The organism is Neobacillus sp. S1115, from assembly GCF_055385565.1.
This window is the reverse complement of the sequence record NZ_AP038275.1, coordinates 5,715,360-5,773,030: the sequence shown is the minus strand read 5'-3', so window position 1 is coordinate 5,773,030 and position 57,671 is coordinate 5,715,360. Positions and strand designations below refer to the sequence as shown.

Sequence of the window (57,671 nt, the reverse complement as noted above, 5' to 3'; positions counted from 1 at the left end):
TGCACGTCTGGGGGCTGCGATGAAACAGGCCAGCTGCCACCCACTATGGCGGAAGTATTGGCCCGGGCGGGAATCACCATGTCTTTCTATGCCCATTATAAATTCGTTCTGAATCTCCTCACCGTGCTGATTTTTACGGCGCTGGCCATTTTCATTTTTATAAAAAGAAAGAACACGTTAATGGGGATGTATACTTCCTTGCTGCTCCTGTATTTGGGAACGAGCTTTACGGTCGGAACCCTTCCGCAAAGCAGTCACCTTTGGGAATTGCCGGTGAAGCTTCACCAGCTCATTGCCTGGATTCTGTTTATCCCGTTTTTCTACCTGTTTCCGAACGGCAAGCATACCCCAAAATGGACCAGATATTTATCGGTTTTGTGGATTATAACAGAAATTCCTTACGCCCTCTTTCCTGATTCCATTTTGAGCAGCGACACTTGGCCGGAACCCTTGAGCGGCATCTATTTCTTTGGTTTCCTGTTCAGCTGTATTTTTGCACAAATTTTTCGCTATAAAAAGGCAGTTTCGGCGATGGAGCGGCTGCAGATCAAGTGGTTTATCCTCGGTTTGATCCTGTTCGTCGCAAGCATTTTTATTTCCGGCCTGACCGGATTTTTGCCAGAGGGAACCAATCCTCTTTTTAAAAGCCTATTCTTCTTTATGACGGTGGTTCTCCAAACATTGGCGCTCTGCTTGATTCCACTGTCCATAGCCTATGCGATTTTGAAATACCGCTTGTGGCAGATTGATTTGATTTTGAGCAGGACCTTGACCTATGTCAGCCTGACAGTCATCGTGGTCAGTTTTCATGTCCTTTTTGTCAGCGGGCTGGGCGCTTTGGTCCTCGACCCCAACAATCTCATGATTTCCTTGGTTTCAACCGGCATTATTGCGGTCATGTTCCAGCCGCTTACGGCCTATCTGCAGCGGATTGTGAACCGGCTTATTTATGGAGACAGGGATGAACCGCTGAAAATTCTGGCTCGGCTTGCCGACCAACTCGAAGGAACTTTGCCGATTCAAAGCGTCCTGCCGACAATTTTGGAAACGACGATGAATGCGTTGAAGCTCCCCTATATCGAAATTTTTTTAAAAAATGGCCTGTCGCATCATTTAGGCACTGCCGCTGTCAGCGATTCTGCCCGTTTTCCGTTAATGCATCAGGGGGAAGAGATAGGAGTATTAAAGGTGGGCTATCCGACGGCTAATGAAAATTTTTCAAAAAGAGATCTTAGGGTCCTGGGCCATTTGGCGAAGCAGATTGGGATTGCCGCCCATTCTGTTTTAATCAATACAGAATTGCAAAAATCCCGAGAGAAATTGGTGCTGACGAGGGAAGAGGAGCGCAGACGGCTGCGTAGAGATTTGCATGATGGGGTGGGGCCGAGTCTGGCCGCTCAAACCATCAAGGTGGGGGTAGCAAAGCAATTGCTGTATGACAATCCGAAAGCGGCGGAAGAAATCCTGGCCTCTCTGGAGGATGACCTTGGAAAAACTTTAACCGACATCCGGCATATCATCTATAATTTGCGACCGCCCAGTCTGGATGATTTAGGTTTATTGGGGGCTGTGAAAGAATTTGCTGCACAAATAAAACGTCCTTACACGAATGGCCGGCCATTTGAGGTTGAGATTCAAACGAACCGTTCCGTTCTTACCTTATCGGCGGCAATCGAGGTGGCCGCCTATCGAATCATCCAGGAAGCGGTGACCAATGTGATCCGGCACTCAAAAGCAACACTTTGTAAAATTGTGTTTCAGCTGGATGAAAAGGGACTCTCCATATCGATTATCGATAATGGAGTGGGAATCGTTCGTGATTCCAAAAAAGGGGTGGGCCTGTCCTCCATGAAAGAGAGAGCAAGCGAGGTCGGAGGGTCCTGCCGCATTCAATCAATCGATAATGAAGGTACTAGAATAGAAGTTTATTTTCCGATGATGGAGGATAGTTATGGAGACAATTAAGGTGTTAATCGTAGATGATCATTCCCTGTTTCGCGATGGATTGAGAGCCATGATCCAGGCGAGTCAGGATATTGTATTAATAGGAGAGGCGGATTCGGGAGAAGAGGCGATTAAGAAGGCGATCGAGCTTCAGCCGGATGTCATTTTGATGGATATCCAAATGCCGGGCATCAATGGGATTGAAGCCACTAGGCAAATCGTGAAAATGAGCCCGCATATCGCCATTTTGGTCGTGACGATGCTTGAGGATGACTCTTCCGTATTTGCCGCCATGCGGGCGGGGGCCAAGGGGTATATTTTAAAAGGGGCGAAGCACACCGATTTGCTGCGGGCCATTAAAGTCGTGACAGACGGGGAAGCGATTTTCAGCCCAGGAATCGCGGTCAAACTGGTGGAGTTTTTCAATCAAATGCAGCCAATTGTTCCCGTTCAAGTTTTTCCGGAATTAAGTGATCGTGAAAGAGAGGTCTTGCAGTTGATTTCCCATGGGCTAAAAAATTCTGACATCGCCGAACGGTTATTTCTAAGCCCTAAAACCGTCCGAAACCACGTCAGCAACATCCTCAGCAAACTCCAAGTAGTGGACCGGACCGAAGCCGCAATCCGAGCAAAACAGGCAGGGCTTTGACAGGGGGGAGTCATGGATGACATTTCGCCAGGACCGTGTTCGAAATGTCTAATAAAGTCTTTAATCCGCCTTCTTAGGAAAAGTTATACAGCAGTCATGGATGGTGCTCGTACCTCAAACTTGTTTGTAAAGTAAAAGGACTGTTGTACCGCTGGCGAAAGCCAGATGAATCGTCCCCTTGGTTTTTCCCATGTCTTTTACAATTTTTACAATCCCAAAAGTATTTGTATCCTACAAACTCCTAATACTACCTCCATAAGGAGGCAGTATATGAACTTCGATTATTTTATTATCGCAATGATTTGGATTGTTTCTATTATCACTTTGCTTATAGTCGTGCCGAGGCCAAGAATTCGGGAGTATATGGCGGTTTTTTTCTTTTTTCAGTCATTAACTTGGATTTTTGGCATTGTCCTTACAGCCTTTGGCTCCTTATCAACGGAAGTTCGCCTATTTGAAAAGGCAACCAAAATTAGTTTTACCTCGGAGTTTATGTTCTATCCGACCATGGCCGTTGTCTTTCATCGCTGGTATCCCGACCAGGGCGGGAAACTAAGAGTAATTCTCCACTACGTTCTTTTCACCGGGGGCATTATTTTATATATGTATTTACTAGCGACGTTTACTAGAATTATGAGAGTCGATGCCCAGCAACTAATTAGATTCTTTTTTAATTTTGTATTTGAATTTTGGGTCTGCAGAAAATATATCGTCTGGCTTATGGGAACCACAAAGCTACAGGCTTATCATGGAGTGGGAGGATCGGAAGAATGGAAGTGACATTCCTCTATGCAATCTGGTCCATCACCATCTTCTCATTGGTTTTAATCCCTAGAAAACGTTTAAATGAAGCAAGTGTCATTTTTGTTTATCAGCAGTTAATAACTTGGTCTTTAGGCCTTATCGTGGCAGAGTTAAATTGGATCGAATACCCCGTTCGGGAGTTCGCTTCGGTTAACAGAACGAGCTTCACCTTTGAGTTTTGGGTATATCCTGTCATTACTGTTTTTTATGTCTTGCATTATCCGGTCCATAAAAGTATTTGGAAACGTATATTTTACACATCTATTATCACAACTGTCTTAATCATTTCAGAAGTCTTTTTTGAAAAATTCACAGACCTTATTAAATACATCCATTGGGAATGGTACGTTTCTTGGATTTCAGTCTACGCCACCCTATACGCAGCTCAACGTTTCCATCGGTGGTTTTTTAAATTTGGGTGAGGCATGGGGACGGTTCTCATGCCTCACTTTTCCCCAGCTTTAGTTGGAGAAGAGGAACGATTTTTTCAAAAAAAGGGTTTCGCCGTAATAAACCAGGCTCACCCCATTTTTTCTGTCTTAAAATAGTTGCCTGATCATGTCCTCCAGCTGTTGATAGGTATTTACTTCGTATTCGGGCTGGATATGAGGATGGGACTTTGCCCGGTTTTTTGTATTCACCCAAATCGCATTCCATTCGGCTTGCACTGCACCTGCGATATCATTCGCAAATGAGTCGCCAATCATATATGAATGAGTGCTGCCAGTTTTGGTTTTGGCATTAACATAATCGAAATATTCCTTGTCCGGCTTAGCAAAACCAATCTCACTTGAAATAAAGATATGTTCAGACGGGATCCAGTTCCCTATATCCAAGGCGTTGATTTTTGAACGCTGATGGGCTGACGGACCATTTGTCGTAATATACAGGGGAATGTTTTTCTTATATAAATACTGCAGAATCCTTTTCATTTCTGGAATAAGAGAAATCTTATATTGGTGTTCTTTATACACCTTTTGAAATTCATCAGCCTCATCATCCGAAATTTTCCTGCCCAAATCATGAAAAGCATGTACCATTCTATATCGATGCATTTGTTCTAAGGTCATTTCCCCCGACTCTGTTTGGGCAAAGACTCTATCACTATACTCTCTACTATTCGTAAATAAATCTACTATTGAAATATTATTAACACCAGGAAAAACACGATCAAACGCCACCTGAAAGGGCTCCAACTGGTCATATAAGGTATCATCCAAATCAAAAAAAACAGCCTTCATTCCTGACACTCCATAAAATTTATTATCTAATTTTTATTATACATAAAAAGCATGTGGGACCCGCTTTATTTGTCTCTTATTTAGGGCGTGTTCGACCGTCTTTTGAAAAGTTATCGTTATACCAACTTAAAGAAATATCCGTTACTAATATAAAGAGTGAATAATAGGGAGGTCCTAAGGATGAAATTAAACGAATTGTTTAACTCGTTGCCAAGTGATATTAAAAATAAAATAAAGGAAAAAGTTCCAGCTAAACAAATAGCAGCTGATAAAAATACTAGTTTCCTTCAGTCAAGGTTCCCCGTGATCTTAGTGTTAGATTCTTCAGGATCAATGTCTGGCGGCCGAATTGATGAAATCAATGCTGGACTTCAGTATCTTAAAGCAGGATTACAAGCATATAGGAACGGCCAAAGTTTGGTCAGCGAATTTATACAAGAACCAGCGATGCCACTAAGTAAACTTGACCTTGCCGTCATACAGTTTTCCACTGATGCAAAGGTGATCCAGCCGTTTTCTAAAATTGACACGTTTTATCCTCCTGTGTTAAAAGCAGAAGGCTCCACCTCCATGGGAAAGGCCATACTAGAAGCTATTAAAGTAACGGAAAAACAGAAGAAGTTATACCAATCGCTAGAAGTTCAGTATTATCGTCCATGGATATTCCTTGTAACCGATGGAGCGCCTACTGATATGAAAGAAGGGGACTTCCTATGGGAGAACGTTGCGAAAACAATTCAGAACGGTGAGGATAACAAAGACTTCTTGTTCTTTTCCGTTGGAGTAGGCCAGGCAAATTTCCAATTTTTAAAAAGCATTTCACCGCATAATCGTCCTCCATTAAAAATAAAAGAAGGTGCAACTGATGGCATGTTTTCATGGCTGATGAGTAGTTTTGAAAAAGTTACCTCAACGCAGCCAAATACTGCGGTTCAATTAGATGATCCAACAGGGCCTAGTGGCTGGGCGACTATTATAACGTGAGGCATATGACGGTTCTCATGCCTCATTATCTTTGTCCTCTTTCATTTATGCAGAAAATGATATCTTGTGCTTCATTTTAGAATTTTTAAATGAAAAGGTTTTAAATCCAAGTAACCACAAGGCTTTCTTTTAAATTAATATTCCCGAGAATTCCAAACCACCGTTTATAAATATACAAAATATCGAGTGAATTTGTGGGAATATACTATCGATTGACAGATTTCGACAAAAACCGGCACCTATCATTTGTTATATTAGTATTAGGAAAAATATCCTATTCTATTACAATCCTGTTAATTAGTGATAGGGCAAATTCTTTTATTTAAGAACATTAATTTCAGATTAAAAAAACAAACTTTTAAAAAATAGGAGCGTAAAGGGAGGAATATTTGATGAGTGATCCATTTATTAGACCACCAGTTAGACCATTACCAGTAATTCTGCTATTAGACACAAGCGGGTCAATGTATGGAGAAAAGATTGATTCTTTAAACCTGGCTGTAAAGAAAATGATTGAAAGCTTCGGAAAAGAGGATTCGACTATTTCAGAAATTTATACAGCTATAATTACATTCGGTGGCCGGGTAAATTTACATACAGAAATAACGCCATCCCGATTAATTAAATTCGACAATTTACAAGCGAACGGAATGACTCCATTAGGTGGAGCGTTAAAACTATGTGAGGAACTGATAAATGATAAAGAGCGGTGGCCGAAAAAAAGCTTCCGCCCTACTGTTGTTTTGGTATCCGACGGTGAGCCAAACGATGATTATAAGGAAATTTTGACGAAGTTTGTGACAGAGGGCCGGACTGCCCAATGTGACCGTTGGGCGTTGGCTATCGGCAACGATGCTGACTATTCTGTTTTAGAGAAGTTTCTTACAGGTCAAGAAAAGCGGGTAATGGAAGCTTCAGATGCAGCTGGAATTGCCAAATTCTTTGCTACTTTAACCAATACAACAAAGATGCGTTCCACACAAAAGGATCCAAATAAAATTCCCGTACCAATCCTAAATGATATTTTGCCATCGGGTAATGGCGGTAACAATAACTCCGGTAACGATCCATCTCCGAGTCCATATTTTTAAAAGGAACCTATACCTATGAATAAAATTGATTACGCATTCGGGTCTGTAAAAGGACCGGGACACATTGCTAAAAATCTGCCAAATCAAGATGCAGTCCGTTTTCAGCCCCTATCATTCGGCTATGTATTTGTAGTAGCGGATGGCATGGGCTCTAAAAAGTATTCAAACATTGGTTCAAAGGCGGCAACAAAGGCAGTGGTTGAGGCAGTGAAGGATTGGTATCAAAAAGATCATGCTCCTATACACCATCTCGTGAGACTCGTTCATGTCTTATGGGGATTGCATATTGAGCCATATGATAGCAATGATTGTGCAACAACATGTTTATTCGGTGTATACCTTCATAATGGTACCTTAATTTTAGCTCAAATTGGTGATGGGGTTATCATGCTCCATCATCAAAATGAGCTTCATGTTTTGAAGGAAAAGGAAGATGAATATTTTAACGAAACAACGCCTTTACACCATGCACAGACATTAAATGATTGGACCATTAAACAATTTGAAGTTGGACAGGATGACTTTGTGCTGTTCTTAGGAACTGATGGTGTCGCTGAGGATATCATTGAGGATCGCAGGGCTGATTATATGCAGTATTTATTAGGGGAAATCTCGCATTATCGTATGCAAAAACGCCGAAATCAGTGTATTAAGAAGAAGCTCAAAACATGGGCGAATCAAAATAATACGGATGATAAAACCCTTATTATTTTTAGTAGAAAGGTGATAGAAGAAGATGCCAACAGCAGAGTCAACAATACCGGCGTATTTAATTGATGAAGAAAATCATAAGCATTACATTACGAAAGAGCTTGGGAAAGGTGCGCAAGGTGCCGTATATCAAACACAAGATGAAAATGTGGTGATAAAGGTCGTTATGACCGACGATGATCAGTTAGTCACTGATCCGAAAAGCTACGATGAGTATAAAGCGAAAATCGATGATATTCGGATTTTGCCAATTCCTAAGGGTGTCAATATTGCCAAGCCCGAATTGATGCTGAAAAGGCCTTATCACGGCTACGTCATGCGATTATTAAATAATATGGATCCAATCAGCGAACTGTTATTGCGGCCCTCCGTAGAAAATCCCCGCCAGCACTACTTAGAGACGGGAAGCTTGCGTAGACGACTTCAAATATTGACAAAGCTTGCTCGTATGTTCACACATTTACAATCATTACCGATTGTGTACGGCGATATTTCCGAAAATAATATTTTTATTTCGAAAGATCCAAAAGAGACAGAGGTTTGGTTCATTGACTCAGACAATATGCGCTACATGATGAATTTTGACAGCATTATTTCCACAACGGGCTATGGGGCGCCTGAGGTGATCAAGGGGATAGGCTGCAATACGACGTATAGTGATGTTTACTCATTTGCCATCTTAGCGTTTAAAATGCTGGCATTTGCTGATCCATTTAAGGGCGCCCGATTCGAAGCTGATGAGTCTGACGATTCAGATGATGATTGGGAAGATGATTGGAGCAGTGAAGGCCCAGATACAACAGACCCTTATGAACTAGCAGAGCGTGGAGAGTTGCCGTGGATTGAAGACAGGTTTGATGATAGCAATCGTTCCCAATATGGATTTAATCGAAATCATGTATTGACGCAAAGAATGTTTGATTTATTCCAGCAGACATTTGGTTTAGAAGGCCGTCAATATCCGGCTTCACGCCCAACCATGGAGGAATGGTATGAATGTTTCCAGCAAGCAAGTGAAGCCACCGTTATCTGCCATGGGTGTTTCCATACCTATTATTTTATTGAAAAAGTTTGCCCTCATTGTCAAACTGCGAGGCCTAAACATCTTGAGGCAAGTATTTATAATTGGTTTCACCTTGAAAAAATGTTTGAAGACGATGAATCCATTACAGAAAAATTTGATGTTCAAAATTCCGAACAGCACCCTTTATTTTTCAAAAGGGACTCCTTCAAAATATTTGATTACGTGCAGGGCAAACATTATTTAACGAACCGTCATACAGAGGCAGCATTTTTTACACAAGAGATCGAGAATACAGTCGAATTGGATTTAGGAAACACAACCTATATAAAAAATTTATCAAAAAAACCAATCATCGTTACGGTTAATGGTCAAAATAAGCAGCTTGATTATCTCCAAGGTGTTGAAGTGTCACGCATTATGGATGTCATTATTACAGTGCCTCTAACACAATTTAAAACCCGCTACATTAAATTTGAACTGAGGGATTAGATGAAAATTTCAGATATTCGACATGCCAGCCAATCCTTTATTTTAGAAGTAACGTCTAATACAAAAATGCCATTTGTGAAAGGGACCCCTATTCGTCTTTTTCAAGAAAATCATTCCATCTTCGCTGCTTCCTATAGGGACGACAAGATTTATCGTATTGAAGGCTTATCCCCGAAATATGAAGAACAGTTAAAGCAAGTTGTTGGGCGTAATTTGCCGCATCTTGCTGAGTTTTTAAGCTCGAATGGCCAGGATATTTATCATATCGAAATTAAGATGTTTGCCCAGAGTCAGCAATTTAATATTCAATTTGGCGTGAAGGACCAATTTGTTGAACAGATTAAGCGGAAATTAAAACTGAAAGACCTGCAAAAGCCTGAGTTAGACTTAGCTAGGATGTTCATTATCCAAGCGGGTTTACAGCAACATGCCGTTATCGGTTTTCACACTTATGTTGATAAAACGGATTTATTTAATCATTTTATACTAGTGGGGAAAACAGGCTATTTACTAGTCAAACGACATGTAGATGAGGAGGGCCATGTCTCATTTTTTGCAGACAAAATTGTAGATAGAATAAAAAATGATTATAAATTTGTTCTGTTACGCGGGGAACTGGCCTTTAAGAATGAAACGAATCTGGAAAAGGCACGTCTTGAAACGTTAGCGGTAATGAGCCAGCTGGGTGATTCCGTTGAAGCGTATATGAATATTTGGAAGAAATATGGTGAAATTGAAGAGCAGAATACGATGCTGCATGTCCAGGATGTTGGCTTTGTTCAGTATATGAATTGGGATCCGGTCGGAAATGGTATCGTTCGATTTGATATAAGTGACATTAGTAAATTACACAAGCTGGCAAATAATTTGGACGATAAGGATAAAGAGCTGACCTTTACGGATATAAGTCCGTCGGAACTGTTTTTGCAGGGGTTTACAATAGAAAAATATAATGGTTTCAGAAAAGGTGCATCCTTTTTAAAAAATTATGCCATTCATGGGACCATTGATGCTAAGTCTGGCCGTATTTTTGCACGGACTAACTATAATACCGAAAATTTAACGCAATCGGGCTACATTTTTTTATCTGTCTCAGGTCATGCGTCAAATTTTAATCGACGTAACCGTGCAAGAGAAGACATTATCCAAGCTAGATCTGGTATGCCGCATTTAGCTTCCCTGCTGGAAGGAAAATCAGTTTCAAAGCCTAATCGATCATACATTGAACCAATCTCAGAAAAAACGGCGGAAAAGGTATTTAAAAAGAATCCCCCGACACCTAAACAAAAAGAAGCTATTGAACTGGCCTTAAATACACCAGATATTGCATTAATTCAAGGCCCGCCGGGAACAGGGAAAACGACTGTCATTTTAGGCGTGCTCGAAAGAATAAACGAAATCTCTGATTCATCTGATCACATGTTTGCTAAGAACCTGGTAACAGCCTTCCAGCATGATGCTGTTCAAAACGTAGTGGACCGGTTAGAAATTTTAGGGTTACCTAGTATTAAATACGGTAAAAAAAGTAGTGGTGATGAGGACGATAATCGCTTAATTGAATACGTGGTCGACAGCTGGATTGGCGATAAATTGTATAAACTCTTTGAAAAATACCCTCATTATACGCAAAATAAATATATTAAAAAATTTGATCAATTGCATAAAAGTTATTTGCTGTCTGCTAATACGAAGGAAAATACCATCCGTTTATTAAAGGAAATCATTGATCTGCTTGAAATGAAGCTGCCAATTGATTTATTGCAGGAATTACAACAAATTGTCCGGAAGTTAGAGATGACAAGCAGACGTCACAAAAATTCCGAGGAAGAATATTTAATTCGAAAAATTTATAGTATACCAACGCACCCTGTTTCATACGAAGACAACGGTGCTCAGATTTTGCGTGAAGTATTATTCCGGTTAAAACGAAAATATGCGGACGCTTTTGCAAATGAAATACGTGTTATTGAAAAGTTCCAGCATCAGGACAAAACCGAGTCTGCCTATGAAGCGTTAAAAACGGCTAGAAAGTCTCTCCTTGTTGCTTTACTGCCGAGGGAGGAAATTTTCTATACACCAAAGCAAAATGAAGAAATTTTAGAGCTTTTCGCCCGCATCTCTGATTTTCTAAATGATGAATTGTTAAAAACACAGTCGGGGGAAGATTTGGTTCTAATTGACTATATTCAACAATTTGAACATAATCCCTTTGCGATTCGCAATGCCATTAGTAACTACATTTCCGTAATAGGAGCAACCAACCAGCAGTCTGTCGGGGATGCCATTAAGAATGAAAAAGTTCGTCAGGGAATCATTCCTGAAGAAGAAAAAAGAAAAACAGACGTTTATTACGATAATGTGTTAATCGATGAAGCAGCACGGAGTAATCCGCTTGATTTATTTATTCCGATGGCACGCGCAAAGGACAGAATTATTCTTGTTGGAGACCATCGTCAGCTTCCGCATATTGTCGACGAAGGAATTGTGCGCAGTATTGAAAAAAATGTCGGTGCAAACAAATCGGTTTCAGAAACAATCCAAGAAAATATTCAACAAAGTATGTTTGAATATCTCTTTAAAAAATTAAAAGAGCTTGAAAAGGCTGATGGCATCAAGCGCACGATTACCCTTGATAAGCAATATCGAACCCATCCGGTACTTGGTGACTTTGTGAGTAAAAGCTTTTATGAAAAAGATCCTCATAAGATTCATATTGAGAGCGGTCTGCCAGCTGAGCACTTTGCACATAAACTTGCAGGGCTAGAAAATAAAGCGGCTGTGTGGATGGATATTCCATATTCAGAAGGACCAGAATTTTCGGCGAGAAGCAAAAGCAGACCAATAGAAGCAGAGCGCATTGTTGCCCATTTAAAGCAAATGATCACTAGTGAACAGGCCAGGGGGCTAAACTTTGGGATAATCACCTTCTACGCGGATCAAGTAGAAGCTATCTATGCAGAACTTGTCAAACAAGGCATGGCTGTAAAAGAAGACGGTAAATATAGAATTTTGAAGGAATATGCCGAGGAAGATGTAAAGGGCCGGAAAATAGAGAAACTTCGAATCGGCACTGTAGACGCTTTCCAAGGGATGGAATTTGATTTCGTTTATTTATCAATTGTTCGAAGTAATACTTTAAGTGATGAAACGGAAGAAGACCTTCGGAAGAAGTATGGCTTTTTAATGGTAGAAAATCGGCTTTGTGTAAGTATGAGCCGGCAAAAGAAGATGCTTATTGTAGCGGGAGATAAGGCAATGCTTGAAACGCCGAATGCCCCGAATGCTGTGGGAGCGCTTGTTAACTATTACCAGCTATGTCAGGAGAATGTGCAATATGGAAAAGTTATTTAACGATAAGACACCCGTTGTACATCAAGGGCCTTCGATTCGAGATGATCAATTAGCCATTAATAAACGAAAGTGGATTCTTTTGCCGACCATTGCCTATAAAATTCTGGTGCCGCTAGAGAAGGAGCAGCCCCTTAACTTTTTTCAGCAAACCATTTTGCGCCTCTATTTATCGGGATATAAAACAGCAGGGTATATTGCAGAGAAGCTTTTACTTAAGGAAGAGCTTGTTCAGTATATCATCGATGAATTAATGAAGCAGGGGATGTTAGAGAAGGGTGGAATTGTCACCCAAAAGGGTCAGGAGGTCCTAGGTGAATTAAATACTCCGTATGAATTGAAAACTGGGTATATCTTCTTTGATCTATTAACAAGAACCTATTGGGATCATTTTACCTTAACGGACGACTTACACTATGCCATTGCCGATTTTGAAAAAAATAGAATGCGTACTATTCAAATGGGTAAAATTGATGCACCTAAAAGACAGCAGGCACTAGTTTTGCCGCCATCAGATGAACAGCATGACCCACCGACTGCGGTCGATGCGATTACTGTGATAGACCGATATAAGAGACGTTTGAAGAGTTTGCAGCAAGGTTCTCCATACCTAGAAGAATCCGTAGATTCCTTTTTGACCCGCGGGATAGAGAAGGTGCAATTCTTAGAAGAGCCGATACCGATTTATTTGACGACATTTATTTATATGCCTGAAGATTTTATAAATAAATCCCATTGGGAGGTTTGTCATCCATTCGGCAAGGGTCCATCCGCAAAGCTGACAGATTATCTCAATCGTTTGCGAAACACTAACGAATTGCTGCGTGCTCACCTTACTGACTTGGTAACAGAAACTCTTCGCACTTCAGATATTGAACGTGAAGAAACTATGTCCAAGGAAGAGAAGGAAGCCCAAAATTATTTAACAGCGGTCTTTGGCCAAGGTTTTTTATCATACCCATCGATTGTCACCCAGTCCGTAAATCTATATAAGAAGTTTTATGATCTTCAAAAACTGATGAAACAAGAAAATCGGGGCAGTAACTTTGACGATATTCAGTCGAAGTTAAGTACATTTTTTATTCAATCCGCTGAAATTATCGAAGAAACGCTATATATTATGCGATATCTTGATAAGGTAAAAGATCAAAAAAGAGTTTTAAGCTACAGCTCTTTTCTTTCAAAGCATCGAATTAAAAATGCACAACTACTTGATGATGTCGCCAGATTAATAGGCTTTACGGATTTTGTTGAAGAGGAAGACAAGGTATTTCAAAGGCTTTTGGCCGTATCAATGGGTGAAGTGAAATATGTTGAGCAATCAAAGAAGCTGCAGCCGCTGATGGCGTATCACTTACTTGCAGCCCGGGATCAATCGGACCATACCTTCCATCAACTGGCGAAATCCTTACCTATTTTTATTCAGTATTTGGCCAGGTTAATGGAAAAACGTAACGAGTTCGCCCATACGACAGATGTAACCTACTATATCGAAACTACCGATAAAGTATTCTTTTATACTTTAAAAATTATATCTATTTTACTGGACTTGCCAATCAATGTTGAAGCCATTCCTAGAGAAGTAAAATATGATCAAGATGAGCTGATTATTGATAAAAAAGAGCGTCTTCTTTGCGAGCAAATGGTTGATTTGAAGATTTCATCAACTATTCGTACACATCAAACATTATTTAAGGCCCTAACGGATTTACATTATTATCGTAAAACGAAGAATCATCATTTCACTTTAAAGGCAGTGTCGGTTTTAGAGGAAGCATTTAATCTATTGCTTGATCAAATATCCTTACAGGGTGCCGACAAATTTATTAAAAAGGACGGCCGTCAAACATTGCATATGATTAAACCGATGTTAAATAAATATGGGTTTGAGCTGGCTGTCGAACGGTTACCGGAATCGTTTACACACGCCAATTTACAAAGTCTGGGACTTGATAAACAAAAGTTAAAAAACTCTGTACTGAGCAGAAAAGTGTACGCTTATTTAGCTTCGATAAGTGTCCAAAAAGAAGAGCGGTGGTCGCAGTTAGCGGAGATTTATCCAAATTTTATACATGTTACTGCGGAAATTTCAGATAAACGTAAGCATGGACATGTTGTATTGGAAGAGACGGAAATGATTGAAATCGAAGAGCGGCTATTTGATTTTATAAAAACAATAGAACCTTATTTTGTTAAGCAAAGGTCGAGTGTATACGGAGGTAAATCATGACAAAGGAACTCGTTATAGAGCATGAAGCAAATGAGGAAGAACTCCTTCCTGTTGAACAGCTGATAGAGAAAATGGAACAACTAAATAATGAAGAGGAAAAGCTAAAGCAAAAACAACTGAAACTGGCGGAGGAAGAAGAACAGATTGAGAAACGCCGCCTAAGAGTCACGCAGCGTGAGGATGAACTCAATAAGCGCGAGCTGAATGCGGAGAATGAATTTGTTGCCCAGCAGGAACAGGTACTTAGTGTCTTTCAAAAGAAAAAGGACCAATTACAAAAAGATTACGAGGGTTATTCAAGCCAGCTGCAAAAGAAGATTGATACCAAACGAAAAGAAATTGATCAGCAAATGGAGCAGCTCGAGCGAGAGCTTGAACGAAAGCAACAAAAGGGCGAGGAAGCCATTGAAAATTATAAAAAAGACCGCATTAAGGCTTTGGAAAAGCAATATAGCGAGGAAAAGAAACAACTTGATGCCCGACTAGCAAAATATAAGCAAGATATGGAAGATATCCTGCGTGAAAAAGAGCGGGCCCTGGATGAATCCCGCAAGGAAATTCAAGCAGAGCGCTTAGCAATTCAACGCGAGAAGGAACAACTGTTTGCAGAGAAAGGTAAACTTCAGCAGTTAAGTGCGGAACTGACGGCTCGGGAGGAGGATGTAAATTTCCGCTATGATATGCTCGAAAAAGATCGTTCTCTTTTTGATGAATTAGTCAAGGAAGAGGCGGAAGCCCGCTTAGAAGAGAAGCAGCGCCAATTTGATCAGCTTAAGCTAAGCCAAGCAAACTTAATGGAACGTTTGCATTATCTTCAAAATGAATTAGCTGAAAAGGAGCGCCTAGAACTAAGAATAGGCTCTCGTTCTGCTGAGGATATCTTAAAAGAAATCGAACAGTTTAGGGAAACCATTGCTTCGCTAAAGAAAGAATTGCAGAATCGTCCGACAGAGGAGATTGTTCTTGCTTTAGAAGAAAAGGCACGTAAATACGATGAACTATATGAAGCGTATATTCGGTCTGAGAGGGAGCTGCAACAGCTTCAAAGCAGTAAGCATCGTTATGAAATGTCGGTAGGGCAGCTGCAAATTGAGCGTGAAAAATATGATATTGAGGTAAAACGCCGCGAGGCCATCCAGGCACAAATCGAAAAATACGTGGCAGAGGTGAATCGCTTAAAAGCATTGCACGAGCAGCCGGCTGAGGTGAAGGCACGTATTGGTGTTATTGAAGAAGCTGAATTTGAGAGAAAAGAGTTTTTCAAGGCGGAGGATATTCCAGAAATTGATTGGCTAAATATGATTGAGGAGAACTGTATTAAGTCAGGCCTCCGCTTTAATAAACGTCTATTCTATGCGTTCCATACAGCGCTGAAAACATCCGATTACTCACCGCTGACTGTTTTAGCCGGGGTCAGTGGCACAGGTAAATCTGAATTGCCGCGATTATATTCCCGCTTTGGCGGCCTGTACTTTTTACCGTTAGCAGTTCAGCCGGATTGGGATAGTCCGCAGTCGCTATTCGGTTACTTTAACTCTGTAGATAACCGCTTTAATGCAACGCCGCTCATCAAGGCGCTCATACAGTTCCAGGAGAAGAAGGAAGCGCATCTGCAAAGTACATCTTTAGATGACAGCTTACTACTTGTTTTACTGGATGAAATGAACCTTGCCTATGTGGAGCTTTATTTTAGTGAACTCTTGAGTAAGTTGGAAACCCGCCGCGGTGAGGAGAACGGTGTGCACCTAGATATTGATTTAGGGGCAGGAATGGATAAGTACAAGGTGCTCTTAAACAAAAACGTTTTATGGGTTGGGACCATGAACGAGGATGAAACGACAAAAACGTTATCGGATAAAGTTATTGACCGTGGAAACTTGATTAGCTTCCCGCGGCCAAGAAAATTTGAGAGACGCTTACAGCCGAAGCTTGCTTCTGAAAGCCCGAAACTGAGAAAGTCAGTTTGGAACGGGTGGTTAAAAAAGCAAGTGACATTGGATGAGGAAATTGAAAAATACAAAGAAGCTCTAGAGGAAATCAATATGTACCTCGAAAGGGCCAATCGGGCCTTAGGTCATCGCGTTTGGCAATCAGTTGAAAACTATATCTCAAACCATCCTCTGGTTATCCAAGCGAAAGAAAACCAAAATGACACCGAATTAGACCAGGAGATTCAAAAGGCGTTTGAAGAAGCTTTAGTGCATAAGGTGACGCCAAAGCTCAGGGGTATTGAGTACAATATGGGCTACGCCCGCAGTAAATGTTTGGATCCGATTGCGGCAAAAATTCGTGAATTTGCTCCTGGTTTAAGTGAAGATTTTGAGCTTGCCATGAATAACGATAACGGCATCTTCATGTGGCGTAGTGCCAAATATTTAGAAGATCATGAAAACTAGGATGTGATACGATGATTCCGACTATTCCTGAGCTAGATCAATTGGAGAAACTAGCATCAAGCAACCATCCTACTCTTGAAGGCGCTTGGGCTCATACCTTGCAATTAGTGGATCATTTATACAATTCGATTTCTATACGGGATCCAATCAATAATGCGGTCCTGTACGAAAAATGGACAACGATGTTTGAAGCTCTAAATAAACTGGAGCTTCACTCATCGAACCGCCCAATACCATTTGATACTTTGCATCAGTTATATGATTATAGCTCAAAGGCCATTGAAAAAATCTCACAAAATCCTAGTAAAAAAATGATGAAGGAAACGGCAATGGTTTCACCGAATCGTCTAAAATCTACAAGGATGAAAACTATGAACTGGATTGCGAAACAGCCGGGCCGAAACATTCGCGAGAAGCTTGCGGGTAAAAACCGTGTGTTAACCGAGCAAAATGTTTATTCGATTCAAACAAAGGAAAATGCCGTTTTTGTAAAGGTATTAAAGAGTTTTATTATGGAATTCCGAAACAGGTTTGAAAACGGAATTAACTCAGAACTTTTTGATTTGCAGGAGCGAGACCTTGAGCTTAATGACGAAATGGAGAATTTCTTAAAGTCTGTACCAAAGCTAATGGGAAATGAATTAGGGGATGTCCAGGCCATTCCTGTAACACAGCCGAATAATATGCTGATCAGTGATAAATATTACTCTGTTATTTGGCGGACCTATCAATTATTAAATGCCCGTAGGCATAATGTTAATATCAGCTGGAGTTATGTACTCGAACGTTTTGTTTTTTCGACGTTTATTCAGATTGTCTCAAGGCTTTCACAACTTGAGGAATGGATGCTTGAGGATAGTTTAGGGAAAATTAATGATACCGATGGTGTATTGGGGCTGGAACAATTCGAAAATGGCAATATATCAAGTTTTCGATTTTACCTTAGCCCATTAGAAAAGGGCACCATTTCTATGGTGAGTAAGGAACAAGGCTTCGGCTTTATAAAAACCAGGAAGTACCCAAAGGTCTATTTCAATAAATCACTTTTCGATGAGACAACTTTTAATAAGCTAAAATCGAAAGATGTCCTATACGTTCAAACGTCAAAAAGCTCTAAAGGAATCAGTGCCGTCCATTGTTCCCAAAGCCCGATTGCCCAATCCGTTTCCATTTCTTATCAGGATATGACCATTGAATTTACACTAGAGAAGTGGGAGAGAAAAACGGATAAGGCAGATTATTCATTAAAAGATCATGAGTCATGGACTTACCATTTTGAGCAACGTGATGGAAAAATGAGAGTTAATCGAGGCGTTCCAATCAAAATTTTGGGTCTTTTTTCAGCAAAAGATGTGCCATCCTATGATTTACAAAGTTTTGCTGATATGAGTGGTATGAATCAATTTATTGACTATTTAATGATGAAGCTAAAGAAAAAATATCCAATGCAGCCTAAGGTAGAAGCAGTGGAAGAAGAATTAATCATCAGAAATGCGGGAATGGATTTTACAAAAGCAATCCCCTTGCTTATGGTCAATGATGAACCATGGAATAAAGGTATCTATTCGATGCTTCAATTTACCAATGGCAATGAAACGATGTTTTCCTCACCAAATCCGGCTCACTTGTATTCAAGTAATAAAAAAGTGTACAGCTTATACCATACTTTTAATCCAAAGGATGAACAATATCTGGGGATCATGCAAAGTTACTCGATGATTATGAGTCAACTAAGTGAACAGCTTCCAGCGCAGATGGAAACAACGTTTATTTACCTTGTTCCTGACAATATCGATGAGTTTGCCCAAAAGGACATCAAAAAGGCATTAAGTGTACAGTTTCCTACATCGTTTCCGATTTGGCGAAGTGTTGCCGGGGCACTAGCGGTTGAAAATGATATTTTATCAGCGAAGGCCAATACGATTCTAGTAATTGATACTCATGGGCATGAGGCTAGTGCTATCAAGTTAATCCGAAAAAAGTATCAAAATAAATATTATTTCCAGCATTACCCGCCATTTGAGGCACCAAGAAAAAGTACGGATGTTACCATTGAAGGCTATTTCCTGGATTATTTAAAGCTTTATCAGAATAAATTCAAGGTATCTTTTACGCAGGCACAGATTGAACATTTATTGAACAGTGGAATCGCTGAAAATATGCTTCTATCTCAGCAGGATGCTTTGTTAATTACTGATAAAATGTCTAAGCCTATAGAGATCGTTTACGACCATGAACTGGCTGAGCAGGCGCAAAAGAGATGGAATACCGGCTTTTCCCAGTACATTTATCAGCTTCAAGAGGCGCTTCGGGAGGAACATGTCTCGCATATCGATTTTATTGTTGTATTAGGTGATCATTTATTTGATAAATACCAGCTGAAAGATTTATTTAAGGAACAATTTAAGGTCAATTATTGTGCGATTGTTCATACAGAGCAGGCCCTGGCTTCTGTTGTCAATGATGCTGTCAATGAAAAGCTTGCCAAAAGTCAGCCGCTTTGGTTTGAATATTTACCTGACTTAAACTTAGAGCTCGTTAAAAATGGCCATTATTATAAGCTGCCATTAATTAAAGATGAAGCAATCGGAAATACAATGGGAATGGGTAAGGTATTTAAGGTGCAAGAGCACTTGATTTTGCCTAAAATGCAAAAGACATATCGTTTCCCGCTTATTCGTGGCGGCTCTTCAAATGCTGAGCTTGATGCTATTATAAAAAATCCAAGCTTCCCGCTAAGAAAAGACACGGAAGTGAAACTCTTTATTGAATATAAATATGGCTATGAAAATAGTTACCGTTTATTTATTCAGCCAATTCATGCGGATGCTCCATTTAAGCAAATAGATGCCGAGTGGGTAGAAGAATCAGAATTGGAATTGCAAACAAAATCCCATTTAGATATTCCATCAGGTGTCATGAATGAAGCGGATTTGGCACGTGAAGTAGAAAAGCTATCATCATTTATGGAATCAACCGAAAAAGTAATGGGCCGCAGGTTGTCAAGGGAATTTGCTGATGAAGAGACCATTAAGCGAGCCCATCGGATTTTCCATAGTACGATTTATCACCTGCGCCGAATTGTTGTACAAGATCACGAACTTGCTGAAGAGTTCATTGATGACTTCTATAACAGTGATTTATTTACTTATTGCTTAGAAATTGATCACTACATTGCAGACCATTTATATGCAGACCACAAATGGGAAATACGGACCTTTATAAGTGATATTTGGCGTTACTTAAGCAGTTTTGGCCAGCATATCCATGGGGACGTTTGGGATTACGTGATGGAAAACTTATACCAATTAGATGATAAGATTGGAATTGCTTTATTGTATCAGAATAGCGATAATGAGGAGCTGTTGGCTTTTTTAGAGAAAAGGGTGAAACAGAATCCACAGACAGTAATCCGGTCTTTGCGTGATACGCTTTGGCGGGACCACGACCTATTGGATAATATTTTTAAATTTAATCCAAAGATTATCTACACGATGTACCAAGAGATTTATACAACCATCAAGCATGTTTATAAACGTAAAGCGGTCTTAAAGCCGCGTGTATTTCGTGATTATTGCGAGGTCCTATTAGCGATTTTAGCCCTTCGCGAAACGCCGGAATTTAAGAGTTTACGGATTGGCTCAACTAAAATGCGAAAGCTGGCGAAATATGTACGTGAAGTCGATGCCCGGTGCTATGAAGAAGCTGACGAGCCTCTTCGTTCTTTCCTGCAGTTTGACTTGAAAAAGCCTGATGATTTATGGAAAATGAGTGATTTGGCATTCGTGGTGAACGCGTACTTAACGGGTGAATTAATGGATAACTTAATTTCGGTCCGTGAAATTTCGATTGAATAAAGTGGGTGTATCATGAGCTGTATTTTTATCATTTCGCACAAACGAAAATTTCAAATCTATGAGCGTACAGAACGGTTCCAAAATGAATTAGTAAGGATTAAATGTGAAGACGAGTATTATCTAAATCACGATGATTACAGTCAAGCAGGCCAGCTTTTGGCGGCTGAAATCAAGGATGAGCTAAACATGAAGGATTACTCTAAACATACGATTTTATTCATTTATGACCGGATGAAAACGGGTGACGTAATCAAATTTATGGGGGCATTTCAAGATGCCAGGCATTTTCAGCAAATGACTTTAGGAAATGCCTTAACCTTAGTTTCGATTACGAAAAAACTATACGACATAAATAAAACCTTATTTATTTCTTATGAAAATAGCAAATACGAAATTAGGCTAAATGAATATCGCTATTTTGATACTAGGGAAAGTTCAGCGGCTCCCATGTACAGGCTCACAGCATCTGAGCTGATCAGTTATCTAAGCGGTATTTGTGCAGAATAAGGGGGACTGCCATTTGCAGGCGATTCAAGAGGGATCAAAGCAAATGCTTTCGATTTTAAATGAAATGCAGCACGCTGTTACCATACAGCAGTCTTATGAAATTACTTCAGGCGGAGAAACAGAAATAGATTATAAGAATTATTGTTTTTTTAAGCTCTGTTCATTAACCTATGATGAAAAGTTTCCGTATCGTGAGGCAATGGAAAATATTCTGTCAACGTTAGAGAGTGAGCATTTTAATTTTGTCTATTTATTAGCCGGTGATCCGGCTCGGGTTACGATTTATTTGGGTGTCGTTAAAAATAGTGATGGTGGAACCGATTTCTCGGTTGCGAAATATGGCAGGAAGCTTGAAGCGGCATTTGAGGGCTATTTTCAGGGAAGTATCCTAGAAAAGCTTGCAGCCGATCAAATTGAAGAGGAGATTATCGAGCCGCTTCAGCACGTTCGGCGGATTAGTTCTGTAACTGGGATTCCATCCCTTCAAGAATCATCCGCAAACAAAAGCATAGACTTCCAGGGCATAGATCGGCTGATTAATAGTATGTCGAATGAAACGTGGATGCTGCTACTTGTAGCGGAACGAGTGAACCAGGAGCGCGTGATGGATTTGCAGAACGACCTATACAATTTATACGATTTTTTGCATCTGCAATCCAAGCAATCCATACAAGTGTCAAGCAACGTGAATGAAGGGGAGTCCACTTCTAAAACCAAAGGCGAAAATCATTCAAAGTCAAAGGGGACTAATGAATCGAAGGCTTTTAATGAAAATAAATCCAATTCCACCGGCAGCTCTTCCAATCATTCAAGTAAATCGACTGGTAATACAAATACTCGCGGCACGAATGATAGTCAGACAGATGGAACCAGCTCATCCGAAACCAATGGGACAAACAAGTCAACGGGCAAATCTGAATCGATGACCATTGATATTGTCAACAAGCGGGTACAAGAGGTATTAAAGTATATTGATGAGGTCGAGCTTGGGCGACTACAGCTTGGCATGACAAAGGGATTATTTAAAGCAGCGATATACATTTTAGGTCAGAATTTGGATCAGCATGATAAATTAAAATCAAATATGTTAGCTATTTTTCAAGGTGATCAGCCAACCATCACTCCGCTGAGAGTAAATGAAATAAAAATAACAGGCGTTCAACGGCTGGCTGATATTATCAGCCCGTTTCAGCTTCTCCGATTCGGGGCAAGATTCCAGCGTTCAACGGCCATCCTGCATGGGATTCCACAGTTAGGCAACGAGATGGAGCTTGCCACCTACATGACACCTAAAGAGCTAAGCTTAATTGCAGCTATGCCGCAAAAGGAAATTATGGGCCTGCCGTTAATGGAAGGTGTTGACTTTGGCTTGAATACTACGGCGAAAGCAGCTGGGGAAAATGTCGTCGACCTTGGTTATTTAATTAAGCGGTCGCAAAAGCAAACAGCTTCAATCATTGGTTTAACAAAGCAGCAGATTAATAAGCATATTTTTATTGCCGGTGTGACCGGCTCAGGGAAAACGACAACCTGTCAAAAATTATTAATACAGTCCAAAATGCCGTTTATAGTCATTGAGCCTGCCAAGACGGAATATCGAAGTATGGTGGACATGGAGGGTATGAACGATGTGATTATTTTTACATTGGGAAATGAAAAATTTTCACCGTTCCGCTTAAATCCATTTGAACTTCTAGAAGGAGAAAGCATTACTTCACATATCGATATGCTTAAGGCAGCTTTTACCACAGCCTTTCCAATGGAGGCGGCCATGCCGCAAATTTTAGAGGAAGCCATGTACGAGTGCTATAAACAATGCGGGTGGAATTTTGAAGATAATACTAATGAATATTGTCAACATCCTTGGGCGGTAAATGGTGAATATTTCCCTACCCTTTCGATGCTTGTAGGAAAGCTTAGTGAGGTAGTCAATCGAAAAGGCTTTGGTAACGAACTTCGTGAAAACTATATAGGGTCTCTTGTAAGCCGTATGTCCAATTTAACGATTGGCTCAAAAGGGTTAATGCTTGATTGTCATTTATCTGTTGATTTTGATCTGCTGCTTGATAAAAAGGTTATTATTGAAATGGAAGATATTAAATCTCAAGAGGATAAATCGCTGATGATGGGATTTATCCTAACGCGCATTGGGGAAATGTTAAAACGGAAATATAAAGCAAATCGCAATTATAAACATATTACCCTTGTTGAGGAAGCACACCGTTTACTTTCAAAAGTTAGTTACGGCGACTCGCCAAATAAAAAGGCAGCAGTTGAAACGTTCAGCGACATGCTGGCAGAGGTGCGTAAATATGGTGAAGGCCTCATTATCGTGGATCAAATTCCGGATAAACTGGCAAGTGAAGTCTTAAAAAATACGAATACGAAAATTATTCATCGTATTTTTGCCAAAGATGATAAAGAAGTAATCGGAGATACCATGCTCATGAACAATCGACAAAAGGATTTCCTATCTAGCTTAAACGTTGGGGAGGCAATCTTATTTACAGAAGGCTTGCATAAGCCGGTCCATATTGCGATTGAACGAATTACTGATACCAGTGATAACGAGGTTGAGGACGAACACCTGCAGGAAATTGGAGCCCTGCAAAAACAGCTTTTTTTCAAGACATTTTATCCGATGCTAAGTATGCTTGGGCTTCCAATTGAAAGTGTTGAACAGGCAAACATTATGTATCGTACCTTCAAAGATGTCGTTAATCGGGCGGCTTCCATTACACAAGAAGAGTGGGATGATTTTGTTAGTCGATTAACGAACTTTGGTCATTATTACGGTATGACACCAGAACAGCTGTGGCGGAACTTATGCTTTTACCATAATGTCAAAACGTACAAATTTCATCATAATCAATGTGATAAGCAAGCCATTTTAAGGGCGGCAGACGCTTCTTATCATCAATTTTCGGTAAATATAGAAGAAACCAACCCAAATAGCCGGGAATACTCACTTATTTTTAAATAGAAAGGAATGTGTACAATGCTAGGTGCACTATTAAGTATTGCTTCGGCCGCAGTGTCGATTGCAAGGTCATTGACAGTTATTGCTTCAGCTATTTCAGTCGTTGCCCATACGGTGATTTCCGTTTGTAAAGCACTGGGCTTAATTGAAAATCCTAATCTGAAAACAGAAGATCTGGGTGAAAGGGCATTAGCGGCAGCTGATGTTGAAGAGTTAAAGCCTGAAAGATTCAAAACATATGAGGAATATGTAAAAGCAATTGAAAAGTTCGAGGTTGACCCTGCTAAAGCAGAAAAATTCACATTAGAGGAAAAAATGCAAAAGGGTCTAGAGCTTACATCGGGGCTCTTGATTGATAAGTTTGGGGAAACGGCTGCAGATGTGTTACGGGAAGTGGCAAAAAGGCCGGATTTCTTTGACCCAACACGCACAATGCAATATTTAGAAAAAGCCGCTTCTAATGAATTAATCATTGGCGATATTTCGAAGTTGCTAGACGGGAAACTAAAAAATGTCGACGACATTCTTAATGTAAATGGGCAAATGGTAAGCATTGAAAAAATAATAAACCCCGAAGCAACACCGCGTCAGCTACAGCAAATAATTGATGCTCAAAAAACCGAATAGAAACAAAAAACCAAACATGCCAAAGGGTTTCACACTGTGGTTGTTTGGTTTTTTTTGATTTGATCAAGTTAATTAAAGGAGGTTGGTATGATTACTTGATAATTCTTTAATAATTGTTCAACCGACTTTCCTTCTTCTTCAAGAAGGACCTTGATGAGCGAATCAGTAACATCCTTAATTTTTTTGAAGATGTCTTCGTCGATATTCAAATACCCATGGGCTAAAATACTATAATTCCTTGATTCTGTTGCATTGCGGAGCTTTGATGGATGAACCGATCTTGTGACGGGATCTTCAAGAGCGTAAAGCAAAAGATGGCTGTTAATTAGAGCAAGCTGGCAAGGAAGCTCGGTCCATGGTGATTTTATATTTGCTTGTTTTAATACCTTATTAACTTCGTCTATTATTTCATTTTCTGATTTCCCAATTAGACTGTAATCGGGCTTGTCACTTTCTATTCCTCTTACCCCTAATCGATGCTGAAAAACCATTTCAATTATTCTATAAAGATATAAGGCTGATAAATCTAACTTTTTTTGTTCTTGGCGTTTGATGGCTACCGAATAAAAATACAGGATTAATTTCTCCATAAAATCTTTATCGCTTAATGAATAAAGAGATAAGGTTTTCTTTCCTAGATGTTGGTTTAGGATTTCAATTATTCCAAGTTGTTTTTCCAACAGGTCGTAATCTTCATATGATAAGATGTTATTTCTGACCCTGATTAAACTTTTCTTACCTTCGTTGAGAATCCATTTTAAGTTTTCAAGAGTTTGATTCAACTCTAAAGACTCCCATGAGGAGTAAGCTCTTGCTAATTTCGCTAATATTGGATAATCGATATAGTCGGGAAGCTGTATGGAAATTTGGTCTAAGATTTCTGCAGCCGCTAAATATTCTCCTTGTTTCCACAGTTTTACTGCGCGCTGAAATTCAATTTCTCCGAATAAATCGTATGGGTTAGTTACCAGCTCTAATGATTCAGTTCCCGGTTCTACCCTTTTGATTGCCGGGTTCCACTTGCTGGAGATGTAGATTAAATCCGCACCAATCATTGCTCCAGCCATAGCCATTCCTGCGGCCATCGATTTTGTTCCTCCTGTGAAATCAATGGCAATTTTCCCACCATTAACTTTTCTCGCTATCCTTTTAATGGCATCATAAATGAAAGTCGGATTAATTCGATCAATTTCCTCTTTATGTATTTGGCTAGGTTTTAAATTTAAAATGCTGAAAATCTTATCAATTTGGGTTTCTGTTTCAGGAGTATATAAAAAATATATCTTTTTAGGTTTAACGGCCTCTATTGAAAATAATAAGGGTTGATAGGTAGTACCTACAGACAATATAAGCGCTTCATATTCATGTTTTAGTTTTCGTGATTGGATATCCTTAAATTTTGTTCTTATTAGTGGAAGTAAATGTGTTTCATAAAAGGAATCGCGTTCTGAACTCTCTAATGTGAAAAATTCATCTGTAAGGTCTTTAATTTTCTCGTTACACAAGATATTCTCTCCTTTATAACCTACTATCACATTAAGTTTATTATACAATCTTAAAGGATATTAAAAAATTAGTATTTTTGGTATAAATTTCTCCAATTGCTATTAACAAAAATAGTAAAAAAACAACTTCGTTCGACAAAAACCGACATCATTTTTAATTGGGTTCTAGTAAAATTGTCTTATTGCTTTTGTAGGAATAATAGAAATCGTACAGTAAATTTAGGAATTTATTATTAAATGGAACCTTGTTAAAAAGAATGGAGTGCCTGTATGCAATTTTTTATTTCACCTGCTTTTTATTATGTCTATTCAGCATGTTTAATCACTGTATTTTTCGTTTTGTTGGTTAAGGTACTGAAACCATATAAAAACGCCAATAAGGATAGCCAACTTGTTATAGAGAAACTAAAGGATATTGTTAAAAACAGTCATTTAATCCAAAGCCGTGTACAAGGGTTTGATCACTTTATCTCTCAAGATACGAATTCTTCGTATATAAAAACTTGTGTTCAGCCGGCATGGGAATATTTTAAGGGAAAATATTATTATTCCCAGCATAACCAACTTGATTTTACTCCCGATGTTTATGATTTCTTCCTCGAAGAACAGTTTGTTCAAAAATACGGGAAGCGGAAATTTGCTGAAGCTGTTCCGGGTATGTTTTTAGCAGCAGGGATATTTGGTACATTCCTTTCGATTGCTGTCGGAATTTCAATGTTGGATATAAAAGGCGATGCAAATTCCTTAAAGGATGGTATTGGATTATTGCTAGAAGGAATGCAAGGGAAGTTTATTTCATCACTTGTTGGTATCGCTTTGTCTATCATCTGGCAAGTTTATGATAAAGCAGTTAGTTACCCTGTATTATCTGAAAGTTTCCGCAACTTGCGTCAGCAACTAGATCATGCCTTTCCTACACAAGAAGAAAGCGCTGTATTATATCAACTGTTAAAGAATGAAGAAACCCGCTTTAATCAATACCGTGAGTTTATGAGTAAGGATATAATTCCTGAGTTATCAAAAAGCTTGGGAGAGAACATAAAAAATACATTAGTCCCTGCTATAGAGCAAATTAAGGTCAGTATTTTGGTTATACAGAAGAAAGGCGTTTCTGATATGGTCAATCAATTCATTGATTCTTTGAACCAAATGGCTGGCGATCATATGAAAGAACTTGGTGAAACCGTAAACAAAGCAATTGAGTGGCAGGAACGTGTTCATCATGAAGTCGAAACCTTGGTTAAATCTATACAGGAATCTGCTGAAACCCAATTGAAAATTGGTGAGCGAAATGTTGCTATTTCAGATAATGTAGTTCAGTATGCAGACCGTCTAGAGGAAATAGTCATTCAATTTACTGATGTGACAGGAAAAATGAATACCTATCAAGCAGAGGTAACGAATTTACTTGATAAATTAACAAAGGAACGAGATTTGTTCCATGAGTTTTACGATAAACATATGTTTAATTTGCAATCTGATATCGATACGATTCAGCATTTAACAAAACATCAAGTTGAATACCAAAGTAAGTTAGAAGAAAATCTACAATTGATGCAAAACTTAAGCAATTCCCAAATGGTACTATCCAAGTCATTAACCGACCAAGCTGAGAATGCACAATCCATGACGAAGGAATTAAACAAAACTGTGTTTGCTATGCAAAATCATGGGTCCATGTTTACCAAATTACAATCCCAGATTAAGGAACAATTTGAAATCTTATCAAATGATCGTCAAAAGCATGACGAGCTCTATGAACAATTGCTAACAAGAATGACCGAGCAATCGGCAGACATGGATAGGCATGTGAAAGATTTGAAGGATATATGGGATTCTGCGTCAAATGACTTATCGACATCGATGAATAAGTTTGTTTTGGATATGAATCAAGGACTTACACAAGCTTTCAAGCAAGTGGATGTGGAACTTGCCAAATCCGTTAACTACCTGACAGAAAGCACAAATGCTATTCAATACGGAGTTTCCGATTTGCCAAATATCATGCAAGATCTGAAAGTATCCCTAGATGAATTGAACAAAAGAGCGGTAGGGTGATAGAAAGTGTCCAGAAATTTCCGAAGCATGGAACGACATGTCATACATCACGAAGAAGAGAAAGAGAGCAGCTGGGTATCATATACCGATTTAATGTCGGCATTACTTATCATATTTGCCTTGGTATTAATGGTTACTTTGTTTACTATGCAGCAAAATTATGAAGAATCGTTGGCTTTTCTTAAGAATAAGCAAGAAGAAATAGATAAACAAAAGGCAGAGATTGAGCAGCGCGACCAGATGATCCAAGAAATTGTCGGTGTTAAAGGTGAAATTATTCGTCAATTAGTAGATGAGTTTAATGGAGAACTGCAGATCGATAAACAAACGGGAGCCATAACGTTTCCTGGCGGTGTATTCTTTGATCATGACAGCAGCACGATTTCACCTGCTGGAAAAGAGTATTTAAATCAGTTTATACCTAAATATGCCTCTGTCTTATTATCTAAGCAATTTGAAGGTAATATTGCGCAAATTATTGTGGAAGGCCATACCGATAACGAAGGGACCTATATATATAATCTCAAGCTTTCCCAAGATAGAGCTTTATCTGTTGTGGAAACCATTTATTCAAATGATTTTCCTAATTTCGAAAATAAAGAAGCATTAAAAACCATCATTACCGCCAATGGCCGCTCTTTTAGTGATTTAGTTATTACAAATGGTCAAGTCGATTTAGAAAAATCCCGACGTGTTGTTTTTAAATTTCGTTTAAAAGAGGAAACAATGTTGGAAAAAATCCAAACGATGGTGAATGAAAATGGTAAGTGATTTCGCATTTTTTCCAAGTCTATTGCGAAAAGAGAGGGATAAGTCTGAAAAGAATTATCGACACATTGAAGATCAGGTGCTTCAATCAAGAGGCCCAATTGTTTTGCCGCGCTTGTTGAAGTTGATTCAAAATATGGAAAGAGAGCAAGTTGTCTCATTGGCAGAAGAGTTATCCATTTACGATATTAAGCTATTAATGAAAGGTTACCCTTTTTTTGAAGCCCCCTGGCAGACTCGACAAAATGTTAATTATATACTCCTTGAACGATTCCAACCCTGGATTGGACAAGCGGTGTGGAGCCTGTTTCAACAGGAGTGTCATGATCCTTTTATTCAAGGTTTAATTAAAGGTATCTTTCAAAAGGACAGAGGCTCATTCCTAGGGAATTACGTTGACGCTGAATTTTCGTTTGTGGAAGTGTTCCAACATCCAGAAGGACCGTTGGCCGGGCTGGGTGAATTATTAATTCGAAACAACCGTCCATATAAAGACAACCTTTCATTGCTGCATATTCGGGAAGGGTCTAATCTAGAAACCTATCTCATTCACTATATGCTTTTAAAAGGTTTTAGAAGTAATTGGATTATTACGCGCGAGGGTATCCATCAGATTGTAAACCTTTTGGCCCGTTACCCAAAGGAAATTTATACGGAGTTAATCCAAAGTTATTTAGAAAACCGGCTGTTAAACCAGTTTCATTACGAAGTACTTTCACAAGCATTGTATTTATTAAAAGATCCCCGGAAACGGTCTGAGGAATGGACCTTTCTTAAAGACGCTGAAATAGATAAGGTTAAAGGTTGGTTAATTAATCGGGAATTAAAAACTTATTTTAATAAAGATAATCAGCGGTTTGAATTTTGGGGGAAATACAGCCAATTTATGGAGAAGGTTTCCAAGTTGGAATCACCCAATATTGTATTTATATATTTTGATAGATTTGTAGTCATGGAATTTGGAGAAGAAGGAGCAGCCCATTTTTATGACAAGGCCGGCTTCGAAGAAGTAATATTGCCAGTTTTATCATCGAGAGAATTTGCAAGAACACAAAACGTTGCAAGGAAAGAAAGTATGATTAAGATTACCATTCCAAAAGTAAATGGCCACCCGTTGTTTATCACAAAATTAAATCATACGAAAAATTGGGAAGCAAGTTTTTCCACGTTCCTGAAGGATCATTTTAACCTTAACTAAAACCATCCATCCAAAGGATGATTTTATATAATTTTTATCTACGAAAGAGGAGAGATATATATGTCATTGCGTCGTTTACCTGTTTATTTATTACTAGATTGTTCTGGATCGATGTTTGGGGAGAAGATTGAAGCCGTTCGTCAAGGAGTTAAAGCGTTAGTTGCTGATTTAAAAACTGACCCGCAAGCGTTGGAAACAGCTTATATTTCTGTTATTACATTTGATAGTTCAGCCAAACAAGTCGTTCCACTTACGGATTTAATGAATTTTAAGGACCCAAAATTGGAAGCTAACGGAGCAACTTCTCTTGGGGAGGCTTTAACACTGCTTGAGAGCTGTATTGCACGTGAAGTACAGAAAACGACAGAGAGTCAAAAAGGTGATTGGAAGCCAATGATCTTTTTAATGACAGATGGTATGCCAACAGATACTTGGGAGCATGCAGCAGACCGTATTAAAAAATCAAAACCAGGAAATATCATTGCTTGTGCAGTGGGGTCAGATGCCGACACTTCAGTGCTGAAACAAATTACTGAGATAGTATTGGAATTAAATGTCTTGCAGCCTGATGCATTCAAACAATATTTCCGTTGGGTTTCAAGTTCCATAAAAATGACATCACAATCGGTAGCACAAGTTGACGGGGGTGCTCCTGTCAGCCTGCCACCTGTGCCGCCAACTATCACCATTATTCCTTAAGAATCATTTAAATAAGAGGTTGGGCCTTATCTGACCTCTTTTTTTATATTGCAGATGGAGGTATTAATCGTTTATGAAGGAACAACTCCTTAAAGCCCTTCGTTGTAAAATCGAATATCCTTATGAACATGAAAGTACTAAATATGATGATGCTTGGGGTCAATTTCGCTACACTGATGAGTTTGATAAGTTTTTTAAATTAATTTATAGGGATTTATCAAGCTACCTTTATGAGTTCTTATCATATATTGCCCCGGATTTTTCAGAATCTGAGAAAAAGCAAGAATTAATAAACCAGTTTGTAAAAATAATGCTAAATCCACCAATAGCCATTTCTTTTAAAATAAATATTATATTAAATAAATATAAAAAAGACTGGTTACCTTCCAACAGAGAAAAGCTGGAATTACTGATATCGTCTTTTGAACAAAAGTTAGATGAAGTGTTGCTCAAAAAGAAGGAGAGTTCTCAAGAGTCGAAAAATATAGACTTAATGATACAAGTTGAGGGGCTGGAATCATCAGGCGTGCATCTTAAAGAACAAGCGTCAGTTGATAGTCTGACTGAGGAAACTGTAAAAAACGATAGTAACTCAAAGGATAGTGAGAGAACATCTGAAATACCACCTTCAACACAAGTAGAAGAGACTGCAATAAAAGATTGTAAAGAACTTCCTAATGAGATTAGGGAGCAAGACGGCTCTAAACATGTTGAGAGGATTTCTTCAAATGGGGAGGACCTAGTTGAAGGGCCTGCTATTAAAGATAAACAACCCCCTGTTCAAGAAATTGGTTCTGTCGAGGATTCTGAACCAATTGAAGAGGTTATAATTAAATGGAACCATTTAGATATTGAAGATGGCCCAGATAAACATGAGGAAAGCTTCTCGAAGTGGGATAAAAATGCTTTTAATCCCATTACTCTAATTGGTGCGCGTGTTCGAGGCAAAAAACATAAACATGAAGGAACAAACTGTGATGATTGGTTTGCTATGGAATCTGTCGGAAAATGGAACGTTATCGCAGTTTCAGATGGTGCAGGGTCAAAGAAGTTTTCTCGCGTTGGGGCTAAAGTTTCTAGTGAGGCCGCGGTTGAATTCTTAATGCAGCAGTTGGAGAATTGTAATCTGGAAATAACGGGCGAAGGAAACGATTTTTCAAGGGATCCTGAGAGCTATCAATTTGTAAACAAGGATTTAGCCTATATTGAAGAAAGCTTACATACTGCATTTTTCAAAGCGTATCATGCGGTGGAGCAAGCTGTAAATGAACGTATGAATGGTGAAGAAGCCTCCGTTTACCGTGAGATTTTGCATCGTGATTTAGAGGTAAATGATCTTTCTTGTACTCTATTATTAGCCGTTCAGACAATCGTAAATGGTAAAAGTTTTATACTGGCCTGCCAAATTGGCGATGGTGCCACAGTAGCTATAACAGAAAATCCTAAACATCCTGTTTTCGTCCTTGGCGTTTCGGATGGTGGACAATACTCCGGGGAAACTGATTTTTTAACTTCTAGAAAGTTTGAGAAGCAAAACTATTTGTTGAGCAGGACCTATCCTTGTTACGGTGCCATTCGGGCACTAATGGTCATGACAGACGGTGTTGCTGATGATTATTTTCCTGCTAATGAAAGAATGAATCTCCTGTATGAGGATTTATGCCATGAGAAAATTATTGTGAACGTAAATGAAGAGGACTATGATGCTCAGGCTGAGAGATTAAAATATTGGCTGGATTCCTATCAAGTTCGTGGTTCTTTTGATGATCGGACTTTGGTGGTCTTATATAAGGGTGATAGTAATGAGTAAGAAAAAGATCGCAACGTTATTAGATGGTTCCACAATAGAATATATTGAAACGGACAATCCTCCTTCCGGAACCATGAAAAAGACGTATTTCACTCCGGATAAAAAGCATGCTGTTCAATTTTTTCTGCAGCAGTCTGAAGCGGATATGAAAGAACGCATGACAAGATTACAGGCTATTATCGGCAGATTTAATCCTACGCTTTCAGAGGGGAAAGGAGGCGCACGTGGAGCTACCGATACTTCCGCTGACTATTTTAGTAACATATTCTGTTGGCCGACAGGAATAGTTGTAAAACCAGAGTTTGGTATTGTTGCACCTGTATATCCTGATAACTACTTTTTTAAAGCAGGCGACCAAAAGGGACTGGAAAAAAAGGGCCGTTGGTTTCAGAGTCCTAAGTTGAGGCCGAACCTTCATGCATCTGAACGCGGCGATTTTATGAAGTATTTACGGATCTGTATTTCTATGAGCCGAGCGCTTCGACGCCTGCACCAAGCCGGGTTAGCTCACTCTGACCTTTCAAGCAATAATGTTCTGATTGATCCTGTAAAAGGAGAGAGTATTATCATTGATATTGACTCCTTGGTCGTGCCTGGAATTTTCCCGCCAGACGTAATGGGAACGGCCGGATATATTGCACCGGAAGTGATAAAAACACAGCATTTGCCAATCAATGACCCAAATAGAATTAATCCAAGCATTCAAACAGACCAGCATGCACTTGCTGTCTTAATTTATGAGAGTTTGCTGCTTCGTCATCCTATCGATGGTCCAAAGGTTAATAGTACAGAATCTGCCGAAAAAGATAATATTATGAGCATGGGTGAAAAGGCATTGTTCATTGAACATCCACATGATCGATCCAATCGCCCTAAAAATGTAAAACTACCTTATCAGAAATTAGGTCCACATATAAGCTCGATTATTGAAAGGGCGTTTATCGATGGGCTGCATGAGCCCAACTTGCGTCCAACGGCAATGGAGTGGGAGCAGGGATTAAATAAAACATGGGATATGTTGTACCCTTGTCAGAATCCATCCTGTGATCATAAATGGTTTATTCTTGATAATGTTAGTGATGTTAGATGTCCATCATGCAATACTAAGCCGAATAAGCCTAAAACCATTCCGATTCTTAAATTTAGAAAACAAATTCGTCCCGGCCAATGGGTTAGTGATGGTCAGTTAGTACTTTACGATAATATCTATTTTTTCAATTGGCATGCCTATGATCATATATATCCAGGAGAAAATGCAGACCGGACTCCGCTTGGATATTGCTCCTTCTATCAGGGAAAATGGATTTTAGTAAATCAACAGCTACCATATATGATAACCGCAAAGGGGAACAGAGTCCTTCCGGGACAGGGGTTGGAATTGAAGGATGGAGATGAGATTACATTCTCCACTAATCCTCATGGGCGAAAAGCCTTTGTGCAAATTGTAAATGTTTAATGTTGGAGGTTGAATGTGAAGCATACTGCCATATACTTACTAGTAGATATTTCAAAAACTTCAGATGGTTCAATTCAGCCTGATATCCAAAAAGCCATTCAATTGTTGTATTTTCATTTGGATGGTTTTTCTTTTAAAGAATATATCAATTTATATGCAATTGGATTAGATAGAAGTTCTTCCCCTATTGTTAAGGCACTTAATAGAGTAGAAGATAAATTGGAGATTTTAGAATGGACCACAAACCCTTCTGCAGGACTGGATTTGGCTGCGGGGTTAGGAACGCTTATTCAGGATTTACAGGATCGTTCCCACCAAAGGGTGAAACCAATTATTTTTTTAAACGAGCGCTCTGGTACACCAATCTATAAATATATTAAGAAATTAGAAAATATGTCCGATATTATTGAGCCTTTTATCATTGTGGCCTGCAATGAAACAGCGAAGCTTCATAAAAAGAATATTCCAAATGCTCTGTGGGTGGATATCAATGACTTCATAGCTGGCTGGCAGCAAATACTTGCTAATTGGCTATCTAACCTAAATGGTAATGACCAGCAGGATGTTATTGTAAATGTGGGCTTTAATCCGATAGCTTCCTTGCAGGATGTTATTGATAATAATAATTTTTCTGAGATTCAACTGTTTCCCAGCGAATTTCAAGGACCGATAACCATTGATAAACCCGTCACTATCGATGGCCGAGGAGCAACTATTTGGGTTCGTCGAGGACCTGGGGTGCACATAGTTTCTGATGGAGTCCAATTAAAAAATCTTCGAATTGAAGTGACAGATAAATCTAATACATCGGATAACATGGAGGATAGTTGTGCCATTAAAATAGACCCTGAAATCCAAGTAGGTCTTGAAAACATATTAGTCAGGGGGACAGTATCAGGCTTATCAAATGAGGAAGGCATATGGAATTACCCTCATACTTTAGATTTGGGTATGCTGCCAAGCCGTGTTCCTGTAAATGGTATCCTTCGTTTCGTGGTACCGACTCAGGTAAGAATTGTTTCTCATGTTGATGGACTTGAGATTGATACAGAGGTGTTAAAACCAGGATTTAATGAAATCCGCATATGCATCGATGAAATGCTTTCTAACACATTAATTGACGGCACCATTTCTCTTTTTACCGAGCAGGTTAAACGTCTCATCTACGTGCGTGGGTATGCTATTACTGAAAAAAGTAAAGTTGCTCGAAAATATAAAACAAAGGTTTTCTGGCAACCAGAAGATAGGAATTTGAATCAATCAAAGAAAACATTATTTGAAAAACTCATTTATAGGTTAAGAAATTTTAATAGAAGAAAAACATAAAAGATGAACTGAACCCCGTCAAGTAGACAGTATAAAAAAATAAAATTAGGCAATGCCCTTAGTTCGATATTCTATCGGGCTAAGGCCATTAAATTTGGCTTGTAAACGATCTTGATTATAAAACTGAATGTAGTCTTTTATATCCTTTTGAAGTTCCTCAAAGGATTGATATCGGTGAAGATAATATCTTTCTACCTTCAAAGTCCCCCAGAATGATTCCATGCATCCATTATCAATACATTTTCCTACTCTAGACATACTGTGGATAAGATGATTTTCTTCAACTATTTTCTTAAATCCGTTTGATGTATATTGAAAGCCACGGTCACTGTGAATTAAAAGTTTCTCATCATGTAAAGGATTCTTTGTTAAAGCATCATTAATCGTCTTAAAGACTAGCTTATTATCATTTCGATGTCCGAATACGAAGGATACGATAGAATTGTCGTACAGGTCTAAAACAGCGCTTAAATAAGCTTTTTGCCCATTCTCATATTTCAATTCGGTTATATCAGTTACCCATTTTTCGTTTGGATGTGCTGCTGTAAATTATCGATTCAAGATATTCTCTTTTACGTTATTATCAGAAGGCCGATGATCCCATTTCTTTTTCCGTCGTATCTTTGACTGTAGTCCAACTAAATTCATTAAACGACGAATTCGTTTTACATTATAATGTTTATTCATTTTCCGGTTGAGATTCATCGTAATACGTCTATAACCGTAAATTCCATCCACCTTGTCATAAATTGCTTTAATTTCTTTAAGTAATCCTCGATTTCACTTTCCTGATCGGTTTCTTTTCGATTCTGCCATTTATAGTATGAAGATCGATTGATATGGCTAATTGAACATAGAAGCTTAATAGGGTAATTCATTTTTTCATTTAATTCACGTATTGCACAATAAGCGACTTCATTCCGAACCTTGCTTAATACCGCCTTCTTTCTATTTCTTCCAACTTTTTTAATAAAGCATTTTCGGCTTCTAATCGATAATTTTTCGCTTCTAATTCCTTAATCTTAATCCTCAATATCTCTTGTTCTGACAGTTCTTCTTCAGGTTTCTTTCTTCCTCGGCGGTCCCGTAGGGACTTTGGTCCACCCGCTTCATACTTTTTTGTCCAACTGTATATTTGTTGATAGCTAATTTGATATTTGTCTATGACAACTGAATAGTTATGCCCATTCTTGATACATAAATGAACGGCTTCTACTTTCTCCTCAAAGGATAATTTTCTGGAATGACTCATAAGGGATTTCCTCCGAAGAGTATTTACTTCTTTTTGACATAAAAATCCCCCTAAAGTAACGACAGATTTTTGTTTTTTCATCTGTCTACTTTAGGGGGAGCATATCATTGAGGAAAATCAGTTGTCTTTTATTTTGTGTAAATAAAGCCTGGAAACTCTTAAATGTTTTAGAAGATATTTATGGCAAGATACATAATACATTTGATTATTAAATATAGTTTTAAGGAATACTAAAATTACTAGGGAAAGGAAGGAGTGAATAAAGATAGTATTTAATGACGTTCTATTTTTATATTTAATCAATAATCCCTTTCTTGGGAAAACTATTAAAACAAATATTGAAGAAGAACAGATTTATGTGAGTTTTAATATCGGTGAAAATGAATTTACCTACATCCAGAATCAGTATGATTATAAACTATATGGAATGGGAGACTACCTTGGCAGGTATGACGCCAAGAATCTAGTAGAGAGTATAAAATACTGGATTCAAAACATATGGACTCACTCAACATAGCACATGGGGACGGTTCTCAAGCCTCGTTTTTTTCTTCTAATTCCCTTTTCAAAGATTCTTTTTACTCCGATGAAAAAGGGAAGAGACATTATTCATGATATTCGAATTCTCAACACCCGGACTGCCCGCTAATTTTATATACAAAATTCACAAAAATATCCAGCGGCGCTAGATTGCCGCCGGATACGTTTCTCTATTTATTCCATATGGAATCCCTTGCTTTCCATAAACTCCCGCATGTGCGATCTTCTCTTATCCTTCATAAAATGGGCCATGGACTCGGTCCAGTTAGTATTTTTGTTTTTGGTAGAACGCAGCTGATAGTAGCTGCTCATGGTTTGGTCATAGTCATCAAGTAAACTCTTGTATTTCTCCTCATTGTAGACATTTTCATGGAGAATCGCGTCTAACGGCAGTCTTGGTTTTACCTCGTTCCTTTCGGCAGGAACTCCTAAGCATAGTCCAAATAGTGGAAATACTTTGTCTGGAAGGCCGACAAGCTCGCTAATCGGGCCGGGATTATTCCGGACACCGCCGATATAGCAGCCGCCGTAACCTAGTGATTCCGCAGCCGTAATGACATTTTGGGCAATAAGGGCGGTATCAATAGTGGCCACGATAAAATTCTCAAGATTATCATGTTCAATCACAATCCCGTGCTTTCTGCCGGCTGCTTCTAGGCGCTTTAAATCACCGCAAAATAACAGGAATTCTGCAGCGTCTTTAATATGAGGATTTTTGGCAAGTTCAGCGATTTGATCCCTTTTGTCTTTGTCGGTGATGCGGATAATCGAATACGCCTGGACAAAATGCGAGGACGCCGCACCAGTCCCCGACCTGAGGATTTCCAACAAATGTTCTTTCGGAATCGGTTCCGTCAAATACTTGCGAACAGAGACATGACTTTGCATTACATTAATAGTTTCAGATAACGAATTTGTGTTTTTCATCTAAACCTTCCTTTCTTGAGGCAGAGGGACGGTTCTCGTGCATCAATCTTATTAAATTTTGGCTTGAGAGAACCGCCTCCATGTTTTTTTGCCTATCCATTGCTAGAGTTTATTATAACTTATTGGAAAAGAAAGATTCTCGTATCACGGGGACGGTTCTCATGCATCATTTCAGCCAGTAGTTCTACCATTCAAGGCTGAGTACACCATTTTAGTGCATAAGAACTGTCTATGTTCCCTGCCCAGCATCCATTTTTGATGCACGATCGTCCCCACGTATCACTCATTACATAAATTTCCCAACACCGGCGAATATTAAGTCTATATTAAATTCTAGATTTGATAGGAGCTTTGGAATGATGGAAATTGCCAATATATTAGTGATTATTGAGTTTGTTTTTATCGCGCTTATCCTGCTTGGTGTGTTTGTTTTTATTGGATATTTGTTAATTTTCGACCGGAATCAGAAGCAGCATTCGATTTTGCGGAATTATCCCGCGTTGGGTCGGATTCGTTATTTTTTTGAAAAAATTGGCCCAGAAATGCGGCAGTATTGGTTTAATAGCGATACGGAAGGAAAGCCTTTTTCGCGGGATGATTATGAGCACATTGTCAGGAGCGCGAAGTATAAGCGGGATGTCGTGGGCTTCGGGTCGAGACGCGATTTTGATGAAGAGGGATTTTTTGTCCGCAATTCTATGTTCCCGAAACTAAACGAAGAAATCAAAATGGACCAGGAAACAATGGTTACGACGAAAAAATATATTTTGCTAAATGACCCGCTGTTTACGGACCGGAAGGAAAAATGGGAGGATGACGATGCGCTGGCCAACTTGCTGCATGATGATGATGCGGTCGTGATTGGTCCCAAAACCAGGCACCCTTTCGTTGTCAAAAGCTTAATCGGCATGTCAGCGATGAGTTACGGCGCATTGGGGAAAAACGCCATTACAGCATTATCTAAAGGTTTGGCCCTGGCGAGGGGGACCTGGATGAATACCGGCGAAGGCGGCTTGTCCCCGTATCATTTGGAGGGCGGCGCCGACATCATTATGCAGATTGGCCCGGCTATGTTCGGGGTTCGCGACGCAAATGGGGAGATAGACTGGGATGAATTAAAGCGGAAAAGCGAGATTCCGCAGGTGAAGGCCTTTGAAATAAAGCTGGCGCAAGGGGCCAAAACCCGCGGCGGGCATATTGACGCGGAGAAAGTCAATCCGGAAATCGCCGCCATCCGAAAGGTGGAGCCCTATAAATCGGTAGACAGCCCGAATCGCTTTAAACAATTTGGCGATATCGAGTCGATGTGTGATTTTATTGAAAAAATTCGCGAGCATACCGGAAAACCGGTCGGCATGAAGATTGTCATCGGCAGCCCCGATAGCGCGGAGGAACTTGCCAAATATATGAAGGAATCCGGAAAAGGTCCGGATTTCATTACCGTTGATGGCGGGGAGGGTGGAACGGGCGCATCCTATCAGGAATTAATCGACAGCGTGGGCCTTCCTATAAAATCAGCCCTTCCTATATTGGACTTAACCTTGAAAAAATACGGCGTGCGGGACCGCGTGAAAATCATTGCCTCGGGCAAATTGTTCACGCCTGACCGGATTGCCATTGCCATAGCGATGGGGGCGGATTTGGTCAACATTGCCCGCGGATTTATGATTACGGTCGGCTGTATTCAAACATTAAAGTGTCACTCAAATGCTTGTCCGGTGGGAGTGGCCACCACAGACCCCGACCTGCAAAAGGCCCTCGTGATCGACGAGAAGAAATACCGGGTGGTCAATTACCTCGTCACCCTAAGACAAGGGCTGTTTCGAATTGCGGCAGCGGCCGGACTGGACTCCCCCGTCCACTTCCGCCCAAACCATATCTGCTACAAGGACGATAAGGGTATCGTAGTTACATTAGAGAATATTCTTAGGGACATGGAAGAGCAGATTGGGTGAGGCATGGATGAGGCATGGGGACGGTTCTCGTGCATCATTCCATGTGTGTGGGAGTGGTGCGTGGGACGGTTCCCGTGCATCATTTCAAGGTCGAAATACGAGGCTTTACCGATGAAAAGGCCCGACTAGCGGATAGTGGCTAGTCGGGCCTTTATTGGCACAACAATCTCGTTCAACTCATGCATTTTCCAAACCATTTTGAGGCAAAAGAACCGTCCCCATGCATCACATTTATATCTCTATGCGCATAATAAAATGTTTATCTTCTACACTATCGAGCGAGAATGCCGGCCCGCGCCCGTCACCGACGTCAATGATGAGTTTGGTATGTTGCCAATATTCGTGTTGGCTTTTGTGCATGTAGAAAGGGACGCCTCCGATGCTGCCAATACAAATGTCAGCATCGCCTAGGCGAAAGTCGCCTTCTTTATAGCACATAGGGGCGGAACCGTCGCAGCAGCCGCTTGATTGGTAAAACAAGATCGGCCCGTGAGTTTTTTTCATAAACTCGATGAATTGAAGTGCTTCGTCTGTTACAGCCAAGCGTTCGGCCATTTTCCTTCGTCCTTTCGATTTAGAAGAAGCCTTGTGCTTTGCGGTCATAGCTTACTAATAAGCATTTTGTTTGTTGATAGTGTTCGAGCATCATTGCATGGTTTTCACGGCCGATACCAGATTGTTTGTAACCGCCAAAAGCAGCTCCTGCTGGATATTGGTGATACGTGTTGGTCCAAACACGTCCGGCTTGAATAGCCCGTCCGCTACGGTAAGCAATATCACCGCTGCGTGACCAGACACCGGCACCTAAACCATATAAGGTATCGTTGGCAATTTCGATTGCCTCATCGAAATCTTTGAAGGTGGTAACAGCTAGCACTGGGCCAAAGATTTCTTCTTGGAAGATCCTCATTTTGTTGTTTCCTTTGAAGACAGTTGGCTGAATATAGTTACCAGTTTCAAGACTGCCGCCAAGATGGTTTTCTTCGCCGCCAATCAACAGTTCGGCTCCTTCTTCTTTACCAAGTTTAATATAAGAAAGGATTTTATCTTTTTGTGCTTGGGAAGCTTGAGCACCCATCATAACCTCTGTATCAAGCGGGTTGCCCACTTTGATTGCTTTTACGCGTTCCAGCGCACGTTCGATAAATTTATCATAGATTGATTCTTGGACTAACGCACGGGACGGGCATGTACAAATTTCACCTGAGTTTAAGGCGAACATCACAAAGCCTTCGATGGCTTTATCTAAAAATTCATCATCCTTGTCCATAACGTCCTCAAAAAATACGTTTGGAGACTTACCGCCAAGTTCGAGTGTGACAGGGATAATGTTTTCGGTTGCATATTGCATAATTTGACGGCCGACAGCAGTGGAACCAGTGAAGGCAACCTTTGCAATTCTTGGATTGGTGGCAAGCGGTTTGCCTGTTTCAATACCGAAGCCATTGACAACATTGAGCACACCAGCAGGAAGCAGATCTTGGATTAACTCTACTACTACCAAAATGGATACTGGAGTTTGTTCAGCTGGTTTTAGGACAATACAGTTACCTGCGGCAAGTGCTGGGGCAATTTTCCATGCTGCCATTAAAATCGGGAAGTTCCATGGAATAATTTGTCCGACAACACCAAGAGGCTCGTGGAAGTGGTAGGCGACCGTATCATTGTCTAATTGAGTCGTACGGCCCTCTTGTGCACGAATGGCACCGGCGAAGTAGCGGAAGTGGTCGATAGCCAAAGGAATATCAGCATTTAAGGTTTCGCGTACGGCTTTCCCGTTATCCCACGTTTCAGCCACTGCGATCATTTCTAAGTTTTCTTCTAAACGGTCAGCAATTTTATTGAGAATGCTGGCACGTTCCGTTGCAGAGGTTTTTGCCCAGGTATCTTTTGCAGCGTGGGCCGCATCCAAAGCAAGTTCAATGTCTTCTGCTGAAGAACGGGCTGCTTTTGTAAAAACTTCACCCGTAACCGGGGACTTGTTATCAAAATATTGGCCTTTTACCGGTGCAACCCATTTGCCGCCGATAAAGTTATCATATTTTTCTTTGAAATGAATAACTGCCCCTTCAGTATTAGGATTTGCATAAATCATGATGAATCTCTCCCCTTTGAAGTATAGTTTCGAAAAATCACGATAATGAAACCGCTCTTATTATTACCGAGAATCATTATCAGTGCTTTTTCTATCTTTATGTTCTGCCTATTTTTAAGAGAGTTCAAGAAATATGCTCGGTGATGCACGGGGACGGTTCTTTTGCATCACACACTCCGAGGGGTTGGACAAATCGGAGCTCTCTATGGAGCCCTAATCGGCGGGTCAGGCGGATTTTTTTTGATTTCCGGATGTGTCGTTATAGAAATTTCTGAGAGTGACGTCCTTCACAACTGGATTTTTGTGATCTTAATAGACATATAAACAGTGACCGGGTTTCTAGGCCGACCTCTTCGACCCGAGGGTTTCCTGTACTTGGGCCCCTAACTTTTGGAGCTGTTCCACAATGCTTTTGATTTCTTTTATAGGCTGCAGCAGTTCGTTCGCTTCTTCGAGAAGAGAAGGGTCAAGTTTGCCGTCCGTTATATTTTTTAAATAAATGTCAATTTGATCAGCTAAAAGGGCATTTTGCTGGATGATTTGCTGGTGAAATTCAGCCGCCGTTTCCGGGACCTTGAGGGAATTAAAGGATTCAATTTCTTTTTTCATTTGCAGGAGCTTTGTTTTGAGGCCATTTGCTGCTGTTTGGCTCTCAGCAGCCTGTGTGATAAGTGGAGGGATTTCATTGGAAAACTGCGATACCTTTTCTAAATAGTTCTTGGCGTCCTTTACATAGTCAAGCGTATCATATGCGCTGTTCAAAAAGGAACAACCGCTTAAAAGCAACAAAAGACCAGCAAAGAAAGCCGCTAACCACCTTTTCATGTAAAAAACCTCCGCTTCGAAATTAGGCATTGAACTGCACCTATTATCATCATATGTGCAGGGAATTGGAGGAAGACCCGGAGGAACGTGGCCAGAAAATGGCGTATAAAAAATTTCCACCTCATAAGAAAAATAAGGCGAGGCTAGTCACGGTTTGACCTTATAATACTTATACTCAAAAGGGAAGGCATCCAGATAACATTTGGATGGCTTTTGTGTGGGTTTTTCTTATCATAAAAAAAGCAAGATTCTCCTCTTAAAACCATCCTTAAGATTACTAGCTAGTCAACGCAAGTATGGAAACCTACCATTTTGAGGCAAAGGAACCGTCCCCATGCATCACTTTTATGTAAGTTAAACTTACAGATATGTCGGTAAGGTTAACTGTTTATTTATCAAGATTAAATTTATAATGTAGATAATTCTAAATTTTATGATTATTGGAGAAAGGGGATGGATATGAATTCGTTACAGTTGAATTTAAGGACGTTTTTGGAGAGGACGGCTAGGTTTTTTCCTGATAAAGAGATTGTATCAAGAGAGTCTGATGATTCGATCTTTCGTTACAATTACGCGGAATTTTATCAACGGGTAAAGAGATTAGCCAACGTTTTAAAATCTTTAGGTATTGAAAAAGGGGATAAAATTGCTTCGATGGCCTGGAATAATCATCGGCATCTGGAGCTGTATTTAGGAGTCCCGTGTTATGGTGCAGCGCTGCATACCGTTAATATTCGTTACGGGAATCCCGAAATTGTCTACACCATTAACCACGCCGAAGATAAGGTTTTATTTTTCGATGAGGATTTATTGCCAATTGTGGAAGCGATTTCGCCGCAGTTGCCTAATATCGAGGCATATGTCTTCCTTGGCAGGAACCTTCCCGATACCGAAACAAAACTTTCGCCGCTTTATTGTTATGAAGAGCTTCTAGATCGGGCGGAACCGGAGTTCCAGTTTGACATGCTGGACGAGTATACGCCTGCCACCATTTGCTTTACATCTGCTACCACGGGGCTTCCTAAAGGAGTTACTTACACGCAAAGAAGCCTATACTTATACACCTCAGCCTTGCTTTATACGGATGTAACCGCCATCTCAGAAAAAGACTGCATCATGCCCATTGTTCCCATGTTCCATGTAAATGCCTGGGGGCTGCCTTATGCTGCTATTGCCACAGGCGCAAAGTTAGTATTGCCGGGTACTCGCCCGAATGCTCATCAGCTATTGTCATTAATAGAATCCGAGAGTGTCATCGTAACGGCAGCAGCAGTCACCATCGGCGTTGAAATGGCCAATATTTTAGAAGAGCATCCCTATCAAATTTCCAGTTTAAGGGCACTTTTCCTTGGGGGACAAGCACCGCCGAAGGCAATTATTGAAAAATTTCTCTATCAACACCGCGTTCCGGTCGTCCAAGGCTATGGCGCAACAGAAACTTCCCCACTAATTACATTTTTGCATTTTAGAAAAGATCAGGAAAACAACTCAGAGAGTGAAAATATTCATTATCGCACCAGACAGGGTATCTTAATTCCTGGAATCGAAATGAAAATCGTCGATGAATTCGGTGAAGAAATCTTATGGGATGACCAAGAAATGGGCGAAATTCTGGCACGCGGCCCATGGGTTGCCAGCGAATATTTGAATGATGAACGTTCTGCCTCTTCCTTTGACAATGGCTGGTGGAAGAGCGGCGACATCGCCACCATTAACAAACAAGGGGCGATTCGGCTTGTCGATCGGAATAAGGATTTGATTAAAAGCGGCGGGGAGTGGATTTCCTCCGTTCAGCTTGAAAATGAATTAATGGCCCATCCGGAAGTGGCGGAAGCATGTGTTGTCGCGATGCCTGACGAAAAATGGCTGGAACGCCCGTTGGCGTATGTTGTACTGAAGCAGGATGAAAATACAAGTTTACTAGAAGAAGAGCTTACCCAGTGGTTAGGAGCAAGGTTCCCTAAATGGTGGCTGCCAGACCAATATATTTTTACAAATGAAATCCCTAAAAATGCCAACGGAAAGTATAATAAGAATCTTTTGCGCCAGCGTTTTAGTGAAAAGCTAGTTTGAAAAAAATCATAAATTTACGAAACAAGAGGTGGGATGGGTATGGAGGTAACTGAAAAAGTACGTAAGAAGCAGATGAGAAAAGTGGCACTAGCCAGTATTGTAGGAACTTCGATCGAGTGGTATGACTTTTTCCTATACGGAACCATGGCAGCGTTAGTTTTTCCGAAATTATTTTTTCCAGAATCAACTGCCTTTATGGGGGTTTTGCAATCTTTCATCACATTATTTATCGGGTTTTTGGCGCGTCCGCTTGGGGCGATTATCTTTAGTTCCTACGGTGATAAAATCGGGAGAAAGGCGGCCTTGGTCACTTCGTTATTGTTAATGGGAGTCAGCAGTACGGTGATGGGATTATTGCCTACCTACGATTCCATCGGCGTGTATGGAGCTGTCCTGCTTGTTATTCTCCGGTTCCTTCAAGGAATTGGTGTTGGCGGTGAATGGGGCGGGTCGGTTACCCTTTCTGTTGAATGGAGTTCTAAAAAATCCCGCGGTTTAATGGGAAGTATGACGCAATTGGGTGTTCCAATCGGAATGTTAGCCTCTACATCCATTGTTTCGCTATGTATCTTTCTAACCGGCGATAACTTTGGGGTATGGGGATGGAGAATTCCATTTATTTTAAGTATCGTTCTTGTCTTTATTGGCTTATATATCCGTCTTGGAATTGAGGAATCTCCAGAATTCGCAAAAATGAAAAAGGAGAACCGCACCGCCAAATCACCAGTGCTTGAATCCATTAAAGGATATCCTAAAGAGATTATTCTGGCGGCGTTTACGCGACTGGCGGACAATGTGCCGTTCTACATTTATACGACGTTTGCCATTTACTATGCGACCGTGCATCTCAAACTAGATAAACAATTCATTACGAATGCGGTATTACTTGTTTCCGTCGTGTTCTTAGTCGTTGTTCCTTTGTCCGCTCATTTATCGGATCGAATCGGCCGGAGAAATATCACGCTTGCTGGGATGATCATGACATTGGTAATGGCTTTCCCGTATTTTTATTTAGTGAATACAGAGGAAAAGGGGCTAATTATTTTGGCGACCATGCTTGCCAGTGTAGGGCCGGCCGTGGTGTACGGTCCGCAGGCAGCGCTGATTTCCGAGATTTTCCCAGTGCATTTGCGCTTTAGCGGCTCGTCCATTGCCTATCAGTTTGCCTCCATTATTGCCGGAGGTCTTGCTCCGACGATTTCATTAGCCTTGCTGGAAAAATTCAAAAGCACTACTGCCATTGGAACGTATGTGACGATTTGCTGTATCATTTCGATTATCGCGTTAACACTTCTTAAACCGAGTGAAAAGAGGGTATTAAAAGGAGCAGAATCTTCAGAAGTTAGCCAAATTATATAATTGTTAAAAACACTCTTAGCAGGTAATAATAGGCTGCTAAGAGTGTTTTTTTTCAAAAAAGAAAGATTATAATTCTGATTTGTAAGATTCAATGGACTCCAGCAAACATTTAATGAATTCCTTCTCAACGATGGAGGAATATTTATTCTTCGCTTGGATGCAGATGAGATGGTAGTTTGGCACTTCGATTGGATCAAAATAAGGGATTAAGCAAATATCGCCCCGTACAACCAACGGATCTTTTTTCATCAAATCAGTGAAAAAGCCGATGGCTAAATCGTTTGCGATCACATTTTTCATCACTTCATCATTGTTTGTATAACATAATATGTTTCCTTGGCCATACCTAGAAAAGAGATCCTCCCATGTTTTTCGGTTTGGCCGTTCATTCCGGATGACTAAAGGGAAGTTTAACATCTCTTTGGGTGTAATCACATCCATATTAGCTAATGGAGAGTTTTTACTAACCGCAACCATTAGCTTGATGGTATAAATAATTCGGGCATTCATATAACGGGATACTTCCTTATGTGTTTCATCAGTACCCATTATTAAACCAATATCCGTTTGGAAACTTTTCGCTTTTTCGATAATGGGAACAAGCGTATTTGAATCGATTTCCATTTGGATCTGTGGATATTCTAATTTGAATGATTTTATAGCTTCTAGTAGAAATGTAGAGAAGAAAATAGCGGATGCCGAAATGGATAGGCTGCCCGGCATTTCCTTCGAATGATGGCCTAACTCTTTTAACTCCGTGATTTTATTCATAATTTCATAGGATAATTTAAGGACCGCTTCTCCTTTGTCCGTAAACGTGCTCCCAGATCGTGACCGTATAAAGATAGGAATCCCAAGCTCCGCTTCAAGGCTCGAAATCGCCTGGCTAACAGCAGAATGAGAAACATGCAGCCGATCCGCCGCCTTCGAAATATTCCCCCTCCTCGCCACCTCAATCACATACTCAAACTGTTCAATATGCATAAAATCAAGCCACCTTTTGAGGCATGGGGACGGTTCTTATGCCTCATTTTCAGTAATAATTTCATTATAACAGACAAGCTTAATTTATTAATGTGGAACATGGGTGAAGCATGGGGACGGTTCTCGTGCCTCAATTCTGTACATAGTCCAAACCATAATTCACCCAATCCTCCACTAATAAATAGGTGCAGTTTTATCAAGGAAATTCGATTATGATGTAAATGGATGATGCAAATAAGCCAATTAGGAGGATTTTAAGTGTCGCAAGGATTAATCCATCATATCGAGCTATATGTTTCTAATTTAAAGATAACAGTTGATTTTTGGGGATGGTTTTTGGAGGAATTAGGCTATCAGGTGTATCAAAAATGGGATCGGGGCCAGAGCTGGAAATTGGGTGAAACTTATCTCGTTTTTGTGCAGGCAGAAGAAAAATTTTTAGATGTAGCATATCACCGATGCCGTGTGGGTCTCAATCATCTGGCCTTTCATGCAAGCTCCCGCCAGCAGGTTGAGGAAATAACGAGTAAATTGAAAGATAGAAATGTACCGATTTTATATGAGGACAAGCATCCCTTTGCCGGCGGAACAGACCATTATGCGGTGTATTTTGAAGACCCGGATCGAATGAAAGTGGAATTGGTGGCACCTTCGCAAGAATGAAAGGTTTTTCAAAGTGCCATCGTTGTGTGATTTTGTTCTTCTATCCTATTTTGAAGCAGAAGAACCGTCCCCATGCATCAAAATCCTTTCAGGTCTTTCGCGGGGAGTTAGGTTTAAGAGGAAGTAGCCGATGATAAGGATTAGGATGACCAGTGCGTTGATTAAGGTGTTTATAGCAGAATCATGCTCGACTATAATGAGCCTGATCATTGCGGTAATGCCAATGTATAGGAAGTATCGAATCGGAAAATGGTATTGTTCTTTGAAGTATTTAACAATCATCGCGATGAACTCAAAATATAAAAAGAAGAGCAGGATATTGGCAAAAAACTGCTGGTGGTCATGGCTGCCATTGTCCATTAACATCCGGCCAAAAATGAGTAATTCTTTCACCAATAATATTGCTAGAATGGTAGCCAGCAAGACAAGCGTCACATTCAAAAATAGTTGCAGAGCCCGTGGAAGTATCCGGAATAGAAAATTGAAATTCCTTTTTACTTGTTCCATGCACATCATCCCCTGTAAATTATGAAAGAGGCAGAGGGACGGTTCTCATGCCTCATTTTAGTACGTTGTTTTTTGGTAGTTGCATTGCCTGACCCCTATTTTGAAACGCAAGAACCGTCCCCATGCATCACCTATTTTGAGGCAAGAGAATCGTCCCCATGCCTCATTCGTGCATCACTCCAGTTCGAAGGTGTGGCTGAAGTGGGTTTTGCCGTTTTCGTCTTGGATTTCTACTGTTGCCTGTTGTGTTGCTGGGTCGACGCGGAAGACGCCGTAGTTGAAGAAGTTGCCTTCTGCGTATAGTTTTTCAGGTCCGAAGGTTGGGTCTAATGTTCCCGGATTGATTTTTACTGCGCCGATAGGTCCGCTTATGAGTTCGTTATAATCCGCTTTTCCGTCGTGGTTGGCGTCATATTTGATGACTTCTGCAAAATGGACGTCAGTCGTGACGAAAAAGACGTTTTTGATCCCTTTTTCGATGATAAAATCAGAGATTTGTTTGAACTCGTTCTCATAGCCGGTCGGGTCATTCGGGTTGACGTTGTCGCCGTTTGCCCATCCGTCCCGCGCCATTGCTTTTCCGGTCGGAATCGAGATTGGCACGGAAGTCGCGACTAGTTTCACTTTGGCATCTGACTCAAGAAGCTGCTGCTTAAGCCATTGTACCTGCTCATCGCCAAGCATGGTTTTATCTGCACCATCGGCCTCGGTGTTCGGTGAGCGGTATCCCCGGTTATTAAGGATGATCATATCCATGGTGTTGCCCCAAGAATATTTGTGATAAAGCTTGTCTGCTTCACTGCGTTCACCTGAAATCGGCCAGTAATCTTTAAACGCACTTAATCCGGTTGGTGTCAGCGGCTGGTACGGTCCGGAAAAATCATTGATTACCTCGTGGTCATCCCAAATGGCAAAGGTTCCTGTTTTTTGCAAAAGGCTGCGCAGCCCGGCATCGGTCCGGTTCTCCTTATACTTCGCCCAGAAATCCTGTACGGTTTCAGACGGAGGATTCGGAACGGCCGGTGTTGCATTATCAGCATAAATGGTGTCCCCGCTGAACAGGAAGAAGTCTGGATTTAAAGCTGCCATCGATTTGTACGATTTAAATGGAGGGATCTCTCCCTGGCCGCCCGTATCGCCGCCCCATACCATGGTCAACGGCTTCAAGCTGTTTTCCTCCGGTGCCGTTTTGAAGGAACCGTTCACGATATATTTGCTGGAAACCGCATGTGCCCGGTAATAATAAGTCGTATCCGGCTTTAATCCGTCAATCTGGACATTAACTGTGTAGTCATGCTCCACGTCTGCAGGGCTTGTTTTTACGATGGTATCATGTTTAAAACTGCTGTCCGTGGAAATTTCAAATTGAACATTTGTTGCCGCGTTAGTGCGTGCCCATAGAATCGCAGACGAATCGGTTACATCCCCGCTCGCCACTCCATGTGAAATAAACGGTTTTTCAACTAAATCAACAAGCAGGTCCGTATTGTTGGTAAACGCACCGTCCACACCCAGGGAAAGCAATGAAACCATATCGTCCTGAGCATTGACGGTCCACGGGTGGATGAGAAGCTGGTTCTGGTGGGCAGCCTCCATCAGCTTCGGAACAACCAGCTCCTTACTTGGGCCGACCCCCGCAGCGTATTCAGAGATTCGCTTCATTTCCTGATGGACATCCTTGCCAGCCAGCATGGCTCCAGTATAAAGCTGGATCAGCTTGACATCAGGGGCAAGTGTTTTTAACTTACGCAGTGAGTCCTCGCTGAACGACTCTAGAAAAAGCATTTCACTGTCTAGGACATTTGTTTTTTTCAAAACATCAATGACTTTCTCTTCCATTCCGGGGTAAACGTTTGGTGCTTTTGTTTCCATATAAAGGCCGACTTTGCCGTTTCCGTGCTGTTTGACAAACTCGATGGCTTCCTCAAGGGTTGGTACCTGCTGTCCGATGTACGCTTGTTTCGCCTTGTCCGGGTATGCTTTGTTAAACCACGAACCTGCATCAAGACGTTTGATTTCATCGAGGGTAAAATCCTTTACCCGCCATGGGGAACGGTCCGGATAAAGATCCTTGGCATTCGTTGTCCTCGCCAGTGTTTCATCATGCATCGCGATCAGCTGACCATCCTTGGTCATTTGTAAATCAAATTCTACATAATCGGCCTTCATCGTCATTGCCTGCTTGTAGGCTGCGAGTGTATGTTCCGGGCCGTAGGCGGAGGCACCGCGGTGGGCAATCACCGCCACATCAGAGGTAAGCGGGCGCAAAGTCGATTGTCCATTTTCAGTCGGAGAAATTTCAATTGGTTTAGCTAAAACAGCATAAGGGGCGGCTACAGTAACCGCCAAAGACAAACAAGCCAATCCAGCTACTAAACTCTTTCTCATTCTTCCATCATCTCCTGTAAGAATATGTATTTCATATACAAAAATACAGGAGAAATATTGAGCCGCTATTAATAGACTTTGAGAATATTGTAAATCGGGCAAAAACAGGTCTTTTGATGCATGGGGACGGTTCTCGTGCATCATTTTGTGTTGAGACACGGGGACGGTTCTCATGCATCATCGCCTGCTACTCTAAACAAAAGTACCGCCAAAATGGTTCACAGTCTTCATTTTTCCGAAATATTCTATAAAGGGTTAAATCTTTTATAGGGAGTATGTTTATGAATCCGGATTTCAATCCTTCTAAGCTGCATGTTAACTGTTTGCCTTCCTCATCATCGATGAAGGTTTATGGCCGAAAATACACTTTGACACATTCCGATACGACAGGTGACTTGTTTTTGAGCATTGGCTATCATTATGATTTCAAAGGTATTAACGTTTCTAAGCGTGATGAAGTACTAGCAGAATGGATGACAACAAAGAAGGGGGCGCCTATTTTAAGCGGAAATGTGTATGTGAGTGGAGGGGAATTTGATGAACAAACGGCACAGCGGCGATTCCTGATCTTCCAGCGTGAATTGAACCTTGCCCTATCTGCTATCATCTATGGCGACCAATGTCTTTTCCGTCAGTATCCCGAACTGCTCGATGCAAACATCTTTATACACTTTAACTCAATCTATCCAGCCTTTAACCAGACCATGTACTATCGTACTCCGCGCCATTATACGTAGGGACAGTTCTCGGGCCTAATTTCAGTCGTTACCCGCCATTTTCCCCTAACTTAACTATTGGTAATAAGCGGATTGATTTGTGTCCTCTAGTACACCATTTTTTGAAACATAAGAACCGTCCCTCTGCCTCAAAGCTGACTCACCACAGGCAATTGTGAGGCAAGAGAACCGTCCCCGTGCTTCAATCTGAGACTATTGATGTATTCCATTATTTTTTTAAAAAAGTTATTATATTTCGTTGTAATGGTTTAATGATGTTATAAAGTCTTGGAGTAGAGGGAAGGTATTTTTGAAATGTCTTTGGATTCTTTGGTATTGGCTTTTTCAACGGCGGACATAGACTATGACATGTTAAAAAATTTAGGAATTTCGATTGGGATTTTGGTTGTATTTATTCTTTTTAGGAACCTGTTTACCAAATATGTGTTTCAGTTGATTGTAAAATTGGCCCGTAAAACACCGACTGAATTTTTAACGCAGATTTGTTTGAGTTTTGAGCGTCCTTTAGGGTGGGCGTTTATTATTGTAGGGTTGTACTTGGCGATGGATTATTTCCCTTTTATGGAGCAGCAAAATGCGCTGTTTATCAAATTTTTGCGTTCGATGATCATTGTTTTAATTACATGGGGATTGTTTAATTTGTCCTCTCCTAGCACAGGAATTTTGATCAGTGTTAATGAAAAAATGAACAATAAGATTGATTTGATTCTTCTTCCGTTTATTTCAAGGACGATTCGTGTCATTATTATCGCCATTAGTATCAGTATTATCGGGCAGGAATTTAATTATGATGTCAATGGATTGGTTGCCGGCCTTGGCTTAGGGGGACTTGCCTTTGCTTTAGCGGCAAAGGAAGCTGTCGGGAATCTCATTGGCGGGGTCGTCATTGTCACGGAAAAACCATTTTCGATTGGAGATTGGATCAAGACGCCGAGCGTAGAGGGGATCGTCGAAGATATCAATTTTAGAAGCACGAAGGTTCGAACCTTTAGCCAAGCTCTAGTGACGGTTCCAAATGCGACACTCGCGAACGAAGCGATTACGAACTGGAGCCGTATGGGAAAAAGAAAAATAGATTTTCACTTAGGACTTAACTATAAAACCACGAAGGAAGAATTGGAACGAGTAGTAAGGCGGATTGAACAATTGCTAAGGACGCATGAAGAAATCCACCCAGATACCATTATGGTCGCGTTCGACCACTATAACGAGAGCAGTCTCGATGTTCTAATCTACTTTTTCACAAACTCGACCGTTTGGGCAGAACACGTAAAAATCAAACACGAAATCAATCTAGAAATCATGGCGATACTAGAGGAAGAGGCAGTAGAAATAGCCTTCCCAAGCCGAACCCTCTACGTCACCCCACAAACAAACGAAGTATTCCAAACAATGGGCTCTATTGATTGAGTGATGCATGGGGACGGTTCTCGTGCATCATTTTTCGATATGCCGCTGATGCATGGGGACGGTTCTCATGCATCATTTTTCGATATGCCGCTGATGCGTGGGGACGGCTTTCATGCCTCTGTTTTTTTACCTCCCCTAAAATGGTAAAAAGATGAAAAACTATTTAACGTAGTATATGATAGAGCTGTAACCTCAGATAAACCCCCGGAACCAGGCAGAACCTAGGGACGGTTCTCGCGCTTCTTAATTAACCCACTTTTAAACTACTTTTATATGACTTTTTCCTTAATGATAACCATCTTGGTCTACAAAACTTTTTATTTAATACGGCCTGTTGTACATTTTTTGAGACATAAGAACCGTCCCCATGCTTCACCTTGTTTCCACATTTAAATTCAAGGTTAGGTGATTGTGATGCCCCGAAGTGCAAGGGTGAAGAGTATGAGCGGTGTTTACCATATTATGTGGAGAGGAGTGAATCGGCAGGAGATTTTCCATGATGATGAGGATTGTAATAGGTTTCTTGATATTTTAGTAAAGTATAAAGCGGAATCGGAATTGGAGATATTTGCTTGGTGTTTGATGGGCAATCATGTCCATCTCCTTATCCGGGAAGGAAATGAAACCATTTCCAATACGATGAAGCGGATTGGTGTCAGCTATGCCTCGTATTATAACTGGAAGTACGACACGACGGGGCATTTGTTTCAGGGGCGATTCAGAAGTGAAAATGTAGAAGATAATAGGTATTTACTAACAGTTACTAGGTACATTCATCAAAATCCCGTTAAGGCTGGAATCGCAGACAGACTAAATGAATGGAGATGGAGCAGCTGCCGTGAGTATTATGGTGAATATCGTGATGACAGAAAGCTGCTTGATGCAAATTTTATTATCGAAAAAATTTCCCTTGATCAAACCTTTGCCATGGAAAAATTCAAAGAATATAACGAAAAAATTAACAACGATGAATGCTTGGAAGAGAAAAGAAGAAGGCTGCCTGACGAAGAGGCAAGGGTCGTCATTAAGAAACTGCTTGGCCCTATGGACATCACTCACGTAAAGGTACTGCCAAGGGTGCAAAGAAAGGAAGTCTTTCAAAAAGTAAAAAATATTAGAGGTGTATCCCAACGACAGGCAGCGAGAATTTTAGGGGTATCGCCTAATCTCATATTTAGAGCATGAGGCATGGGGACGGTTCTCCTGCCTCATTTTTCTTTCCTTCGAAATTTTGATGCACGAGAACCGTCCCCGTGCATCATCCGTGCATCACAACTCCGATTGGTCGACGTTTAATTCTATGAGATTTCCATCCGGGTCGGCGCAGAAGATTTGGGCAAAGCCGCTGACGCTGTTTGGCTTTTCTAGGACGTTTACTCCATTCTTTTTCAGCCAAGCTAAAGTTTCTGCATAGTTTTTGACTCGAAGGGCAAAGTGTCCTTCCCTGCTGCTTAAGCTTTTGTCTTGCCGAAGGGTTTGCGAGTGGGGAAGGACGATTAAGTGCAGCTGTTGATTCCCTATACCGTACCAAGCCCCTTCAAAATCAAAAGCAGGCCGAGGAAGTTCTTTTAAACATAGTATCTCACTATAAAATTTCTTAGCCCTGCTTAAATCTGTAACATTCAAACTTACATGATGCAGCTCAGTGTACTTTATCAAAGTAGTCAACCCCAATCCCAATTTTTCTAGATACCTGGAATATAACATATTTAGCGTGGGGTTTCACGGTTGAGGCGGGGGGACGGTTCTTATGCCTCATTTATTCCTCTATGAAAACCTTTTGGTAAACACCAGAATCGTCTTCATGCCTCTCCTTGCTTCAGTCAGTCCCATTTTGATGCACGAGAACCGTCCCCATGCATCACTCGTCAAAGTGGTTCTGATATTAGGTTTGAGATTAGATTGGCTGCTTCTTTGACGATTTCGATGAGTTTGTCCGTGTTGAATACGGAGAATCTGGCAGTAGGCAGGACTAAACTTAGGCTTCCCTTTATTTGATTATTGCTGAAGATGGGGGCTGCAATGGCTGAGAGTCCGGCATCAAGTTCCCCATGAGAGATGCAGTAGCCATCACGGCGAATTTTCGATATGGCTTTTTTAAACTCTTCCCAATCCATTCCTAACCCAGCCTCCGCAACTTCCTCCCGGCGCGATTCAAACAGTTTGATCAGATCGTTTCTTTGCAAATTGGCAACGATAATTTTGGATGTGGAACTCTTGAAAAGCGGGTGTGGAATCCCCCTCGAGTAGCTGATATTCATTTGTTTATTGTCCGGTGCTTCCGTATGTACCACCAAAATTTCTTCATTAAAAACATTACTCAATAAAACCTCACAGCCTGTCAGATTCACAAGGTTTTCCATAATCGGCTGGCCAATTTTGATGATTGGGTCGGAAATTCGAACTTGCCGATCCAATTTAATAATTTTAGGCCCAATGACATACGATCCGCCTTTCACCCTTGCCAATAACCCTGCCGTGCTTAATTCTTTGACATATCGATAACCGGTCGGTACCGAGAAATCAAATTCATTGGTAATTTCCTCCGCAGTCCAAATCGGTTTTTCTTCGGTAAATAAATCAAGAATCGCTAACATTTTCGTAAGACTCGACATTTTCTTACCCAACACCTCTTTCACTCTCTCAAGCCTCTATTTATATAGATTATAACTGTTTTTCACGAAAAAACTCACCCACTAAAAAAAGAACCCCTAAAGGAGCAACACTCCCTCAAGGGTTTGTTAGGTTCAAATTGATCCTATTCTGATTGGCCGACGAACCAGTTCCTGTCTGCTAATCATCCAACCTTCTGACTATTAATCGATTGAGCCGCTTCTTGCGGTCGAACCCAAATCCAGAACAGCAGGCCGGTGACAAAAATGAGAGCGGCACCCAAATTAAAGGCTTGATGGAATCCTGCGATGGTTGTAGCGGCATTTTGGATAATCAGGCCTGTCACGAAAGGAGCGAGAATCCCGGCTAAATAATAGATAGCTGTATAACTTCCTTGCGCCTTGCCATAATGTTTCTTTGGAAAAACACTTGTTAAAATGGCTGGTCCAAGCACTAAAATAATACTTCTTAGTGCCACCGCCAACGTTAACATGGCAACGGCAAGCGTACTTGATTCGACGACCGTTGCCAGAAAGTAAAAGAGTGCAGCCAACAACATCATTGGCCCTACAATAAATACCCGTGAACGGACAACGTTTTGTGTTTTTGCATAAATGCGATCAGAAACTGAGGAAAAAAACAGCTGTGAAATGGTAGTCAACACCCAAGGAATCATAATCGCCAGCTGCAACATCGTACCATCTATCCCTCGAGCTTTTTCGAAATAGTTAGGGAACCAAGCGAGTTCAATGGCGAAAAACCAATAAGAAGCAAAAGCACATAGTGATATGAGAATAAAATTGCGTGAAAATAACTTTGGCAAAACTTCTGACCAGCTTGCTTTCTCCACGTCCTCGTTTTTTACTTGTTTCGGCTTAATATTTTCTTTATTTTCCTTTACTATAAGAACCCAAAATAAGGTCCAAATTGCTCCGAGGACACCTAAAAAGATGAAGGCCGAACGCCAGCCATGATTGACAATAAAGTAAAGTAACACAGGGGCCGCAATCGCAGCGCCAACTGTATTGCCGACGGAGACTAAGGTAAGGCTTACGCCAACTCTTTCTTTCGGAACGGATTTTGCGGCCATCGTCATGGCTAGGCCATAGGTCGGCCCCTCACCAGCTCCCAAAATCATTCGGGTGACGACAAGATACGGTAAGCTCATCGTAAAGATAGTAGCAAATTGCACGACCGCCCACACGGATGTAATCACGGTAATGACTCGTTTTGTGCCAATATAATCCGATAAGAACCCTACCAACAAGGCTGATATAGAAAATAGCCAGAAAAAGGAACTTCCGACAATTCCCCATTCGGAGGGTGATAAATTCAATTCCTTCATAAGCGGTACAGACGCGAGACCGATAATGGCTTTATCGGCAACGTTAATAATGGAAACAGTAAATAGAAAGCCAATAGTCAGCCAAGCATTTCTACTTAATTTCGGATTAGAATGCGCTTTCAAATCATTCATCAGTAAATCCTCCTATTAGTTCATACTATCTTAAACTTTTAAACTGGTAAATCCCCTTGGCCGATCCAGAATAACAGCTTCCATTGCGCAAACTGGTTACTTAATTTCCCACGCCCCTTATTATTGGAATTTTTTAAAAATTTATTTACATTATATCCGTGGTG

43 protein-coding genes and 1 pseudogene (1 of these 44 only partly in view) are annotated in these 57,671 nt (G+C 40.5%); 29 read left to right on the top strand and 15 right to left on the bottom strand.

Features of this window, described 5'->3' with window-relative positions; genetic code table 11:
- The 4 genes from ACZ5B7_RS28155 to ACZ5B7_RS28140 all read left to right on the top strand — a co-directional run.
- Positions 1 to 1,965, top strand: partial view of a sensor histidine kinase gene (locus ACZ5B7_RS28155; RefSeq protein WP_464491864.1) — the 3' portion only. 114 nt of this gene lie to the left of the window's left edge; only the last 1,965 of its 2,079 coding nucleotides appear in the window; its start codon lies beyond the left edge, outside the window; the stop codon is at positions 1,963 to 1,965.
- Positions 1,952 to 2,593 carry a response regulator gene (locus tag ACZ5B7_RS28150; RefSeq protein ID WP_464491863.1) on the top strand — a complete coding sequence of 214 codons (642 nt, stop codon included), beginning with the start codon at positions 1,952 to 1,954 and terminating at the stop codon, positions 2,591 to 2,593. The genes ACZ5B7_RS28155 and ACZ5B7_RS28150 overlap by 14 nt, the downstream gene beginning before the upstream one ends.
- Before the next feature lie 270 nt (positions 2,594 to 2,863).
- Positions 2,864 to 3,373 (top strand): CBO0543 family protein, encoded by a 510-nt coding sequence (locus tag ACZ5B7_RS28145; protein ID WP_464491862.1) that lies wholly within the window; start codon positions 2,864 to 2,866, stop codon positions 3,371 to 3,373.
- A complete protein-coding gene (locus ACZ5B7_RS28140) occupies positions 3,364 to 3,819 on the top strand; it encodes a CBO0543 family protein (RefSeq protein ID WP_464491861.1) in 456 nt (151 codons plus the stop codon). Before ACZ5B7_RS28145 ends, ACZ5B7_RS28140 begins: the two co-directional genes overlap by 10 nt.
- Before the next feature lie 117 nt (positions 3,820 to 3,936).
- Here ACZ5B7_RS28140 and ACZ5B7_RS28135 read toward each other — a convergent pair whose 3' ends face one another.
- A complete protein-coding gene (locus ACZ5B7_RS28135) occupies positions 3,937 to 4,638 on the bottom strand; it encodes an HAD family hydrolase (protein WP_464491860.1) in 702 nt (233 codons plus the stop codon).
- 180 nt (positions 4,639 to 4,818) lie between these two features.
- On the opposite strand from ACZ5B7_RS28135, the gene ACZ5B7_RS28130 reads away from it, so the two are divergent.
- From ACZ5B7_RS28130 to ACZ5B7_RS28080, 11 genes are all read left to right on the top strand, one after another.
- Positions 4,819 to 5,622 (top strand): vWA domain-containing protein, encoded by an 804-nt coding sequence (locus tag ACZ5B7_RS28130; protein ID WP_464491859.1) that lies wholly within the window; start codon positions 4,819 to 4,821, stop codon positions 5,620 to 5,622.
- Between the two features lie 392 nt (positions 5,623 to 6,014).
- The gene (locus tag ACZ5B7_RS28125) at positions 6,015 to 6,713 is read left to right on the top strand and encodes a vWA domain-containing protein (protein WP_464491858.1); all 699 of its coding nucleotides are present in this window, start codon (positions 6,015 to 6,017) and stop codon (positions 6,711 to 6,713) included.
- Between the two features lie 15 nt (positions 6,714 to 6,728).
- The gene (locus tag ACZ5B7_RS28120) at positions 6,729 to 7,490 is read left to right on the top strand and encodes a PP2C family serine/threonine-protein phosphatase (protein WP_464491857.1); all 762 of its coding nucleotides are present in this window, start codon (positions 6,729 to 6,731) and stop codon (positions 7,488 to 7,490) included.
- Positions 7,450 to 8,937 (top strand): protein kinase domain-containing protein, encoded by a 1,488-nt coding sequence (locus ACZ5B7_RS28115; protein ID WP_464491856.1) that lies wholly within the window; start codon positions 7,450 to 7,452, stop codon positions 8,935 to 8,937. Before ACZ5B7_RS28120 ends, ACZ5B7_RS28115 begins: the two co-directional genes overlap by 41 nt.
- Entirely contained in the window at positions 8,938 to 12,288 is a 3,351-nt protein-coding gene (locus ACZ5B7_RS28110; protein WP_464491855.1) for a DEAD/DEAH box helicase, read from the top strand.
- Positions 12,272 to 14,515: a hypothetical protein gene (locus ACZ5B7_RS28105; protein ID WP_464491854.1), complete on the top strand. Its 2,244-nt coding sequence runs from the start codon at positions 12,272 to 12,274 to the stop codon at positions 14,513 to 14,515. Before ACZ5B7_RS28110 ends, ACZ5B7_RS28105 begins: the two co-directional genes overlap by 17 nt.
- Positions 14,512 to 16,911 (top strand): hypothetical protein, encoded by a 2,400-nt coding sequence (locus ACZ5B7_RS28100; protein WP_464491853.1) that lies wholly within the window; start codon positions 14,512 to 14,514, stop codon positions 16,909 to 16,911. The genes ACZ5B7_RS28105 and ACZ5B7_RS28100 overlap by 4 nt, the downstream gene beginning before the upstream one ends.
- Before the next feature lie 11 nt (positions 16,912 to 16,922).
- Complete coding sequence (locus ACZ5B7_RS28095; protein ID WP_464491852.1) at positions 16,923 to 20,768, top strand: DUF2357 domain-containing protein; 3,846 nt, start codon at positions 16,923 to 16,925, stop codon at positions 20,766 to 20,768.
- A gap of 12 nt (positions 20,769 to 20,780) precedes the next feature.
- Complete coding sequence (locus tag ACZ5B7_RS28090; RefSeq protein WP_464491851.1) at positions 20,781 to 21,275, top strand: hypothetical protein; 495 nt, start codon at positions 20,781 to 20,783, stop codon at positions 21,273 to 21,275.
- Positions 21,276 to 21,288: 13 nt separating this feature from the next.
- Positions 21,289 to 24,258: an ATP-binding protein gene (locus ACZ5B7_RS28085; RefSeq protein WP_464491850.1), complete on the top strand. Its 2,970-nt coding sequence runs from the start codon at positions 21,289 to 21,291 to the stop codon at positions 24,256 to 24,258.
- A gap of 15 nt (positions 24,259 to 24,273) precedes the next feature.
- Positions 24,274 to 24,882 carry a hypothetical protein gene (locus ACZ5B7_RS28080; protein WP_464491849.1) on the top strand — a complete coding sequence of 203 codons (609 nt, stop codon included), beginning with the start codon at positions 24,274 to 24,276 and terminating at the stop codon, positions 24,880 to 24,882.
- A 68-nt stretch (positions 24,883 to 24,950) separates the two neighbouring features.
- On the opposite strand, the gene ACZ5B7_RS28075 is transcribed toward ACZ5B7_RS28080, so the two are convergent.
- Positions 24,951 to 26,387, bottom strand: a complete 1,437-nt coding sequence (locus tag ACZ5B7_RS28075; RefSeq protein ID WP_464491848.1) for a TIGR02710 family CRISPR-associated CARF protein — start codon at positions 26,385 to 26,387, stop codon at positions 24,951 to 24,953.
- A 270-nt stretch (positions 26,388 to 26,657) separates the two neighbouring features.
- Here ACZ5B7_RS28075 and ACZ5B7_RS28070 point away from each other — a divergent pair, with 270 nt between their 5' ends.
- From ACZ5B7_RS28070 to ACZ5B7_RS28040, 7 genes are all read left to right on the top strand, one after another.
- Positions 26,658 to 28,445, top strand: coding sequence for a hypothetical protein (locus ACZ5B7_RS28070; RefSeq protein ID WP_464491847.1), 1,788 nt, complete (start codon positions 26,658 to 26,660; stop codon positions 28,443 to 28,445).
- A gap of 6 nt (positions 28,446 to 28,451) precedes the next feature.
- A complete protein-coding gene (locus ACZ5B7_RS28065) occupies positions 28,452 to 29,216 on the top strand; it encodes an OmpA family protein (RefSeq protein WP_464491846.1) in 765 nt (254 codons plus the stop codon).
- Positions 29,206 to 30,411, top strand: coding sequence for a hypothetical protein (locus tag ACZ5B7_RS28060; protein WP_464491845.1), 1,206 nt, complete (start codon positions 29,206 to 29,208; stop codon positions 30,409 to 30,411). Before ACZ5B7_RS28065 ends, ACZ5B7_RS28060 begins: the two co-directional genes overlap by 11 nt.
- Positions 30,412 to 30,471: 60 nt before the next feature.
- Positions 30,472 to 31,110: a vWA domain-containing protein gene (locus ACZ5B7_RS28055; RefSeq protein WP_464491844.1), complete on the top strand. Its 639-nt coding sequence runs from the start codon at positions 30,472 to 30,474 to the stop codon at positions 31,108 to 31,110.
- 73 nt (positions 31,111 to 31,183) lie between these two features.
- Positions 31,184 to 32,920 (top strand): PP2C family serine/threonine-protein phosphatase, encoded by a 1,737-nt coding sequence (locus ACZ5B7_RS28050; RefSeq protein WP_464491843.1) that lies wholly within the window; start codon positions 31,184 to 31,186, stop codon positions 32,918 to 32,920.
- Positions 32,913 to 34,376, top strand: coding sequence for a protein kinase domain-containing protein (locus tag ACZ5B7_RS28045; RefSeq protein ID WP_464491842.1), 1,464 nt, complete (start codon positions 32,913 to 32,915; stop codon positions 34,374 to 34,376). Before ACZ5B7_RS28050 ends, ACZ5B7_RS28045 begins: the two co-directional genes overlap by 8 nt.
- Positions 34,377 to 34,391: 15 nt before the next feature.
- Positions 34,392 to 35,702: a hypothetical protein gene (locus ACZ5B7_RS28040; RefSeq protein WP_464491841.1), complete on the top strand. Its 1,311-nt coding sequence runs from the start codon at positions 34,392 to 34,394 to the stop codon at positions 35,700 to 35,702.
- Positions 35,703 to 35,747: 45 nt separating this feature from the next.
- Here the strand turns inward: ACZ5B7_RS28040 and ACZ5B7_RS28035 are convergent.
- The 4 genes and pseudogenes from ACZ5B7_RS28035 to nfsA form a co-directional block, all read right to left on the bottom strand.
- Positions 35,748 to 36,239 (bottom strand): annotated as a pseudogene (locus ACZ5B7_RS28035) (IS3 family transposase); the annotation flags it as partial.
- 12 nt (positions 36,240 to 36,251) lie between these two features.
- A complete protein-coding gene (locus ACZ5B7_RS28030; RefSeq protein ID WP_464494587.1) occupies positions 36,252 to 36,461 on the bottom strand; it encodes a transposase in 210 nt (69 codons plus the stop codon).
- Positions 36,462 to 36,633: 172 nt separating this feature from the next.
- Positions 36,634 to 36,954 carry a transposase gene (locus tag ACZ5B7_RS28025; RefSeq protein ID WP_464491840.1) on the bottom strand — a complete coding sequence of 107 codons (321 nt, stop codon included), beginning with the start codon at positions 36,952 to 36,954 and terminating at the stop codon, positions 36,634 to 36,636.
- 714 nt (positions 36,955 to 37,668) lie between these two features.
- The gene (gene nfsA, locus ACZ5B7_RS28020; RefSeq protein WP_464491839.1) at positions 37,669 to 38,421 is read right to left on the bottom strand and encodes an oxygen-insensitive NADPH nitroreductase; all 753 of its coding nucleotides are present in this window, start codon (positions 38,419 to 38,421) and stop codon (positions 37,669 to 37,671) included.
- Positions 38,422 to 38,780: 359 nt separating this feature from the next.
- On the opposite strand from nfsA, the gene ACZ5B7_RS28015 reads away from it, so the two are divergent.
- A complete protein-coding gene (locus ACZ5B7_RS28015; RefSeq protein WP_464494586.1) occupies positions 38,781 to 40,376 on the top strand; it encodes an FMN-binding glutamate synthase family protein in 1,596 nt (531 codons plus the stop codon).
- A gap of 231 nt (positions 40,377 to 40,607) precedes the next feature.
- Here the strand turns inward: ACZ5B7_RS28015 and ACZ5B7_RS28010 are convergent, their stop codons facing one another.
- From ACZ5B7_RS28010 to ACZ5B7_RS28000, 3 genes are all read right to left on the bottom strand, one after another.
- Complete coding sequence (locus ACZ5B7_RS28010) at positions 40,608 to 40,931, bottom strand: DUF779 domain-containing protein (RefSeq protein ID WP_464491838.1); 324 nt, start codon at positions 40,929 to 40,931, stop codon at positions 40,608 to 40,610.
- A 19-nt stretch (positions 40,932 to 40,950) separates the two neighbouring features.
- The gene (exaC, locus tag ACZ5B7_RS28005) at positions 40,951 to 42,471 is read right to left on the bottom strand and encodes an acetaldehyde dehydrogenase ExaC (protein WP_464491837.1); all 1,521 of its coding nucleotides are present in this window, start codon (positions 42,469 to 42,471) and stop codon (positions 40,951 to 40,953) included.
- Positions 42,472 to 42,810: 339 nt separating this feature from the next.
- Positions 42,811 to 43,296 carry a DUF6376 family protein gene (locus ACZ5B7_RS28000; protein ID WP_464491836.1) on the bottom strand — a complete coding sequence of 162 codons (486 nt, stop codon included), beginning with the start codon at positions 43,294 to 43,296 and terminating at the stop codon, positions 42,811 to 42,813.
- Positions 43,297 to 43,755: 459 nt separating this feature from the next.
- Between ACZ5B7_RS28000 and ACZ5B7_RS27995 the strand changes: the two genes are divergently transcribed.
- Complete coding sequence (locus ACZ5B7_RS27995; protein WP_464491835.1) at positions 43,756 to 45,369, top strand: long-chain fatty acid--CoA ligase; 1,614 nt, start codon at positions 43,756 to 43,758, stop codon at positions 45,367 to 45,369.
- Between the two features lie 39 nt (positions 45,370 to 45,408).
- On the top strand, positions 45,409 to 46,728 hold the full coding sequence (locus ACZ5B7_RS27990) for an MFS transporter (protein WP_464491834.1): 1,320 nt from the start codon (positions 45,409 to 45,411) through the stop codon (positions 46,726 to 46,728).
- 66 nt (positions 46,729 to 46,794) lie between these two features.
- On the opposite strand, the gene ACZ5B7_RS27985 is transcribed toward ACZ5B7_RS27990, so the two are convergent.
- Positions 46,795 to 47,712 carry a LysR family transcriptional regulator gene (locus ACZ5B7_RS27985; protein ID WP_464491833.1) on the bottom strand — a complete coding sequence of 306 codons (918 nt, stop codon included), beginning with the start codon at positions 47,710 to 47,712 and terminating at the stop codon, positions 46,795 to 46,797.
- A 258-nt stretch (positions 47,713 to 47,970) separates the two neighbouring features.
- Here ACZ5B7_RS27985 and ACZ5B7_RS27980 point away from each other — a divergent pair, with 258 nt between their 5' ends.
- Positions 47,971 to 48,375 carry a VOC family protein gene (locus tag ACZ5B7_RS27980; protein ID WP_464491832.1) on the top strand — a complete coding sequence of 135 codons (405 nt, stop codon included), beginning with the start codon at positions 47,971 to 47,973 and terminating at the stop codon, positions 48,373 to 48,375.
- A 45-nt stretch (positions 48,376 to 48,420) separates the two neighbouring features.
- Here ACZ5B7_RS27980 and ACZ5B7_RS27975 read toward each other — a convergent pair whose 3' ends face one another.
- Together ACZ5B7_RS27975 and ACZ5B7_RS27970 are read right to left on the bottom strand one after the other, a co-directional pair.
- Entirely contained in the window at positions 48,421 to 48,882 is a 462-nt protein-coding gene (locus ACZ5B7_RS27975; RefSeq protein ID WP_464491831.1) for a phosphate-starvation-inducible protein PsiE, read from the bottom strand.
- Positions 48,883 to 49,056: 174 nt separating this feature from the next.
- Positions 49,057 to 51,270 carry a glycerophosphodiester phosphodiesterase family protein gene (locus ACZ5B7_RS27970; RefSeq protein WP_464491830.1) on the bottom strand — a complete coding sequence of 738 codons (2,214 nt, stop codon included), beginning with the start codon at positions 51,268 to 51,270 and terminating at the stop codon, positions 49,057 to 49,059.
- A 281-nt stretch (positions 51,271 to 51,551) separates the two neighbouring features.
- Between ACZ5B7_RS27970 and ACZ5B7_RS27965 the strand changes: the two genes are divergently transcribed.
- The 3 genes from ACZ5B7_RS27965 to ACZ5B7_RS27955 all read left to right on the top strand — a co-directional run bounded on the left by ACZ5B7_RS27965 (position 51,552) and on the right by ACZ5B7_RS27955 (position 54,602).
- Entirely contained in the window at positions 51,552 to 52,007 is a 456-nt protein-coding gene (locus ACZ5B7_RS27965; protein WP_464491829.1) for a staygreen family protein, read from the top strand.
- 294 nt (positions 52,008 to 52,301) lie between these two features.
- The gene (locus tag ACZ5B7_RS27960; protein WP_464491828.1) at positions 52,302 to 53,417 is read left to right on the top strand and encodes a mechanosensitive ion channel family protein; all 1,116 of its coding nucleotides are present in this window, start codon (positions 52,302 to 52,304) and stop codon (positions 53,415 to 53,417) included.
- Positions 53,418 to 53,858: 441 nt separating this feature from the next.
- A complete protein-coding gene (locus tag ACZ5B7_RS27955) occupies positions 53,859 to 54,602 on the top strand; it encodes a transposase (protein ID WP_464491827.1) in 744 nt (247 codons plus the stop codon).
- Positions 54,603 to 54,686: 84 nt separating this feature from the next.
- Here ACZ5B7_RS27955 and ACZ5B7_RS27950 read toward each other — a convergent pair whose 3' ends face one another.
- The 3 genes from ACZ5B7_RS27950 to ACZ5B7_RS27940 form a co-directional block, all read right to left on the bottom strand.
- Positions 54,687 to 55,076 carry a VOC family protein gene (locus ACZ5B7_RS27950; protein ID WP_464491826.1) on the bottom strand — a complete coding sequence of 130 codons (390 nt, stop codon included), beginning with the start codon at positions 55,074 to 55,076 and terminating at the stop codon, positions 54,687 to 54,689.
- A 209-nt stretch (positions 55,077 to 55,285) separates the two neighbouring features.
- On the bottom strand, positions 55,286 to 56,056 hold the full coding sequence (locus tag ACZ5B7_RS27945; RefSeq protein ID WP_464491825.1) for an IclR family transcriptional regulator: 771 nt from the start codon (positions 56,054 to 56,056) through the stop codon (positions 55,286 to 55,288).
- 158 nt (positions 56,057 to 56,214) lie between these two features.
- Positions 56,215 to 57,507, bottom strand: a complete 1,293-nt coding sequence (locus ACZ5B7_RS27940; RefSeq protein WP_464491824.1) for an MFS transporter — start codon at positions 57,505 to 57,507, stop codon at positions 56,215 to 56,217.
- Positions 57,508 to 57,671: the final 164 nt, after the last annotated feature.

Coding starts and splice junctions, on each gene's coding strand:
- ACZ5B7_RS28150 (WP_464491863.1), top strand. CDS start 1,952: ATGGAGACAATTAAGGTGTTAATCGTAGATGATCATTCCCTGTTTCGC.
- ACZ5B7_RS28145 (WP_464491862.1), top strand. CDS start 2,864: ATGAACTTCGATTATTTTATTATCGCAATGATTTGGATTGTTTCTATT.
- ACZ5B7_RS28140 (WP_464491861.1), top strand. CDS start 3,364: ATGGAAGTGACATTCCTCTATGCAATCTGGTCCATCACCATCTTCTCA.
- ACZ5B7_RS28135 (WP_464491860.1), bottom strand. CDS start 4,638: ATGAAGGCTGTTTTTTTTGATTTGGATGATACCTTATATGACCAGTTG.
- ACZ5B7_RS28130 (WP_464491859.1), top strand. CDS start 4,819: ATGAAATTAAACGAATTGTTTAACTCGTTGCCAAGTGATATTAAAAAT.
- ACZ5B7_RS28125 (WP_464491858.1), top strand. CDS start 6,015: ATGAGTGATCCATTTATTAGACCACCAGTTAGACCATTACCAGTAATT.
- ACZ5B7_RS28120 (WP_464491857.1), top strand. CDS start 6,729: ATGAATAAAATTGATTACGCATTCGGGTCTGTAAAAGGACCGGGACAC.
- ACZ5B7_RS28115 (WP_464491856.1), top strand. CDS start 7,450: ATGCCAACAGCAGAGTCAACAATACCGGCGTATTTAATTGATGAAGAA.
- ACZ5B7_RS28110 (WP_464491855.1), top strand. CDS start 8,938: ATGAAAATTTCAGATATTCGACATGCCAGCCAATCCTTTATTTTAGAA.
- ACZ5B7_RS28105 (WP_464491854.1), top strand. CDS start 12,272: ATGGAAAAGTTATTTAACGATAAGACACCCGTTGTACATCAAGGGCCT.
- ACZ5B7_RS28100 (WP_464491853.1), top strand. CDS start 14,512: ATGACAAAGGAACTCGTTATAGAGCATGAAGCAAATGAGGAAGAACTC.
- ACZ5B7_RS28095 (WP_464491852.1), top strand. CDS start 16,923: ATGATTCCGACTATTCCTGAGCTAGATCAATTGGAGAAACTAGCATCA.
- ACZ5B7_RS28090 (WP_464491851.1), top strand. CDS start 20,781: ATGAGCTGTATTTTTATCATTTCGCACAAACGAAAATTTCAAATCTAT.
- ACZ5B7_RS28080 (WP_464491849.1), top strand. CDS start 24,274: ATGCTAGGTGCACTATTAAGTATTGCTTCGGCCGCAGTGTCGATTGCA.
- ACZ5B7_RS28070 (WP_464491847.1), top strand. CDS start 26,658: ATGCAATTTTTTATTTCACCTGCTTTTTATTATGTCTATTCAGCATGT.
- ACZ5B7_RS28060 (WP_464491845.1), top strand. CDS start 29,206: ATGGTAAGTGATTTCGCATTTTTTCCAAGTCTATTGCGAAAAGAGAGG.
- ACZ5B7_RS28055 (WP_464491844.1), top strand. CDS start 30,472: ATGTCATTGCGTCGTTTACCTGTTTATTTATTACTAGATTGTTCTGGA.
- ACZ5B7_RS28050 (WP_464491843.1), top strand. CDS start 31,184: ATGAAGGAACAACTCCTTAAAGCCCTTCGTTGTAAAATCGAATATCCT.
- ACZ5B7_RS28045 (WP_464491842.1), top strand. CDS start 32,913: ATGAGTAAGAAAAAGATCGCAACGTTATTAGATGGTTCCACAATAGAA.
- ACZ5B7_RS28025 (WP_464491840.1), bottom strand. CDS start 36,954: ATGAGTCATTCCAGAAAATTATCCTTTGAGGAGAAAGTAGAAGCCGTT.
- nfsA (WP_464491839.1), bottom strand. CDS start 38,421: ATGAAAAACACAAATTCGTTATCTGAAACTATTAATGTAATGCAAAGT.
- ACZ5B7_RS28015 (WP_464494586.1), top strand. CDS start 38,781: ATGGAAATTGCCAATATATTAGTGATTATTGAGTTTGTTTTTATCGCG.
- ACZ5B7_RS28010 (WP_464491838.1), bottom strand. CDS start 40,931: ATGGCCGAACGCTTGGCTGTAACAGACGAAGCACTTCAATTCATCGAG.
- exaC (WP_464491837.1), bottom strand. CDS start 42,471: ATGATTTATGCAAATCCTAATACTGAAGGGGCAGTTATTCATTTCAAA.
- ACZ5B7_RS28000 (WP_464491836.1), bottom strand. CDS start 43,296: ATGAAAAGGTGGTTAGCGGCTTTCTTTGCTGGTCTTTTGTTGCTTTTA.
- ACZ5B7_RS27995 (WP_464491835.1), top strand. CDS start 43,756: ATGAATTCGTTACAGTTGAATTTAAGGACGTTTTTGGAGAGGACGGCT.
- ACZ5B7_RS27990 (WP_464491834.1), top strand. CDS start 45,409: ATGGAGGTAACTGAAAAAGTACGTAAGAAGCAGATGAGAAAAGTGGCA.
- ACZ5B7_RS27985 (WP_464491833.1), bottom strand. CDS start 47,712: ATGCATATTGAACAGTTTGAGTATGTGATTGAGGTGGCGAGGAGGGGG.
- ACZ5B7_RS27975 (WP_464491831.1), bottom strand. CDS start 48,882: ATGGAACAAGTAAAAAGGAATTTCAATTTTCTATTCCGGATACTTCCA.
- ACZ5B7_RS27970 (WP_464491830.1), bottom strand. CDS start 51,270: ATGAGAAAGAGTTTAGTAGCTGGATTGGCTTGTTTGTCTTTGGCGGTT.
- ACZ5B7_RS27965 (WP_464491829.1), top strand. CDS start 51,552: ATGAATCCGGATTTCAATCCTTCTAAGCTGCATGTTAACTGTTTGCCT.
- ACZ5B7_RS27960 (WP_464491828.1), top strand. CDS start 52,302: ATGTCTTTGGATTCTTTGGTATTGGCTTTTTCAACGGCGGACATAGAC.
- ACZ5B7_RS27955 (WP_464491827.1), top strand. CDS start 53,859: ATGAGCGGTGTTTACCATATTATGTGGAGAGGAGTGAATCGGCAGGAG.
- ACZ5B7_RS27940 (WP_464491824.1), bottom strand. CDS start 57,507: ATGAATGATTTGAAAGCGCATTCTAATCCGAAATTAAGTAGAAATGCT.